This window comes from Tabrizicola sp. YIM 78059 (assembly GCF_004959785.1).
Lineage (GTDB): Bacteria > Pseudomonadota > Alphaproteobacteria > Rhodobacterales > Rhodobacteraceae > Tabrizicola > Tabrizicola caldifontis.
This window is the reverse complement of the sequence record NZ_SJZH01000009.1, coordinates 112228-152740: the sequence shown is the minus strand read 5'-3', so window position 1 is coordinate 152740 and position 40513 is coordinate 112228. Positions and strand designations below refer to the sequence as shown.

Annotated in this window: 40 protein-coding genes; 17 read left to right on the top strand and 23 right to left on the bottom strand. The window is 65.4% G+C overall.

Annotated elements, in window-relative coordinates:
* Window positions 1–96 precede the first annotated feature (96 nt).
* Window positions 97–1002, bottom strand: coding sequence for an FAD-dependent thymidylate synthase (gene thyX, locus EZM81_RS12970; protein ID WP_136646002.1), 906 nt, complete (start codon window positions 1000–1002; stop codon window positions 97–99).
* A gap of 88 nt (window positions 1003–1090) precedes the next feature.
* Between thyX and EZM81_RS12965 the strand changes: the two genes are divergently transcribed.
* Window positions 1091–1519, top strand: a complete 429-nt coding sequence (locus EZM81_RS12965) for a VOC family protein (protein ID WP_135450485.1) — start codon at window positions 1091–1093, stop codon at window positions 1517–1519.
* Window positions 1520–1664: 145 nt separating this feature from the next.
* On the opposite strand, the gene ribD is transcribed toward EZM81_RS12965, so the two are convergent.
* Window positions 1665–2774: a bifunctional diaminohydroxyphosphoribosylaminopyrimidine deaminase/5-amino-6-(5-phosphoribosylamino)uracil reductase RibD gene (gene ribD, locus EZM81_RS12960; protein WP_371685755.1), complete on the bottom strand. Its 1110-nt coding sequence runs from the start codon at window positions 2772–2774 to the stop codon at window positions 1665–1667.
* Complete coding sequence (gene nrdR, locus EZM81_RS12955) at window positions 2771–3238, bottom strand: transcriptional regulator NrdR (RefSeq protein ID WP_135450353.1); 468 nt, start codon at window positions 3236–3238, stop codon at window positions 2771–2773. Before nrdR ends, ribD begins: the two co-directional genes overlap by 4 nt.
* Window positions 3239–3552: 314 nt before the next feature.
* On the opposite strand from nrdR, the gene EZM81_RS18565 reads away from it, so the two are divergent.
* On the top strand, window positions 3553–3732 hold the full coding sequence (locus EZM81_RS18565) for a hypothetical protein (RefSeq protein WP_248298224.1): 180 nt from the start codon (window positions 3553–3555) through the stop codon (window positions 3730–3732).
* On the opposite strand, the gene EZM81_RS12945 is transcribed toward EZM81_RS18565, so the two are convergent.
* The 16 genes from EZM81_RS12945 to EZM81_RS12870 all read right to left on the bottom strand — a co-directional run bounded on the left by EZM81_RS12945 (window position 3729) and on the right by EZM81_RS12870 (window position 19713).
* Entirely contained in the window at window positions 3729–3923 is a 195-nt protein-coding gene (locus tag EZM81_RS12945) for a hypothetical protein (protein ID WP_136646000.1), read from the bottom strand. The two genes, EZM81_RS18565 and EZM81_RS12945, sit on opposite strands and share 4 nt — an antisense overlap.
* A 220-nt stretch (window positions 3924–4143) precedes the next feature.
* Window positions 4144–4416, bottom strand: coding sequence for an HlyU family transcriptional regulator (locus tag EZM81_RS12940; RefSeq protein ID WP_136645999.1), 273 nt, complete (start codon window positions 4414–4416; stop codon window positions 4144–4146).
* Between the two features lie 10 nt (window positions 4417–4426).
* Window positions 4427–6418, bottom strand: a complete 1992-nt coding sequence (gene rpoD, locus EZM81_RS12935) for an RNA polymerase sigma factor RpoD (protein WP_135450357.1) — start codon at window positions 6416–6418, stop codon at window positions 4427–4429.
* 74 nt (window positions 6419–6492) lie between these two features.
* Window positions 6493–8427, bottom strand: coding sequence for a DNA primase (gene dnaG / locus EZM81_RS12930; protein ID WP_136645998.1), 1935 nt, complete (start codon window positions 8425–8427; stop codon window positions 6493–6495).
* Window positions 8428–8612: 185 nt separating this feature from the next.
* Entirely contained in the window at window positions 8613–9914 is a 1302-nt protein-coding gene (locus tag EZM81_RS12925; RefSeq protein WP_136645997.1) for an FAD-binding oxidoreductase, read from the bottom strand.
* Window positions 9914–11269, bottom strand: a complete 1356-nt coding sequence (locus EZM81_RS12920; RefSeq protein WP_136645996.1) for a glutamine synthetase family protein — start codon at window positions 11267–11269, stop codon at window positions 9914–9916. Before EZM81_RS12920 ends, EZM81_RS12925 begins: the two co-directional genes overlap by 1 nt.
* Window positions 11270–11306: 37 nt before the next feature.
* Window positions 11307–12014 (bottom strand): type 1 glutamine amidotransferase, encoded by a 708-nt coding sequence (locus EZM81_RS12915; protein WP_135450361.1) that lies wholly within the window; start codon window positions 12012–12014, stop codon window positions 11307–11309.
* A 71-nt stretch (window positions 12015–12085) separates the two neighbouring features.
* Entirely contained in the window at window positions 12086–13420 is a 1335-nt protein-coding gene (locus tag EZM81_RS12910; RefSeq protein ID WP_135450486.1) for a glutamine synthetase family protein, read from the bottom strand.
* A gap of 185 nt (window positions 13421–13605) precedes the next feature.
* The gene (locus tag EZM81_RS12905) at window positions 13606–14433 is read right to left on the bottom strand and encodes an ABC transporter permease (RefSeq protein WP_136645995.1); all 828 of its coding nucleotides are present in this window, start codon (window positions 14431–14433) and stop codon (window positions 13606–13608) included.
* Window positions 14430–15308 (bottom strand): ABC transporter permease, encoded by an 879-nt coding sequence (locus tag EZM81_RS12900; RefSeq protein ID WP_135450363.1) that lies wholly within the window; start codon window positions 15306–15308, stop codon window positions 14430–14432. The genes EZM81_RS12905 and EZM81_RS12900 overlap by 4 nt, the downstream gene beginning before the upstream one ends.
* A 39-nt stretch (window positions 15309–15347) precedes the next feature.
* Window positions 15348–16067: a transporter substrate-binding domain-containing protein gene (locus EZM81_RS12895; RefSeq protein ID WP_135450364.1), complete on the bottom strand. Its 720-nt coding sequence runs from the start codon at window positions 16065–16067 to the stop codon at window positions 15348–15350.
* Between the two features lie 36 nt (window positions 16068–16103).
* Window positions 16104–16808: an ABC transporter substrate-binding protein gene (locus tag EZM81_RS12890; protein ID WP_135450365.1), complete on the bottom strand. Its 705-nt coding sequence runs from the start codon at window positions 16806–16808 to the stop codon at window positions 16104–16106.
* On the bottom strand, window positions 16808–17590 hold the full coding sequence (locus EZM81_RS12885; protein ID WP_135450366.1) for an ABC transporter ATP-binding protein: 783 nt from the start codon (window positions 17588–17590) through the stop codon (window positions 16808–16810). The genes EZM81_RS12890 and EZM81_RS12885 overlap by 1 nt, the downstream gene beginning before the upstream one ends.
* A gap of 102 nt (window positions 17591–17692) precedes the next feature.
* On the bottom strand, window positions 17693–18463 hold the full coding sequence (locus tag EZM81_RS12880; RefSeq protein WP_136645994.1) for a phosphate/phosphite/phosphonate ABC transporter substrate-binding protein: 771 nt from the start codon (window positions 18461–18463) through the stop codon (window positions 17693–17695).
* The gene (locus EZM81_RS12875; protein WP_136645993.1) at window positions 18460–18906 is read right to left on the bottom strand and encodes a TerB family tellurite resistance protein; all 447 of its coding nucleotides are present in this window, start codon (window positions 18904–18906) and stop codon (window positions 18460–18462) included. Before EZM81_RS12875 ends, EZM81_RS12880 begins: the two co-directional genes overlap by 4 nt.
* A gap of 9 nt (window positions 18907–18915) precedes the next feature.
* Window positions 18916–19713 carry a 23S rRNA (adenine(2030)-N(6))-methyltransferase RlmJ gene (locus tag EZM81_RS12870; protein ID WP_136645992.1) on the bottom strand — a complete coding sequence of 266 codons (798 nt, stop codon included), beginning with the start codon at window positions 19711–19713 and terminating at the stop codon, window positions 18916–18918.
* Window positions 19714–19817: 104 nt separating this feature from the next.
* On the opposite strand from EZM81_RS12870, the gene EZM81_RS12865 reads away from it, so the two are divergent.
* The gene (locus EZM81_RS12865) at window positions 19818–20270 is read left to right on the top strand and encodes an META domain-containing protein (RefSeq protein WP_169052372.1); all 453 of its coding nucleotides are present in this window, start codon (window positions 19818–19820) and stop codon (window positions 20268–20270) included.
* A 500-nt stretch (window positions 20271–20770) separates the two neighbouring features.
* Here the strand turns inward: EZM81_RS12865 and EZM81_RS12860 are convergent, their stop codons facing one another.
* Entirely contained in the window at window positions 20771–21256 is a 486-nt protein-coding gene (locus EZM81_RS12860) for an RpiB/LacA/LacB family sugar-phosphate isomerase (protein ID WP_136645990.1), read from the bottom strand.
* A 296-nt stretch (window positions 21257–21552) separates the two neighbouring features.
* Here EZM81_RS12860 and EZM81_RS12855 point away from each other — a divergent pair, with 296 nt between their 5' ends.
* The 10 genes from EZM81_RS12855 to EZM81_RS12810 all read left to right on the top strand — a co-directional run bounded on the left by EZM81_RS12855 (window position 21553) and on the right by EZM81_RS12810 (window position 32429).
* Complete coding sequence (locus EZM81_RS12855) at window positions 21553–23031, top strand: sugar ABC transporter ATP-binding protein (protein WP_136645989.1); 1479 nt, start codon at window positions 21553–21555, stop codon at window positions 23029–23031.
* Entirely contained in the window at window positions 23028–24050 is a 1023-nt protein-coding gene (locus EZM81_RS12850) for an ABC transporter permease (RefSeq protein WP_248298223.1), read from the top strand. Before EZM81_RS12855 ends, EZM81_RS12850 begins: the two co-directional genes overlap by 4 nt.
* Before the next feature lie 72 nt (window positions 24051–24122).
* Window positions 24123–25103, top strand: coding sequence for a substrate-binding domain-containing protein (locus tag EZM81_RS12845; RefSeq protein ID WP_135450373.1), 981 nt, complete (start codon window positions 24123–24125; stop codon window positions 25101–25103).
* Between the two features lie 71 nt (window positions 25104–25174).
* The gene (locus EZM81_RS12840) at window positions 25175–25933 is read left to right on the top strand and encodes a GolD/DthD family dehydrogenase (protein ID WP_136645988.1); all 759 of its coding nucleotides are present in this window, start codon (window positions 25175–25177) and stop codon (window positions 25931–25933) included.
* 7 nt (window positions 25934–25940) lie between these two features.
* Window positions 25941–26933, top strand: coding sequence for a dihydroxyacetone kinase subunit DhaK (locus tag EZM81_RS12835; RefSeq protein ID WP_136645987.1), 993 nt, complete (start codon window positions 25941–25943; stop codon window positions 26931–26933).
* 7 nt (window positions 26934–26940) lie between these two features.
* Window positions 26941–27576 carry a dihydroxyacetone kinase subunit DhaL gene (gene dhaL / locus EZM81_RS12830; protein WP_135450376.1) on the top strand — a complete coding sequence of 212 codons (636 nt, stop codon included), beginning with the start codon at window positions 26941–26943 and terminating at the stop codon, window positions 27574–27576.
* Between the two features lie 67 nt (window positions 27577–27643).
* Window positions 27644–28309 (top strand): dihydroxyacetone kinase subunit DhaL, encoded by a 666-nt coding sequence (gene dhaL / locus EZM81_RS12825; RefSeq protein ID WP_135450377.1) that lies wholly within the window; start codon window positions 27644–27646, stop codon window positions 28307–28309.
* Complete coding sequence (locus tag EZM81_RS12820) at window positions 28309–30390, top strand: bifunctional sugar-binding transcriptional regulator/dihydroxyacetone kinase subunit DhaK (protein ID WP_136645986.1); 2082 nt, start codon at window positions 28309–28311, stop codon at window positions 30388–30390. The genes dhaL (EZM81_RS12825) and EZM81_RS12820 overlap by 1 nt, the downstream gene beginning before the upstream one ends.
* A gap of 257 nt (window positions 30391–30647) precedes the next feature.
* Window positions 30648–30950 carry a helix-turn-helix transcriptional regulator gene (locus EZM81_RS12815; RefSeq protein WP_136645985.1) on the top strand — a complete coding sequence of 101 codons (303 nt, stop codon included), beginning with the start codon at window positions 30648–30650 and terminating at the stop codon, window positions 30948–30950.
* Window positions 30951–31268: 318 nt separating this feature from the next.
* Window positions 31269–32429, top strand: a complete 1161-nt coding sequence (locus EZM81_RS12810) for an MFS transporter (protein ID WP_136645984.1) — start codon at window positions 31269–31271, stop codon at window positions 32427–32429.
* On the opposite strand, the gene arsJ is transcribed toward EZM81_RS12810, so the two are convergent.
* From arsJ to EZM81_RS12795, 3 genes are all read right to left on the bottom strand, one after another.
* Window positions 32416–33663, bottom strand: a complete 1248-nt coding sequence (arsJ, locus tag EZM81_RS12805; protein ID WP_136645983.1) for an organoarsenical effux MFS transporter ArsJ — start codon at window positions 33661–33663, stop codon at window positions 32416–32418. The genes EZM81_RS12810 and arsJ overlap by 14 nt on opposite strands.
* A gap of 82 nt (window positions 33664–33745) precedes the next feature.
* On the bottom strand, window positions 33746–34753 hold the full coding sequence (locus EZM81_RS12800; RefSeq protein WP_136645982.1) for an ArsJ-associated glyceraldehyde-3-phosphate dehydrogenase: 1008 nt from the start codon (window positions 34751–34753) through the stop codon (window positions 33746–33748).
* Window positions 34754–34756: 3 nt separating this feature from the next.
* Window positions 34757–35596: a metalloregulator ArsR/SmtB family transcription factor gene (locus EZM81_RS12795; protein WP_136645981.1), complete on the bottom strand. Its 840-nt coding sequence runs from the start codon at window positions 35594–35596 to the stop codon at window positions 34757–34759.
* A 257-nt stretch (window positions 35597–35853) separates the two neighbouring features.
* Here EZM81_RS12795 and EZM81_RS12790 point away from each other — a divergent pair, with 257 nt between their 5' ends.
* From EZM81_RS12790 to EZM81_RS12775, 4 genes are all read left to right on the top strand, one after another.
* On the top strand, window positions 35854–36393 hold the full coding sequence (locus EZM81_RS12790; RefSeq protein ID WP_136645980.1) for a hypothetical protein: 540 nt from the start codon (window positions 35854–35856) through the stop codon (window positions 36391–36393).
* Window positions 36390–37742: a GAF domain-containing protein gene (locus tag EZM81_RS12785; RefSeq protein WP_136645979.1), complete on the top strand. Its 1353-nt coding sequence runs from the start codon at window positions 36390–36392 to the stop codon at window positions 37740–37742. Before EZM81_RS12790 ends, EZM81_RS12785 begins: the two co-directional genes overlap by 4 nt.
* A gap of 225 nt (window positions 37743–37967) precedes the next feature.
* A complete protein-coding gene (locus EZM81_RS12780; protein WP_169052371.1) occupies window positions 37968–39323 on the top strand; it encodes an FAD-binding oxidoreductase in 1356 nt (451 codons plus the stop codon).
* A 44-nt stretch (window positions 39324–39367) separates the two neighbouring features.
* On the top strand, window positions 39368–39865 hold the full coding sequence (locus tag EZM81_RS12775) for a c-type cytochrome (RefSeq protein ID WP_169052370.1): 498 nt from the start codon (window positions 39368–39370) through the stop codon (window positions 39863–39865).
* Window positions 39866–40513 lie beyond the last annotated feature (648 nt).

Genomic DNA, 40513 nt, shown 5'->3' with positions numbered 1-40513 from the left:
CTCTCGTTATGAACGAGGGACGACCGGGGCAGGTCACCCCAAGCACCTTTTGGATGGCGTCATCCCAGCCAGTACCCTTTTCGTGCTCAACGCCATCTACCCCCAGACCTCCACGAACTCCCGCCACTCGCCCTTGCTCATCCCCGAGGCCTCCTGCGTCACTGTCTCGCCGGCCAGCCGCCGCTTCAGAACCGCGATCGCCTTGGCAGAGAGCGTCACGCCGCCCATCCGGTAATCCTCGAAGGCCGCCCAGGCCAGGGGCACCCAATCGCGCACGGTGGCTGCAATCGCCTCGGCATAGACGCGGATTTCATATTGGGCGTGGCTGTCGGCGCGCAGGCGCAGGAAGTGGAAGAGGTTGTGCAGGTCCGTTTTCCAGTACCACTGCGTGTAGATGTTCATCGGCAGGTTCATCCGTGCAAGTTCGCGCGCGAGGCCCTGCTGGCCCTCCTGCGACAGCATCGCCTCGTAATGGTCGTAGGCCGTGGTCGCGTCGCGCTTCAGGATTTCCAGCACCCGTGCCGCCTCGGGCCCTGACAGCACCTCGCCCCGGCCCTGATTGTTCACCGTCGATTGCGCCGCCAGATGTTCCGGGGCGGGGATGTAGAATTCCCGGTCGAGGATCGAATACCGCGCCGAATATTCGTTGACGTTCGCCGTGCGGTGGCGGATCCACTGGCGGGCGACAAAGACCGGCAGCTTCACATGCAGCTTGATCTCGCACATCTCGAAGGGGGTGGAGTGCCAGTGCCGCATCAGGTAGCGGATCAGCCCCTCGTCGTTCTGGACGTGTTTGGTCCCCGCCCCATATGAGACGCGGGCGGCCTGGACGATGGCGGCATCGTCGCCCATGTAGTCGATGACGCGGATGAAGCCGTGGTCAAGCACCGGATGCACGCGATAGAGATGCGCCTCCATGCCATCGCTGACGGCGCGGAGCGTGGGGCGGGGATTGGCCCGGGCGGCCTCGATCTCGGCCAGTTGTTCGGGGGTCAGCGGCATGGCGGGCCTCATGTGGTGGCGAGTCGGACTGGACTATAGCTTGCGGTCGATGGCTGTGATACCGCTAGATGAACGAATGGAGGACAGGATGACGATCCGCTATCTGCATACGATGGTCCGGGTGAAGGACCTTGATAAATCCATCGCCTTCTACAAGCTTCTGGGCTTGCAGGAGACGCGCCGGCATGAGAGCGAGCAGGGCCGCTTCACACTGGTGTTCATGGCGCCGCCGGGGCAGGAGGAATGCCCGATCGAGCTGACCTACAACTGGGATGGCGATCCCGGCCTGCCGTCGGACAGTCGGCACTTCGGGCATCTCGCCTACGAGGTGGACGACATTTACGAGATGTGCGCGCATCTTCAGGCCAACGGGGTGCTGATCAATCGGCCGCCGCGGGATGGGCGGATGGCCTTTGTCAGGTCGCCCGACAACGTGTCGATCGAACTGCTGCAGCGCGGGCCAGCGAAGCCTCCTGCCGAGCCTTGGGCCAGCATGCCATCGACCGGGCACTGGTAAGGATTCAGGGCAGGCGCGGGTATCCTGCCCGCGCTTTCAGTCCGGGCCCTCCTGAGGAGGGCAGCTGGACAGCCCGCGGCCATGAATTGGCTGCCGGCGCGGCATGGCGCCGGGCGAGGTCGAACCGACAGTTGCGGAATGGCTGTCAGCAGGTTGCAGGCATCGACCAGTGCGCATAGGCGTCTGACCCGAGGATCTGCACACCGATCGGCCGTGGAGCGGGGGCATCGCGCAGTGCAGCGAGGGCAAGCTGGCCAAGGGCGGGGTGACCCTCGGCCCCGATCAGCTTGCCGCCCCAGAACATGGCGAGTTCATCCACCAGCCCGGCCCTGACCAGCGCAGCCGCCAGCGTACTGCCCCCCTCGCTGAGGATGCGGGTCAGCCCCTTGTCCGCAAGCGCGGACAGGGCCGCGGGCAGATCGAGGCGGCCATCCTCTTCGGGGATTTCGATCAGGGTGGCGCCGGTGGCCTGCCACGCGGATCGTGCATGATCTGGCGCAGACGGTCCGTGAAGGATCCAGACTGGATGTTCCGCTGCCGTGCGCCCCAGGCGGCTATTGGCGGAATGGCGCAACTGGCGGTCCACGACGATGCGGACGGGCTGCCGTGTCGCGCCCATGTCGCGCACTGTCAGGTCGGGGTCATCGGCAAGCGCGGTGCCAGAGCCTACCATGACCGCATCGTGCGACATGCGAAGGGCATGCACCCGGCGGCGGGATTCGGGGCCCGTAATCCAGCGGGACTCGCCTGTGGCGGTGGCTATACGTCCGTCCAGGCTGGCCGCCAGCTTCAGGGTTAGGAAGGGAAGGCCCCGGGTGACCCGTTTCAGGAAGCCGGCGTTGATCTGCGCAGCTTCGGAGGAAAGGATCCCTTCGGTCACGTCGATCCCAGCGGCGCGGAGCAGTGAGTGGCCCCGGCCAGAGACGCGGGGGTCAGGGTCTGTCAGGGCGGTGACGACGCGGGCGAGGCGGGCTGCGACCAGCGCCTCGGCGCAAGGCGGGGTCTTTCCGTGGTGGGCACAGGGTTCCAGCGTCACATAGGCGGTGGCCCCTTCGGCAAGGGCACCAGCCTGCGCGAGGGCCAGGGCTTCGGCATGGGGGCGACCGCCGGTTTGGGTCCAGCCACGACCGACGATAAGACCATCCCTGACAATCACGCAGCCGACGGCCGGATTGGGCCACACGTTTCCAAGACCCCGCGTCGCAAGGCGCAGGGCGTGGGCCATGTGGTCCCGGTCTGTGACGGACCCGCTCACTCTTCCGGCTTGTCGGCGGGCCGCAGCTCGCTGACGAAACGGTCGAAATCGTCGGCAGCCTGGAAATTCTTGTACACGCTGGCAAATCGGACATAGGCGACCGTGTCGATGCGTGCCAGGCTTTCCATCACGATGTCGCCGATCAGCTTCGACGGGATGTCGGTATCGCCCAGGCTTTCCAGCCGCCGCACGATGCCGGAGATCATCTGATCGATCCGTTCGGGGTCTATCGGGCGCTTCTGCATTGCGATGCGTATGGCACGCTCCAGCTTGGAGCGGTCGAAATCCTCACGCTTGCCCGAGGATTTGATGACCACCAGGTCGCGTAGCTGAACGCGTTCGTAGGTGGTGAAGCGGCCCCCGCAGGCCGGGCAGAACCGGCGCCGGCGGATCGAGACGTGATCCTCGGCCGGCCTGGAATCCTTCACCTGCGTGTCGATGTTGCCGCAGAATGGGCAGCGCATCGGCCCCCTCCCTTGCTTTTCGGTTATCCTGCCTCAAGGCCGGGTGTGAACCCCGGCTCCCACTACAGACTATAGGCGAGGGGCGCGGATTTCGGGAAGGGCAAAGGTTCGGCCACCGTATCTGGGGGCAAGGGTGTGGCTGCGGGGACTCAGGCAGGGATATGCTCTGCGGAAAGACGGGTGAAAATCGTCATCATCGTGTTACAGTTTCATGTATGCAGCGGCGATTCATCCTTTGCTGTATTCTGCTGGCCGGGCCGGTACAGGCGCAGGGTCCGATTGCCGAGGTGATATGCGCCCCGCGCGTCGAAATCATGGCGCGGTTGAAGGGGGCAGAGCTGGCTGGTGCCGGCCTGCGTGATGCCGAGGCGCTGCTTGAAGTCTGGCGGCGGCCTTCGGGCGACTGGACGCTGGTGCAAAGCTACGCCAATGGCATGGCCTGCATCCTGGCCATGGGCGAAGGGTGGGAGGCAGCGCCAGCGCCGCCGGCCTAGGTGCAGTCGGTCTTTCGGGACCGGTTGTCGAAACCCGGGAACTGGCCGGGGGCTTCCTTGAACCAGCAGATCGCATCCTGCGGTTTGGTGGGCGTGTCGGGCCCGCAGGGCAGCTTCCACACAAGAGCATCGGGCGGCAGCACGTTGACGCCGATCAAGAGGCCCGAGGTCTCGTCGGGAACGTGCTCCACGCGGGCCCGGACTTCTTCGATCTAGCCCAGGATCGGAAAGGCTGCGGTTTAGCGCATTTGTGAGCGGCACCCGATACGGCAGGAAGAAACCATGGCGTCGTTCCGGCTGGCGGCATTAAGGGGAAGGGCTGCGCGCAAGGCAAGCGCACGCGTGCGCACGCACCATCCCTGTGGCAGGGATGAACGGGCACCGGATGGAAAGCTGGGGGACTTGCGCCGTTCAGCCGAACAGCCGGTCGCCCTGTTCGTCGATCATCTGCCGGGCCTTGGCAACCGAGAGCGCCGCTGCCTGTTCGGCCGAGGCCATGGTGTCGGCGCGAATCAGATCGTGCCCGCGTCCGTCCTTCTCGATCCGCGCGGCGACCCGGAACTGGCCGCCTTCGCGAATTGGCCGCGGGACGATCCTGTAGCCCTTGTAATCCTCGCCTTCCGTTCTGGATTCAGGGGCCGGATCGGCCGATTTCCGTCCGAAGAGGCGGGACAGGAGCGACATCGCACGCGCCCTACTGATCGAGGAAGCTGCGCAGCTTCCGCGAACGGCTGGGGTGCTTCAGCTTGCGCAACGCCTTGGCCTCGATCTGGCGGATACGTTCGCGGGTGACGCTGAACTGCTGGCCCACTTCCTCCAGGGTATGGTCAGTGTTCATCCCGATGCCGAAGCGCATCCGCAGAACCCGTTCCTCGCGCGGGGTGAGCGAGGCGAGGACGCGGGTCGTCGTCTCCTTCAGGTTCTCCTGGATCGCCGAATCCAAGGGCAGGATCGCGTTCTTGTCCTCGATGAAGTCGCCAAGCTGGCTGTCCTCCTCGTCGCCGATGGGTGTTTCCAGGCTGATCGGCTCCTTGGCGATCTTCATCACCTTGCGGACCTTCTCCAGCGGCATCTGGAGTTTCTCGGCCAGTTCCTCGGGCGTGGGCTCGCGGCCGATCTCGTGCAGCATCTGGCGGCCGGTGCGGACCAGCTTGTTGATCGTCTCGATCATGTGCACCGGGATGCGGATGGTGCGCGCCTGGTCGGCGATAGATCGGGTGATCGCCTGGCGGATCCACCAGGTCGCGTAGGTCGAGAACTTGTAGCCCCGGCGGTATTCGAACTTGTCCACCGCCTTCATCAGGCCGATGTTGCCTTCCTGAATGAGATCAAGGAATTGCAGGCCGCGGTTGGTGTATTTCTTGGCAATCGAGATCACCAGGCGCAGGTTCGCCTCGACCATTTCCTTCTTAGCCTGACGGGCCTCTTTCTCGCCCTTCTGGACCTGGTTCACGATCCGGCGGAATTCGCTGATGTCCACGCCGACATACTGGCCGACCTGGGCCATCTCGGCGCGCAGCTCTTCCACCTTGTCGCGGCTTTTCTCGATCAGCGCCTGCCAGCCCCGGCCCGGCTTTCGCGCCATGCGGTCCAACCAGGTCGGGTCAAGCTCGTAACCCTGATACTCCTGGATGAATTCCTGCCGGTTGATCCGGGCCTGATCCGCCAATTTGACCATGGCCGAATTGATCGACATGATCCGCTTGTTGATGCCGTACAGCTGGTCGATCAGCGCCTCGATCCGGCTGTTGTTCAGGTGCAGCTCGTTCACCAGCAGCACGATTTCCGACCGCAGCTTCTGGTATGCGGCCTCGTCGGCCGTGGAAAAGCGCTGGCTGGAGGATAGCGTGGCATCCATCCGGCTTTTCTGCATCTCGGCCAGTTTCTGGTAATCGCGCGCGATCAAGTCCAGCGTTTCCAGCACGCGCGGCTTCAGCGCGGCCTCCATCGCGGCCAGCGACATGTTCGAGGCCTCGTCATCCTCGTCCTCGTCCATCTCGCGCAGGATCGGGTTGCCGTCGGCGTCCAGTTCCGGTTCGGCGCTGGAGGCGCGGCGGGGCGCGGCCTGGCCCACGCCGACCTCGTCCAGCGGGGGGCCTTCCATGTCTTCTTCGCCATCGAGGCTGCGGCCGAACGTGGCTTCCAGATCGATCACATCGCGCAGAAGAATGTCTTCGTTCAGAAGTTCGTCCCGCCAGATGATGATGGCCTGGAAGGTCAGGGGCGATTCACACAGCCCCGCGATCATAGTGTTGCGACCGGCCTCGATACGCTTTGCAATGGCGATCTCGCCTTCGCGCGACAGAAGTTCGACCGAACCCATCTCGCGCAGATACATTCGCACCGGGTCGTCGGTGCGGTCGAGCGTTTCGGTGGTCGTGCCGGCGACGGCAAGTTCGCGGCTGGTGGAGGTGTCGACCAGATCGCCGACGGGCGCCTCGCCTTCCTCGACCTCTTCGTCCTCGATGACGTTGATGCCCATTTCGGACAGCATGGACATGACATCCTCGATCTGTTCCGAGGACACCTGTTCCGGCGGCAGGACTGCATTCAGCTGGTCATAGGTGATGTAGCCGCGCTCTTTCGCGTCGGCGATCATCTTCTTGACCGCGGCCTGGCTCATGTCCAGCGAGACATCGGGTTCGTCGGCTTCCGGCTTGGCGTCGTCAGTGTCCTTGAGGGCCATGAGGTCTCCATAGGGGCGAATCGGGGCGATGCATTCGAATCAATAGCGCGAATCAGGCGGGGCGACAGCCCGAATCAGCGGTTTTTCTTGACCCAGATCTGGCTATCGATCAGGGCTTGCAGATGTCTTGACAGTGCGGCCCGATCCTCGCCTAGGTCCGAACTGTCGGTCGCGCCGCCCTTTTCCGAACGGTGACGCGCTTCGGCGGCCTTGGAAAGCCGCCAGGTCAGACCTTCGTCGGGCAGGCCGTCGAAATCCTCCATGGCATCTTCGATCTCGCGCCGCGCGCCCCTGCGGGCTTCGAGCTTCGCCAGTTCCTCGGCAAGACAGAGGGCGGCCAGCTCGTCATCCCCCGCATTCCGGACCGGCGGCGCTATGGCGACATGGGGACGTCGGAACAGGGCGTCAAGGGCGCCCGGGGCAGATTCCCGGATCTTCGCGGCCAGATCGAGGCTGTCGGCGTGGGTCAGGATCAGGCGGCGCAGGGTTTCATGGTTCTCGTCACTGAGGTCCATGCGCTGAAGTGCGGAATCGAAGCGATGGATCAGCGCTGGGTGCAGGATTAGCGTTGCCAGGATCACCGCCTCGCGCAGGATCTCATCCACCGGGCCCTGGGCCTGGGCCAGCAGCGACGAGCGCGTCGTGGCCAAGGCACCGCCTGGTACGGCGTGCCTGCCGCGCGAGCGGAACGGGCCGGGCTGAAATGGCCGCGAAGCGCCACCATTGGTCCCGAACAGCTCATGCCGAAGGCGTTTCATCTCCTCGGCATAGTGGCTGCGTATCGACGGGTCGGTGATCCGGGCAAGGTGGCCGCGCAAAACCTTGTCCAGCGCCGCCCGGCGCTCGGGGCTGTCGAATACCCGCCCCTCCGTTTCCCTTTGCCACAGAAGCTGCACCATCGGCTTCGCGTTGTCGATGATGGCCTGCATGGCCGGCGCGCCGTGGATCCTGATCAGGTCGTCGGGGTCCATGCCGCCGGGAAGGATGGCGATGCGCAGCGCCTTGCCGGCCTCAAGCAGCGGCAGGGCCAGGTCGATCACCCGCTGCGCAGCCTTCAGCCCGGCACTGTCGCCATCCAGCGCCATGATCGGCTCGTCGGCGATACGCCAGATCATGCGCAGCTGGTCCTCGGTGACGGCTGTGCCAAGCGGCGCGACGGCTGCGGTGAACCCCGCCTCGCTCAGCGCGATCACGTCCATGTAGCCTTCGGCAACGATCAGCGTCTTGCCCTTGCCCGCGGCCTCGCGCGCGGGGCCGTGGTTGAAGAGGCTGCGGCCCTTGTCGAAGAGCTCGGTCTCCGGCCCGTTGAGGTATTTCGCCCGCGCGTTCGGGTCGAGGCTGCGGCCGCCCAGGCTGACGATCCGGCCCCGAGCATCGCGGATCGGAAAGATGATCCGGCCGTGGAAACGGTCGTAGTGCCGGCCCGAGTCGTGTCGGGCGACCACGCCCGAGGCAACCATCAGATCGGGTGAAATGCCCTTGGCCGCCAGCGCCTCCACGACAGCCTGTGCGTTATCGGGCGACCAGCCGATGTCCCAGCGCTCCCAGGCCTCTTCGGTCAGGCGACGCTTCTGCGTCAGATAGGCGCGGGCCTCCGCTCCGGCGGCGGTCTTGAGTTGCAGGCGGTAGAATTTCACCGCCTCGTCCATCACCTGGTGCAACAGCGTCCGGCGGTCGGCACGTTCGGCGGCCTTCGGGTCGCGGGCGGGCATCTGCATGCCGGCCTCGCGGGCGAGGATTTCCACCGCCTCCATGAAGCCGAGGTTCTCGCTCTCCTTCACGAAGGTGACGGCATCGCCTTTCGCGTGGCAACCGAAGCAGTAGTAGAACCCCTTGCGGTCATCGACGTGGAAACTGGCCGATTTCTCCTGATGGAAGGGGCAGGGGGCCCAGAAATCCCCCTTCGCCATGTTCGACTTGCGCATGTCCCAGGTGACCTTCCTGCCCACGATGGAGGACAGGGTCACCCTTGTTCGCAGCTCGTCGAGGAATCCGGTCGGCAGGGACATGGCGCCGCTTATACCAGATCGCGCGCCCGGTGCAGCCCCCCGGTGCGGACCACGATGTGGCCTGACCGAGACCGCTTGGCCTGCCGGCGCTCCGAGAGCATTTCCGGAAAGGGCCAAAGGTACTTGCTCTTTTCCCAAGTACTCCACAGGGGTGCGGGGGTGTGAAACCCCGCTGCCGACAGGGGTCAGATGCCCAGCCGATCGCGCATCGCGTACCAGGTCATCGCGGTGACGAGCAGCGGCCACCGCAGCAGCGCGCCGCCGGGGAAGCGGTATTGCGGCAGGCTCGCCATCAGGTCGAAGCGTTCCATCTGCCCCGCCGCCGCCTCGGCCATCAGCTTACCCGCCAGCGTGGCCATGGCGACGCCGTGGCCCGAGTAGCCAGAGGCGGACAGCACGTTCTGGCCCGGTCGGGTAAAGCAGGGCATGCGGTTCACCGTGATCGCCAGAGTGCCGCCCCAGGCATAGTCGATCCGGGTCTTCGCCAGTTGCGGATAGACCTGAAGCATGGGTTTCGACACGGTCCGGATGATGTCGGGGAAGCGGTAGCCGTAGGACTCGCCGCCGCCGAAGAGCAGGCGGTTGTCCTCGGACAGGCGCCAGTAATTGACGACGAAGCGGGTGTCCGCAACCGCGACGGGTTCGGACAGAAGGTCGCACGCCCTTTCCCCCAAGGGTTCCGTCGCGACCATGAAGTTGTTGATCGGCATGACCTTTGCCGAAACCTTCGGGCTCAGTTGCCCGAGGTAGCCGTTGCCGGCAAGGATCACCGTAGCGCAATCGACATGGCCCGAAGGCGTGCGCACCACGGGGCGGGGGCCCGGCTCCACCTTGTGGACTTCGCTAAGTTCGTGGATGCGCACCCCCGCCCCGGCCGCCGCTTTCGCCAGCCCGATGGCATAGTTCAGCGGGTGCAGGTGGCCGGCGTCGCGGTCGATCTCGCCGCCGACATATTCGGTCGATCCGATCAGCCGCCGGATGCCCGCCTGATCCAGAAGCTCAAGGTGCTGATAGCCGTAGTCGCGGCGCAGCTTCTCGGCGTAGGCATGGGTGTCGCGAACTTCGGTCTCGGTCCGGCAGGCATGGGCGATTCCGGGGTGGAAGGTGACCGGCATGGCGTGGTCGCGGACGAGCGCCTTGACCAGGGTCTTGGCTTCCTCGGCCAGGTCCCAGAGCCGGTGGGCGTTCTCGCGTCCCACGGTCTTTTCCAGCCAGACCTGGTCCTGCCGCTGGCCGCTGCCCACCTGTCCGCCGTTGCGGCCCGAGGCGCCGAAGCCCACGCGGTGCGCTTCGAGGAGCACCACGTCGAAGCCCTTCTGCGCCAGATGCAGCGCGGCCGACAGGCCGGTATATCCGCCGCCGACGATGCAGACATCGGCCCGGGTCGCGCCCTTCAGGACCGGAAAGCGGTCGATGGGCGCGGCTGTGGCGGCATAGTAGCTTTGCGGCCATTCCCCGCGCCGGTCGTTGATGTGCAAAAGGTTCATCAGACGTTCAGAAGCAGATGTTCGCGTTCCCAAGGGCTGATGACTTGCAGGAACTCCTTGTATTCGTTCCGCTTTACGCTGTCATAAACCTTGATGAAGTCGTGGCCCATCACGTCCTTCAGCGCCTCGTCCTCGTCGAGAAGGTCAAGAGCGTCGCCGAGGTTCACCGGGATGTCCTCACTGTCGATATAGGCCGAGCCGGTGAATTCCGGCCGCGCCTGAACCTTGTTCATCAGGCCCAGGTAGCCGCAGGCAAGCGTCGCGGCGATGCCGAGATATGGATTGCAGTCCATGCCGGGCAGGCGGTTTTCCACCCGGCGGGCCGAGGCCGAGGAGATCGGGACGCGCAGGCCGGTGGTGCGGTTGTCGCGGCCCCATTCCAGGTTGATGGGCGCGGCGAAGTCCGGCACATAGCGGCGGTAGCTGTTGACGTAGGGTGCGAACAGCGCGACGGCGGCTCCGAGGTGTTTCTGCAGGCCGCCGATGAAGTGCAGGAAGGCTTCGGTTTCTGCGCCCTTGGGCCCGGCGAAGATGTTCTTGCCGGTCTTCGTATCCACGACCGAGGTGTGGATGTGCATGGCGCTGCCCGGTTCGCCGGCGATCGGCTTGGCCATGAAGGTGGCGAAACAGTCGTGGCGCAGCGCCGCCTCGCGAATCAGGCGCTTGAAGAAGAACACGTCGTCGGCCAGCCGGACCGGGTCGCCATGGGCAAGGTTCAGCTCGATCTGGCCTGCGCCGCCTTCCTGCAGGATGCCGTCGATTTCCAGGCCCTGGGCCTCGGCGAAGTCGTAGATGTCGTCGATCACCTTGCCGTATTCGTCCACCGCCGACATGGAATAGGCCTGCTTTGCCGCAGCGCGCCGGCCGGTCCGACCCATCGGCGGGATGACGGGCATGTTCGGATCGGTATTGCGCGCGGTCAGGAAGAATTCCATCTCGGGCGCCACCACCGGGCGCCAGCCCTGCGCTTCGTAGAGCGCGACGATGCGCTTGAGCACGTTGCGAGGGGAGAAGGAGACCAGGTTGCCGTCATGGTCCTTGGCATCGTGGATGACCTGGAGCGTCACATCCGCCGTCCAGGGCGCCGCCGTGGCGGTGGACCAGTCGGGCTCGAGGATCATGTCGGGTTCGGTGAAGGCGTCGAAGGGATTGTCGGCCCATTCGCCGGTGATGGTCTGCAGGAAGATGGAATTCGGCAGGAAGTAGCTGGTCTGCTTGGCGAATTTCGCGGCGGGCATCGCCTTGCCGCGCGCCACCCCGGCGATGTCGCCGATGATGCATTCCACTTCGTCTACCCGGCGGTTGCCGATGTAGTCGCGTGCCGCCTCGGGCAGCTGGTCGGTCCACTTGGACATGAGTCACACTGGTTTTGGGGGGTGGCCCCCGCGCAGATCAGGCGCGGAGCTTCTCGGCCCCGGTTTTCTTCGCTTGATGGGTCAGAAAGAATTCCGCGATCCGGTCGGCCATCGACGGGCTGTCGAGCGGCGTGTCGAGCCGTTTCATGGCATCGGCCAGTAGCGCGTCGGGAACCAGACCCGGCCCCCGGTGCTTGATCAGCCCCTCCATGAACTCCTTGCGGAATTCGGGGTGGGGCTGGACGGTGAACATGCGGTCGTCATAAAGCAGCGCCGCGTTTTCGCACAGCGCCGTGGAGGCCAGAACCTTCGCCATTTCAGGCTTCTTCACCACTTGGTCCTGGTGCCAGGCGTTCAAAGTATAGGTCCGGTCGCCGAAATCGTATTCGGTCGGGCCGACCGACCAGCCGCCGGCGAATTTCTCGACCTTGCCACCCATGGCCTGGGCGATGATCTGATGGCCGAAGCAGATGCCCACGACCGGCACATGTTCGGCATAGGCCCTGCGGATGAAATCTTCCAGCGGCGGGATCCAGTCGTGCGGCTCGTACGCGCCGTGGCGCGAACCGGTGATCAGCCAGCCGTCACATTCATGCACGTCCTTCGGAAACTCGTTGCGCAGGACGGCCCAGCGGCGGAAGGTCAGGCCCTTGCCCGCCAGCAGGGTTTCGAAGAAATCCGGATAGTCGCCCTGGTGCCGCAGCGCATCGGGGCTTTCGCCGGTCTGAAGGATGCCGATCTGCATGGGTCCGTTCCTGATCTGGTCAAGGCAGAAGGTGGTGTGAAGCCCCCCCGGCGGTCAAGGGGGGCACGCGGCTATACGGTGTCGAGGTAAAGCTCGACCCGTTCCTCGGGAGAAAGTTCGGCGATGTAGTGCAGTTCCTGCCGTTTGGTCTGGACCATGTTGCGGATCAGCTCCTTCGGCAGGAAGCGGTAGAGAATATCGGAGTTCTCGAAGGCGTCGATCGCAGCTTCCCAGGTGGACGGGATCTGCGGCAGGTCCATGGCATAGGCGTTGCCGGTGATGGGGGCGGGGGGTTCCTTTTGATCCTCCAGCCCCATCAACGCGGCACCCAGGATTGCTGCCAGCATCAGATAGGGGTTCACATCGCCCCCCGCCACGCGATGCTCGATCCGGCGCGCCGCCGGATTGCCGGCCGGGATGCGGATTGCCGCCGTGCGGTTCTCGTAACCCCAGGAGATTGCGGTGGGTGCGTGCTTTCCGGGGACCAGCCGTTCGTAGCTGTTCAGGTGCGGCGCGAAGAGCAGCGTGGAATCGTGCATCGCCTCCAGGCAGCCGGCCACGGCATGACGCAGCTGCGCCGTGCCCTTGGGTCCGCCGGAATCGAAGATGTTGTCACCCTTCTCGTCGATGACCGAAAAATGTGTGTGCAGGCCCGACCCCGAATAATCGGCATAGGGTTTCGCCATGAAGCTGGCCGCAAAGCCATGCCGCCGGGCCAGCCCCTTGACCAGCATCTTGAAAAGCCAGGCATCGTCGGCCGCCCGCAAGGCGTCGTCGCAATGCATCAGGTTCACTTCGAACTGGCCCAGGCCGGTTTCGGAGGTCGTGGTATCGGCCGGAATGTCCATCGCCTCACAGGCGTCGTAGAGATCGGTGAAGAAGGTGTCGAAGGCATCCAGCGCGCGGATCGACAGCGTCTCGGCCGCCTTGCGGCGCTTGCCAGAGCGTGGCGAGGGCGGGACCTGCAAGGTCTTGCCCGAATCGTCGATCAGGAAGAATTCCAGCTCCATTGCCACCACGGGGGTCAGCCCCTTGGCCTTGTAGCGGTCCACCACGGCGCGCAGCGCGTGGCGCGGGTCGCCCTCGTAGGGCTGCCCGTTCTCGCGGAACATCCAGATCGGCAGAAGGGCGGTCGGAGCCTCAAGCCAGGGCATCGGCATGAAGCCGCGTTCGGTGGGTTTCAGCACGCCGTCCTGGTCGCCCTGCTCGAAGACCAGCGGGCTGTCGTCGATGTCCTCGCCCCAGATGTCGAGGTTAAGGACCGAGAAGGGGAACCGCGTCCCGTCCTTCACGACCTTTTCCGCAAAGCGGGCGGGGACGCGCTTGCCCCTTGCCTGCCCGTTCAGATCCGCGGCGGCCACGCGAATGGTCCGCACGTCGGGGTGCTTTCTCAGCCAATCCTTCATCATCATACTATCAGGTAGGGCACGGTCCCCGCGCCCCGGGCACGCAAGTGCCCGCCTGATGCGCAGGTTCGGACCATGCCCTTGGTCCTTCCCCTGGTTTCGATCGCCTCTCCCCGCGGGCCTTCTTTTCGGCTTTGCCGCAGGGTCCGGGCGGGTGCCCAGATAATTTGATCAAAAATAACCTACTATCGGATCAGCTGCGGACGCAAGCGGATTCTGCTCTTGACGTTGGATGGCAAGTGCCGGTTCAGGCGGCGGTTGACCAGACCGAAAAGACCGATGACGAGCAGCGTCAGGGCGATGAAATAGGCCGCGACGATGGGGTAGGGGATGAAGGGGTTGAAGGTCTTGTCAGCGAAATAGTTGGCGTAATAAAGCGCATCGCCCATCTGGCGGAAGGCAGGGAAGCCGCTGAAGAAGACCAGCGTCGTTGCATGGAACAGGAAGATCGCCTCGTTCGTGTATGCAGGCCAGGCAAGGCGCAGCATGGTGGGCCACTGGATCCGGCGGAACTTCTGCCATCCGGTGATGCCATAGGCTTCCGCCGCCTCCAGGTCGCCCTTCGGGATCGACTTCAGCGCACCGTGAAAGATTTCGGCCGCATAGGCCGAGGTGTTCAGGAACAGCACAAACAGCGCCCCGGCCCAGGCGCGGGTGGTCCATGCCGTTTCCACCGTGATACCAAGCACGTTGATGCCAGCCTTGGGCAGAAGCTGCAGCGCCTCGTAGGCCAGGAAGAACTGGATGAACAGTGGCGAGCCGCGGAAGACGAACACGAACCATTCGGCAGGCTTGCGCACCAAAAGGTGGCGCGACGACTTGCCCAGCGCCACGGCTACGGCCAGGAAGAAGCCCAAGGCCAGCGCCAGGACGCCGAAGTAGATGTTCCAGATCATCCCCGAGCCGATCAGCGTGACCTGCTGGCAGATCGTGAAATCACTGCGCGGCAGAAGGTTTTCGCCATGGCCGATGGATCGGAAGGCATAGGCCTGGATCGTTTCCCAGCAGGTCATGCCGCGGCCTTTCGCAGGGCTTCGCCGCCGGCGGTGGCCTGGCCGTGGTTCAACCGGGCAGAGATGCGGGAAAGCACGACCTCGGAAACCTTCGTGAACACCAGGTAGAAGACCAGCAGCGCAAGGAAATACCACAGGCGCCAGTCGGGATGCGGATAGTCGTAGGCCTGGGTCTTGGCCCCGCCAAGCTCTCGCGCCCAATAGACAATGTCCTTCACACCCAGAAGGAACAGCAACGGAGTGGCCTTGATCAGGATCATCCACAGGTTCGACAGGCCGGGCAGGGCATAGACCCACATCTGCGGCACCAGGATGCGGCGGAAGACCTGGGCGTGCGACATGCCGTAGGCCTCGGCTGTCTCGAGTTGGGCTTTCGGCACGGCGTTCATCGCTCCGTAAAGCACGTTCGCGGCGAAGGCACCGAAGACGATGGCAAAGGTGAAGACTGCAAGGCCGAAGCCATAGGCCTGGTGCCAGGCGGCCGGGGATCGCGCCAGCGGCACCTTGGCCTCGGGGCAGACGCGGAACTCGAGCCCCTGCCAGGGCCAGCTGTGATCGGGGCAGACGGCCAGGCTTTTCAGGTATTCGATGCCCTGGTCGAGTGCGATGACGAAGAACAGGAAGAACACGATGTCGGGCACCCCGCGGACGATGGCCGCATAGCCCTTGCCCACAAGGCTTAGCGGAAGGAAGCGCGAACGTGCGGCGGTGGCTCCGAGGAAGCCCATGGCCAGCGCGGCCGGGGCGGTCAGGGCCAGAAGCAGAAGCACCGTCCCGAACGACCAATAGAATGCCATGTGCTTGCCCGAGGTCAGGTAGCAAGCAAGCCAGGTGAGGCCCTCGATGGCCTTGGGATCGGCGCAGGCGTCGAACATCGCGGATGCGGGGCGCGGCAAGTGCCGCGCCCCCTTGCCTCAGAACTTCGCCGCGTCAGGGCCGAAGTACTTTTCGATCAGCACGTTCAGGCTGCCGTCATCCTTCATCGACTGGATGGCGGCGTTGAACTTCTCTTTCAGCTCGGTATCGCTTTCGCGCAGGCCCATGCCGACGCCGCCGCCCAGCTGGACCGGCTCGCCCACGAAGACCAGCTCTCCGTTCGATTCCGCCACGACCGGGGCAAGGAAGTCCTTGTCGGCAAAGACCGCCACGGCCTCGCCGTTGCGGACGGCGGCGATGGTTTCATCGGGGGTAGCAAATTCCAGCAGCGTTGCGCCCGATTCCGCCACATAGGCAGCCTGAATCGTCGAGACCTGAGCCGCCACGACGCCCTTCAGATCGACGTCGGGCGACTGGGCCACATAGGCCGAAGCTGCCGGCGGGAAGTAGTTCTGGGTGAAATCGATCACCTGGTCGCGTTCGTCGGTAATGCTCATCCCGGCGATGATGACGTCGTAGTTGCCCGATTGCAGGTTCGGGATGATCGAATCCCAGTCGTTCGTAACCCATTCACAGGTCAGGCCGGCGCGCTTGCACAGTTCGTCGCCCACCTCACGCTCGAAGCCCGCGACTTCGCCGGCGTCGTTGATGAAGTTGAAGGGCGGGTAGGCGCCCTCGGTGCCAAGACGCACGACGTCCTGCGCGAAGGCCGCGCCCGAAAGCGCGGTCAGCGCGGTGGCAAGAAGCAGTTTCTTCATTCCAGGTCTCCCCTTTGGATCGGATGTTGCGCCGGTTCATTCGAACCAGCGGGTTTCGAGGGCCGCAAGCGTGCCGTCGGCGCGCATGGCATCAAGTGCTGCGTTCAGACTGTCAAGCAGCGGATTTCCCTTGCAGACGGCCATGGCCACGCCGTCGTCCGGGATCAGGTCGGAGTAGAGGTAATCCATCCCCTCTGCGTCAAGGAATGCGGCGATGTCGGCCCTTGTCTCGAACGGGCCGAGTGCAAGGTCTGCCCTGCCTTCGGCGACAGCGGCCAGCACCTCGGGTTCCGTCCTGTATGCGGTGAACCGCAAGCCAAGCTTGCGCAGATGCGCCTCATGCACAGTGCCCGACTGCACGGCGGTCAGCGCCCGCGCGGGTTCAGGTGCGCCTGGGCGGCCGACATACCATTCCTGCGGGTCGGTGCCGTGGTAGCTTTGGGTAAAATCGACCAGTGCGCGGCGATCGTCGTTCACGGCGATGCCACCCAGGACCACGTCGAACTCTCCCGCCATCACGCCGGGGATCAGCCGGTCGAAATTCGCGAGCCGCCAGTCGCAGCGCAGGGCTGCCCGGTCGCAGACCTGATCCATCACGTCGCGTTCGAAGCCCGTGATCGTGCCGGCCTCGTCCACATGGATGTAGGCCGGAAACGGGCCGTCGGTCCCGACGATCACCGGTTCGGACGCCGCGAGGACCAACCCCGCCACCGCCCCGGCGATGGTGCCAGCGCAGGTCATCACGCGGCCGTTGCCGAAAGGAAGCCGCGCAGCCGCTCGCTTTGCGGGGTGCCGAACAGCCGGTCGGGGGGGCCTTCCTCCTCGATCTTGCCCTGGTGCAGGAAAATGACGTGATCGCTGCAGTCGGCGGCAAGCTTCATGTCGTGGGTGACGAGGATCATGGTGCGCCCTTCGTCGGCAAGCGCCTTGATGACCTTGACGACCTCCTGCTCAAGTTCGGGGTCCAGCGCCGAGGTCGGCTCGTCAAACAGAAGTGCGCGGGGTTCCATGCACAGGGCGCGCGCAATGGCGGCACGCTGCTGCTGGCCGCCCGACAGCTGCGCGGGCCAGGCGTCGGCCTTGTCGGCGATGCCCACCTTGGCCAGGTATTCGCGCGCCTTGGCCTCGACCTCCTTCGGGTCGCGCTTCAGCACGGTGACCGGCGCCTCCATCACGTTCTGCAGGATGGTCAGATGGGCCCACAGATTGAACTGCTGGAAGACCATCGAAAGGTTGGTGCGGATGCGTGTCACCTGCGCGCGGTCGGCGGGATGACGATGCAGCCCTTCGCCCTTCCAGCGGACGGCTTCGCCCTCGAACCGGATTTCGCCCTGCTGGCTGTCCTCCAGCAGGTTGCAGCATCGCAGAAGCGTGGACTTGCCCGAACCCGACGAGCCGATCAGTGAAACGACATGGCCGCGTGGCGCGACCAGATCGACCCCTTTCAGCACTTCCAGCGGGCCATAGCACTTGTGCAGGTCGCGGATTTCGATGACCGGGGTGTCGGTGGCTGTGTCTGGCATCGGGTCTGGGGCCTTGGGCGTCTGATCAGGCAGTAGGGCGGAGATTCTGCCGCTTTGCAACGGACAATCAGCCGAAATCACACCCATGACGCGGCGATTTGCCTAGGTCACGGGCTGAAGCGCCTCCGGCGCAGGAGGATTCGGGACAGCCAGATAGGCTGCTTCGGGAAGGCGCACGATACCCGACAGGCGCAAGGCGGCGCGATCTTCGGGTGAAAGGGCTGCAATCGCCCCGGCGATCGCGTCGAAGGTGGCCGCAGCATCGGCGCCCGTAGCGGCAATGTAGGGCAGGCCGGGGGTCGGGTCGGTCAACGCGATCTGCCGCAGGCGCGACATGAAGGGCTCGACGTCCTGCAACAGGGCATGGGTTACCGCGTCCAGCGCAGCGATATCGGCCCTCTCCTCGGCCACGGCCTGCGCCGACAGCCGGTGGCTGCCGGTCCTGAGTGCCGGGGACAGCCGGATCCCCAGTTTCGCTGCGTGGGTCTGCGGTGCGGCCCAGCCGGATTGCGACAGGGCCTCGTTATAGGCGAAGGCCGCACCGTCAAACTCCTGCAGGGTCTGGCGGGGGTCGTCGGTGCGGACCACGAAGACCGACCGGTAATATCCGGGCGGACAGCCCTCGACCCTGTAGTCTGGTGTTCCGACATAGGTTACCCGGCCGTGCAGCCGCGCCCGGAACGGGTAGCCGCAGGTTTGCGACAGCACGAGGTCGGACGCCTCCCATGCGGGCCAGTAGGCGCCCTCGCCGCGGGTCAGCGCATCGGGCGCGGCAATCCCGCGCGCGCGCAGGCCGTCGCGCACAAGGGCCCAGAACCGGTCGTTCGCGGCCATGGCCGGGCCGAAGTCATACATGCCCAGACTGGCAATCATTCCTGCCGGGCCTGCCTTTCGGCACGCTGTCTGGCCTGGGCCGATTCGACATCGGTCAGGCCCAGCAGCGTGGCGACCATACGCATCAGCCGGTCTTCGTGGGCATCCCTCTGTCCGTCGGCCAGAGCCACCGACCAAAGCGCGGTCATGAGTTCGGCGCGCTCCTCCATCGGGATGGCCGTCTTGAGCGCCTGGGTGAAACGGACGGTATCGGGGGCCTGCGCTTCGAGTTCTTCCGCCTCTGTCCGCAGCCTTGCCGCCTCGAACGGGCCAAGGCCGTGGCGCAGGGCCAGCACACGGTCGATCCGTTCGACCTCTTCTGCCGCGTAAAGCCCATCGGTGCGGGCGACGCGGACCAGCAGCGCCGCCAGCGCCAGCCGGGCATCAGGCTTGGGCAGGGATGTCGGGGCGGTGGCCAGAAGGCGGCGGAGAAGGTCGATCATGGCTCGAGATTAGGGTCTGGCGATCGGCTTGGAAAGCCTTGCGAAGCGGGTCGTGATCGCGGCAAGTTCCTCGGCCAGCCCGTAAGGCGGATTGACGATGAACAGGCCCGAGCCCTCCATCCTGTGACCCTCACGCGCGGGGGGGAAGCGGACCTCGTGCCGCAGGCCGTCGGGAAAAGTGGCTTCCAGCGCCTTGAGCATCGGCCCGTGCGGCCCGCCCCGCAGAATCGGATACCACAGGATCAGGATGCCAACGTTCCACTTGCGGTGGATGCTGGTCATGTGCCGCGGAATGGCGTCATAGTCGGCCTTCACCTCGTACGAGGGGTCGATCAGCATAAGCCCGCGCCGCGGGGTTGGGGGTGTCAGCGCAAGGGCCAGCTCGAACCCGTCCCGCTGGTAGACATGGGCGCCCCAGTCCTGCGCCACGGCCTTCAGATGCGCGTGTTCCTGCGGGTGAAGTTCCGCCAGATGCAGCGCGTCGGTCTCGCGCAAGCCCAGGGCCGCGATCAGGGGCGAACCGGGGTAGGCATTGGGGCCGTAGGCGGCGCGGGTCTCGTCCAGTCGCTGGCGATAGGGGTGATCCGGCGGGAACCAGCCTTGGGCCAGCGCGATCCCGGCCGCGGCCTCGCCGGTCCTGACCGCCTCTGCGGCGGTCAGGTCATAGACCCCGCGTCCGGCGTGAGTTTCGATATAGGTCAGCGGCTTGTCCTTGCGCGTCAGGTAATCCAGCACCCAGGCAAGGGTGGCATGCTTGTGGACATCGGCCAGGTTTCCGGCGTGATAGAGGTGCTGGTAGGAAAGCATGGCCCCGGTTAGCCGGATCAGCCCGATTTGGAAAGGGTCCGGTTGTCCCGGCTTCGGATTGCCAGATGGCCATGATAGGCTGTTGCGGGTCGTCGGAGAAGTCCATGCGCCAGATGCTGCCTGCCCTTGCCTTGCTTGCCCTTGTCGCCGGGCCACTTGCCGCTGCGCCCTGCGAGACGGCCGACGGCCCGGAAGGCGAGGGTGCCTCGGTCTTGGTCGCGCGGGTGGCCAATCTGGTGTGGACGTTGAAGACCATTGATGCCGAACCGATCCCGGACATGGCGGATGTCTGGCTGACGGTCACGCCGGACGGCGCGGTCTCAGGGCGGGCGGGTTGCAACCGCTATGCCGGGACAGCGGAACTGGATGCCGGGAAAGTCGTCTTCGGGCCTCTTGCCGTGACGCGAATGGCCTGCGACGCGGCCACGATGGAACTGGAGCGCGCCTATCTGAAAGCCCTGACCGAGGTGCGCGGTTTCGCGGTCGGCCCTGATGACGGTCTTCGGCTGAGCCGCGAAGACGGATCGACGGTGTTGTGTTTCGGGGGTGGGGACTAGGTATTCATTCTCTGCTTCCAACGCTGTCGATCGGGTATCGACTTGTCGATTGGCGTTCGGAAGATTGCGCCTTGGTGATGTTTCCCCTGGTCGCAGATTGGTGCGTGATCCGTCGGTCGATGGTGTCCATCGACTTCTGCACGGCGTCGGTTCGGCAGCAGATATCTGGGCAGACGAACGGGCGACAGACTATGCCGGGTCTGAAGCGTGATGAAAGCTTTCGGAGGGAATGCCACAGAAGCCGGCAAGATGCCGAAACTGCATGCGATCTGCTTCGCAAACCCGATGCGGCCCCCTTGGTTGGGGGCCGCTGCACCAGAACCTGCTGCCGATATTCCCTGCCATTCACTCACATGCACGCCGGCGCATCGCCGCGAATTGCCGCCGACTGCCATCAGGGCCGCTACCGGGGGCGCGACCTTGGGCTGATTGCTGCACTATGGGTCGGCTCGTCCGGGAAGCAAACGGAAGCGCCGTGAAGGCGACCCGCAGGCTGGGCATCATGAGGAAGGCCGAACATGGTTCCCGGACCCGGCGTACTTTGCGTCCACGGCATCAATGGCCGCCACGTTGCCGGCAGACCGTCCGGATGCGTCGAAGTGCATTGTCTGGGCCAGCCATGCATCGGCGATGGCCTTGGCAAGCTCAACTCCGATCACCCGGGCGCCCATGGTGATGATCTGGGCATTGTTCGAAAGGGCGGCGCGTTCGGCGGAATATGTGTCGTGCGTGAGTGCCGCACGGATGCCGGGCACCTTGTTGGCCGCGATGCAAACCCCGATCCCAGTGCCGCAGATCAGGATCGCGCGATCATAGGTTCCCGCTGCGACGGCGCTGGCCACGCGATCCGACAGATTGGCGTAGTAGGGGTCCGCCACGCCATCCACACGGCTCACCTCGACCACATCGAACCGGTCCTTCAGGTAGTCGGCCAGCACCTTTGCCAGGGCCTCTCCGGCGCTGTCGCCCGCTATTGCCAGTTTCATCCCGCGCATTCCTTTCCTTGTGGTTCGGGCCATGCAGCTTGCCGGCCGCAGGCCTGGGCCAACGATTCGTCATTTCCTGCAACGAGGCATCCCTGAGCGACTGCCCGGACTTCCCGGCAGGGACGGGTGGGGCGGCGGATTCCCGATCCTTTTCAAGGCGTAGCGTCGCAGCACTTCCGCTCCTCCGATAGGCAGCTTTTCAATTGTCAGATGCCTGTTGACAGAAGCAATACTCCGCCTAGATTACACATGCCAAGACAAATCTGACATTTGTCGGGGCAGGGGAGGAAGACATCATGCCGCCGTTGCTTGAGGTCGAAGGGCTCAGCAAGAGCTTTTCGGGCTCGCCCGCACTGATTGACGGAAGATTTCGGCTTGAGGCCGGAACGGTGCACGCCCTGTGCGGCGGCAATGGCGCTGGGAAATCCACCTTCCTGAAGATCGTGATGGGCATTCACGATCGTGATGGCGGCACGATCCGCCGCAACGGCCGCGAAGTCGTGTTCTCCAGTCCGGCAGAGGCCCTGCAGAACGGGATTGCGATCGTCGAGCAGGAGCTTTCGCCGGTCCCGGCCATGACGGTGGCCGAGAACATCTACATGGGGCGCGAACCTCTGCGCAGTTTCGGGCGCATAGACTTTGCCACCTTGAACCGTCAGACGCAGGATCTGTTGGACGGTTTCGGGTTTGCCATCAGGGCGACCGACGTGATGATGGATCTCACGGTCGCCCAGACCCAGCTTGTCGAGATCGCCAAGGCGCTGAGCTATGACGCCGAGGTGATCATCCTGGATGAGCCGACCTCTGCCCTTGGCGAGGCAGAGGCAGAACATCTCTTCGATGCCATCGCGACGCTGAAAAACCGCGGCAAGGGTCTCATCTACGTCAGCCACAGACTGTCGGAGATCTTCTCGATCGCGGATCACTACACCGTCTTTCGAGACGGCCGCTTTGTCGAGGACGGTGCGATAGGCGACATAACCAAGGACGAGCTGATCAGGCTGATCGTGGGTCGCCCCCTGAACGAGGAATTCGTGAAGGAGAACACCCCGGCCGATCGGGTCGTTCTGCGGGCCGAAGGCCTTTCTGCCGCGCGCGGGGTTCGTGACCTGTCGTTCGATCTGCGCGAGGGCGAGATCCTGGGCCTTTACGGCCTGATGGGATCGGGCCGGACCGAGGTGCTGGACAGGTTGTTCGGCTTGTCGGACGAGGCCGGTGGTCGCCTCAGCATCAACGGACAGCCGGTGCGCATCTCGGGGCCATCGGATGCGATGTCCGCCGGAATCGCCTATGTGACCGAGGACAGGAAGCAGACCGGTCTGGTTCTCAGCTCAAGCGTGCGGGACAACCTTTGTCTGTCCAGCCTTGACCGATTGTCCCGGTTGGGCGTGATGCGCTCCCGCCAGGAGGCCGAGGCCGCCAGCCGCATGATCCGGGAACTGGGCATAAGGACGGCAAGTGACGCGTTGAGCGTGGCCAACCTGTCAGGGGGCAATCAGCAGAAGGTTGTCCTTGGCAAGTGGTTCATGATCGCGCCACGCATCCTTCTGCTCGATGAGCCGACCCGCGGGGTCGATGTCGGCGCCAAGCGCGAAATCTACAGGGTCATCTCCGATTTCGCACGCGGCGGTGGCTCGGTGATCATGGTGTCGTCCGAAACCGACGAAATCCTGGGAATGGCTGACCGGGTGATCGTGCTCAAGGACGGTCGAAAGGCCGGAGAACTGGCTCGCAGCCAGCTTTCCGCCGAGGAATTGTTGCATCTGGCCGCATGACACGTGCCGGCGAAGCGATGGAATTGACCATGCAGACAAGAACAACGACAGCGCGAGGGTGGACGGCTACGTCAGTGATCCAGCGCTATGGAATCTTCATCGCGCTGCTTCTGCTGTGCCTGACGCTGGCGGTGATCAACGACAACTTTCTGTCCACACGCAACCTGTTGAACGTCCTTCGTCAGACGTCCATCAACGGCATCCTCGCAATCGGCATGACCTTCGTCATCCTGACCCGGGGGATCGACCTCTCTGTCGGTTCGGTTGCGGCCTTCGCCGGGGTTGTCGCCGCGTCGTTGGCTACGACATCTTCAACCGGCATGATCGCGGGCGCCCCTTATCCTGCCCTGGTTGCCATCCTTGCCGGACTGGCCGCGGGGGTGGCGTGTGGCTCGGTTTCCGGGTCGATCGTTGCACGTTTCAATGTCCCGGCTTTCGTCGTCACGCTGGGTATGCTTTCGGCGGCGCGGGGTCTGACGCTGCTCTATTCCGGCGGTCGTCCCATTCCGGCCTTGACCGAGGAATTCCGGTGGATCGGAACGGGAAGCATCTGGGGCATCCCCGTGCCAATCTTCCTGTTGCTCGGTACCTTTGCGGTCGCGCATTTTGTCCTGACGCAGACACGGTTCGGCCGCCATGTCTATGCCGTCGGCGGCAACCCGCACGCGGCCAAGGTATCGGGCCTTCCGGTGCGCAGGATCCGCTTTTCCGTCTATGTGATCGCCGGTGCGCTTGCCGGCCTGGCGGGGATGCTGCTGGCCGCGCGCACGGGCTCGGCGCTGCCGCAGGCGGGGATTGCCTATGAGCTGGATGCCATCGCGGCGGTGGTCATTGGCGGCACATCCCTTGCCGGAGGCGTGGGCCGAGTTTCGGGAACACTGATCGGCGCCCTGCTGATCGGCGTGATGAACAACGGTCTGGATCTGATGGGGGTCGAATCCTATTACCAGCAGGTCATCAAGGGCATCCTCATTGTGGCTGCCGTGATGCTGGACCAATCAAAGAACAAGCAGGACTGAAGGTCCTTGACTTGCGCGGCAGACATTCAGCCTGCCGCATCAACCAGGCGCAATCCAAGGGAGGAAGAAGCCATGAAGAAGATGCTTATGCTTGCCACAGCCCTGTCGGTGACGGCAACCGTGGCGGCGGCGCAGGACAAGCCGAAGATCGGCGCTGCTGTCTATGGCCTGAATGCAGAGTTCATGCAGATCTGGGCCGCCGCCGCCGAGGCGCACCCGGCGGTCAAGGAGGGTATTGTCGAGCTGACCATCTTCGACGGCCGCTATGACGCGCTCGTCCAGCAGGAACAGTTCGAGACGATGATCACCCAGGGCTATGACGCCATCATCTTCGTTCCGATCGACATCGAGGCGGGCGCTGCCGCGGTCGAAGCCGCCCACAACGCGGGTATCCCCGTGTTCGGCTCGAACACCAGGGTCAACAGCGACAAGCTGCGCGCCTACGTCGGCTCGGATGACGTGCAGTCGGGCTACATGGAGGCCAAGTACGTCCTCGACAAGATCGGCTGCAAGGGCAACGTCGTCATCATCGAAGGCCCCATCGGCCAGTCCGCGCAGATCCAGCGTCTGGAAGGGAACATGAAGGCGCTTGCCGAATGCCCTGACGTCAAGGTGCTGGAACAGCAGACCGCGAACTGGAGCCGCGCCGAGGCGCAGACCCTGATGGAAAACTGGCTGACCAAGCATGGCGATGCCATCAACGGCGTCATCGGCCAGAACGACGAAATGGCTCTTGGCGCGATCGAGGCGATCAAGGCTGCCGGCAAGAACCCCAAGGACTTTGCCATTGCCGGTATCGACGGGGTGACCGATGCCCTTCTGGCCGTCAAGGCCGGCGACATGGCCTCGATCCTGCAGGACGGGGCGGCGCAGGCGCAAGGGGCGCTTGACCTTGCCATTGCGGCCGTGCTGCCCGACTATCAGCCGATGTCCGACATCTGGACCCGTTACCCCGACATGCCTTGGGCTGACGGCAAGGCGGCCGAATACAACGTGCCGTGGACGCCGGTCACGGCCGAGAACGTGGACGCGCTTCTGGCCAGCCGTCAGTAGTGCGAGGTACTTCCCGGGGGCGCATGTTCGATGTGCCCCCGGGCCCCTCGAACGCAGCAAGGGATAGCCACATGGCCGCTTCCGATTTCACATTCTCACTTACCGGCAAGGTCGCGGTCGTCACGGGAGCCGCATCGGGGATCGGCGCCGCGATTGCCGAAGCCTTCGCCGCACAGGGGGCGCGCGTCGCCCTTCTTGACCTCAATGAGGAGGCCGCGCGCAAGCGGGCCGCCGACCTTGCGGGCGCTGTTGCCTTCGCCTGCAATGTGACGGACCCGAACAGCATCGCCGCCGCCGTTGCCGCGGTGCGCTCGCAGCTCGGCGAGCCGGATATTCTGGTGAACAGCGCGGGCATCGTCGATCTGGCCCCGGCCGAGGATCTTTCCCAGCGCGCCTGGGATCAGACGATCGCAGTGAATCTGACCGGAACCTTCCTGATGGCCCAGGCGGTGGGCCGCGCGATGATCGCGGCCGGCAAGGGCGGGCGCATCATCAACCTGGCCAGCCAGGCCGGATCGGTCGCCATCGAAGGCCATGTGGCATACTGCGCCTCGAAATTCGGGGTCATCGGTGTGACCAAGACCCTTGCCCTGGAATGGGGGCGCCACGGAATTACCGTGAATTCGGTTTCCCCGACGGTGGTGCTGACGGATCTTGGACGCAAGGCATGGGAAGGCCCCAAGGGCGAGGCGATGAAGGCCCTGATCCCGACCGGGCGGTTCGCCGAACCGCACGAGATTGCCGCAGCCGTCGTTTTCCTGGCCTCTGACGCGGCCGCCATGGTCAATGGCGCCGATCTGCTGGTCGATGGCGGCTATACTGTCAGGTGAGGGCAAGATGCAGAGATTTCTGAACAACCCCGACGATCTTGTGGATGAAACGGTTGCCGGCTTCGTCAAGGCGCACCGGGATCTTGTCCATATCTCGCCCGAAAACCCGCGGGTGGTAGTGTCGAATTTCGCACCCCGGGCCGGGCGCGTGGGCATCGTGACCGGGGGCGGCTCGGGCCACGAACCGGCATTCATAGGCTACACCGGTCGCAACCTGGTCGATGCCGTTGCGGTGGGAGAGATCTTCTCCTCGCCCACGGCCAAGAGCTTCGCCGATGCCATTAAGGCCGCCGACGGCGGTGCAGGCGTGGCGGTGCTGTATGGCAACTATGCCGGCGACAACATGAACGTGAAGATGGCTGCCCGCATGGTGGCCAAGGAGGGGATCGAGGTCGCCACCGTCGTGGCCAACGATGATGTCTGTTCGGCCCCCCCCAGCGAACGCGATCGGCGCCGAGGTGTGGCGGGCGAAATCTTCATGTGGAAGATCGGCGGCGCTAAGGCAGCCACGGGTGCGACCCTTTCCGAGGTGCAGGCCGCCGCCCAGAAAGCCATCGATGCGTGCCGTTCCGTAGGGGTAGGCCTTGGCCCCTGCACACTGCCAGCCGTGGGCCATCCGAACTTCCAGATCGAGCCGGGCACGATGGAAGTGGGCATCGGCCACCATGGCGAGCCCGGAACACGGGTCGAAAGTCTGCGTACGGCGAACGAGGTGGCCGACGACATGCTGAAGATCGTCATGGACGACCACGCCCTGCCGGCCGGCACCGAGGTGGCGGTTCTTGTCTCGGGCCTGGGTGCGACACCGGTGAACGAGCTTTATGTGCTGTATGACCGCATCGAAACCGGACTTGCGGCCATGGGGATGAAGGTGCACAAGGCCTTCGTCGGCAATTATTTCACCTCTCTGGAAATGGTCGGGGCCACACTGACGGTCATGGCGCTGGATGATGACCTGAAGGCCCTGCTTGACATGGATTGCGCGTCGCCCGCGCTGTGAGGATCGCATGACACATATTCCGAACGCCGGTCAGTCGGCGATCATCGAGGAACTGGCCGAAGTCATTGTCGCCAACAAGGCATGGCTGTCCGAGATTGATGGCAAGATCGGTGATGGCGACCATGGCAGCAATATGGCCAAGGGGTTCGGCAAGGCTGCCGAACGTATCCACGGAAAGGACATGTCGCTGGATGCGGCAATGCTGGTCCTGTCCGATGTCCTGATGGGCGAGATCGGTGGTTCGATGGGGCCGCTTTATGGCCTCATGTTCGAGGAAATGGCCGGTGCGTTGAAGGGAAGGGATGACATCGACGCCGATGCTTTTTCCGCCATGTTGCATGCCGGGCTTGCGGGCGTTCAGGGCGTAGGCAACGCCAAGGTCGGCGACAAGACCCTGATTGATACGCTGGTGCCCGCCGTCGCGGCCTTTGATGCGGCGAAGGGCAGGGGATTTGCCGCCGCATTGACCGAGATGGAAGCCGCTGCCGAACGGGGGCGCGACAGCACGATAGACCTTGTGGCCCGGATCGGGCGGTCCAGCCGCCTGGGCGAGCGTTCGCGCGGCGTTCTGGATGCCGGGGCCACGTCCTGCTGCCTGATCCTGACAAGCCTGGGCGCGTCCTTCCGGAAACGCCTTTCGTGAGAGAGCCATGCCCGGCCAGGCGCAAGTCAGGCTTGAAACGGCAACTGCCTTCTGTCCATGTTATCGCATGGCACAGATCACGGGCAGAGATATCGTAGACCTCTTCAGGCTGATCGCCCTGCGCCTTTCCGAAGGAAGAAGCGAGCTCGGTGCGCTGGACGGCGCGATCGGCGATGCCGATCACGGCAACTCGATGGCCGAGGGGTTTTCCGCGGTCGTACGCGCTACATCCGCAATGACGAACGCGGCACCGTTCGAATTGCTGATGGTGGCGGGGCGGTCGTTCCTTTCTGCCGTGGGCGCCACCACCGGGCCGCTATACGCCAGCGCCATGCTGGCCGCCGGGCGTGATCTGGAGGGGAAGGTCACGCTGGAACCGGCCGATGTGGTGCGGCTGGTTCCAGCCTTCGCCCGCGGGATCGCCGAGAGGGGCAAGGCAAGACCCGGGGACAAGACCATGATGGATGCCTGGGGCCCTGCGGCCAGGGCTGCAACGGATGCGCTCAACGCTGGCCTCGCACCTGCCCGCTGTCTGAGCCTTGCCGAAACAGCCGCCCGGGAAGGCTGTGACGCAACGCGGGCCATGGTCGCCTCGATCGGTCGTGCTGCCAGGCTTGGGGCCCGTAGCCTTGGGCATGTCGATCCGGGAGCAGCTTCTGCCGTGATCGTGATCGCCGCGCTGCACGAGTGGTTGGCCGACCACGAGGCCGCAACGGCAGAGGGAAGCGGTTGATGGCATCGGGGCTGGGCGGCAGGCCAGCGGATGACGCAGCAGTGAGGATGCCGCTCCGCTTCGGCGACGACCCGCTGCTCTGGGCGTCGTGGCTCTATTACGAGGAAGGGCTGACCCAGGGGACCATCGCCGAACAGATGGGCGTGTCGCGGCCGACAGTGAATGCCTATCTGGCCGAGGCGCGTGCGCGCGGCATCGTCAACGTCGAGATCTCGCCCGAGAAATTCAGCGACCTGAGCATCGCGCAGTCACTGCGCGACCATTTCGGGCTGCAGGATTGTCTTGTCATCCCGACCGAAGGCGTCGAGCGCCCGCTGATCCCGCGCCTGGGCGAGGCGGGGGCAAGGGTCATCGCACGCATCCTGCGCTCCGGCGATACGCTGGCGGTGACCTGGGGCAGGACCGTCCTTTCGCTTGCCGATCAGATCGGACCGCTGGATCTAAAGGATGTGCGGGTGGTTCAGGCGACGGGTGGCACCACCGCCAGGATTCCCTGGACCCCGGAAGCCTGCGCTTCGACCCTGGCCAAGGCCATAAATGCACGCGCCATCCCGATCTCTGCCCCCGCCATCGTCTCCTCGGCTGAAGTCCGCGCCATGCTGATGCAAGAGGCCGTCCTTGCCGAGCAGCTGGCAATCCTTGCAGAGGCTGACAAGATCGTCATGGGCATTTCGTCTCTGCGACCGGAAAGCACCATCCATACCAGCGGCTTTCTGGATGGCACGATGCAGCTTGCGCATTATCAGGACGCGGTGGGCAGCCTGGCGGGGCGCTTCATCTCGGCGCGGGGCGAGCCGGTGATCGGCCCCATGCATGATCGCACCATCGGCCTGACCCTGGACCAGCTTCGGCGCATTCCGCAGCGCATCGCCATCGCCGGCGGCCTCGACAAGGTTGCCGCAATCCTGGCTGCGCTTCGCGGCGGCTATGTCAGCATACTTGTCACCGACATTGCCACCGGTCGCGGCATCCTGTCCGCCGAGGGCTACCGTGAACCGCCGCGCCGATCCGCGCCCCAGTCGGATGCGCCGCTTCCTGCGCGGATGGAAGTCAAGAAGTTCATCAACGATCCGAAGGATGCCGTGGACGAGGCGCTTCGCGGGGCCCTGGCTGCGCATGAGGATCTGATTGCTCCGGTGCCCGGCTCGACCCGCGCCGTCCGTGCGATCGATGGACCGCGGCCCGGCAAGGTTGCCGTGGTGATCGGTGGCGGTGCGGGCCACGAACCCGCCTTCTGGGGCTACGTCGGACCCGGTCTGGCGGATGCCGCTGCCGTCGGGAACATCTTTGCCTCGCCGCCGCCCGACCCCATCATTGCCGCGACCCGCGCGGTGCAGGGTGGTGCCGGCGCGCTTTACATCTACGGGAACTTTTCCGGCGATGTGATGAACTTCGACATGGCAGCCGAAGTCATGGAGGCCGAGGGCGTAAGGGTCCGCTCCATCGTGACAACGGATGACATCGCCTCTTCCCCGATCGAACTGCGCACATCCCGCCGCGGCGTGGCTGGCAATGTGTTCACCTTCAAGATCGCGGGCGCGGCAGCTGCGCGGGGGCTTGCGCTGGACGCCTGCGAAGCACTGGCGCGGCATGCAAATGCGCGGACATACACGATGGGTCTTGCCCTGGAACCGTGCAGCCTTCCCGAAACGCGCCGGCCGACCTTTGCCCTCGGACCCGGAGATATGGAGATCGGCGTCGGCGTCCACGGCGAACCGGGCGTGGAACGCCGTGGCATCGAGAGAGCCGATGCCTGTGCCGACCTGCTGCTGGACCGCATCCTTTCGGAAATGCCCGCCAGTCGTGGAGACGAAGTGGCCCTGCTGGTGAATTCGCTGGGAAGCACGGTTAACTTTGAACTCTACATCATTCTGAAGCGCGTCCGTCAGAGGCTTAAGGCACGGGGGCTTCGCGTGCATCGGACCTTTGTGGGGGCTTACTATACTTCGCTCGACATGGCGGGCGTATCCCTTTCCATGATGCATCTGGATCCCGAACTGAAGGAATTGCTCGATCATCCTTGCCGGTCGGCGGCGCTGACGATCCTGCCAGAAGAGCGGATCACCGCGAAGGCCACCTGACCGGCCCCATGGAAAGGACTGGGGAGTGATGCAGCGTCTGCCGGACCGACGCGGGCTGGCGACACGAGGAAAAGCCGCGTCAGCGAAAGCGGCACTGCGGCGCGCTGAAATGGGGGCGACACGGTTCCGTCATGAAGCTGGAACCGACCCCTGCAGGTTACTGCCATGCCCCACCCCGCCGCGCAGGATTACCGCGGCAGCAGAGATTGACCTGAATTTTCGATCATTCTAGAAATATGGTATAAGGGGATGACGCCATGGATATCGACATTGCGGCCTCGCGCCTGGCCGCGTTGGGCAACCCGATCCGGCTGCGGCTGTATCGATTACTCGTGCGCGCCGGCGAGGCAGGGCTGTCCATGGGGCAGATCCAGGAAAAGTTGGGCATTCCCGGCTCGACGCTGTCGCATCACTGCCGCGGCCTCGTTCATGTGGATCTGATCCAGCAGCAGCGCGCGGGCACCTCGCTGATCTGCCGAACGAATTATCCGGTGATGCGCGCGTTGATCGACGATCTTGCCGCGGAATGCTGCGCCGACGCTTGCGGCACAACGGAATGACCCGGCATCATCACGTCTTACCTGGCAAGTTCCCCGGCAGATGGGGGTCTGCGCAAGCCGCAGGCGCATTGCGACCCAGGGTCAGGCACAGAGCCAATCGCCCAGCCCCGCGTTCTGCGGCGACCTGCAGAACAGGCCCCGCCGTCGGGATGTTGATCGCATCATCCGGCCTGCCCGGCACACGGGGCCCAAGCGTTACCGCGGTGCTGTTACGGACATGCGTGGCCGTCGGTCTGCGGCAGGGCGCTTGCACGGCTGTGCCGATGCCGGCAAAGCGGCCATACCGGGCGGCAAGCATCAGCCCGCCAGGGGGTGCGCATGGCGTTGACCCTGCCTGTTGAGCGGCGCGGATGGATCGTCGCGGCGCTGGGGGTGGCCCAGACCATCGGCTGGGCCTCCAGCTATTACATTCCGGCCGTGCTGGCTGCGCCAATGGCGGCAAGCTTCGACCTGTCTCCGGTCTGGGTCTTCGGGGCGTTTTCCATCGCGATGGTGGTCTCGGCCACGATCGGGCCCTGGGCCGGGGCGCGTATCGACCGGATCGGCGGGCGGGGCGTCCTGATCCTGTCCAACCTGGTCTTTGCCCTGGGGTTGGGGCTTCTTAGCCTTGCCGCTTCGCCGGGGATGCTGTTCCTCGGATGGGCAATCTTGGGTCTCGGCATGGGCATGGGGCTTTACGAGGCCGCCTTTGCCACCCTGGCCGGCATCTACGGCAAGGAGGCGCGCGGTCCGATCACCGGCATCACCTTGATCGCCGGCTTCGCCAGCACGGTTGGCTGGCCCTTGTCCGGGCTGATGCTGGCCACCTGGGGCTGGCGCGAGGCCTGCCTGGGCTGGGCGCTGATCCACCTGGGGCTGGCCCTGCCTCTGAACGCGCTGTTGCCGAAAGGGACGGAACGGATCGTGCCGACGGTGGCCGAGACCGCGGACGGCCCGCCGCCCTCGCGCCGGGCGTTGTGGCTGCTGGCCTTCGTCTTTGCGGTGACCTGGTTCAACTCGACCGCGATGGCTGCGCATCTGCCGGGCCTGTTGCAGGCGGCGGGGGCGAGCGGCGCCATGGCGATCGCCGCCGGGGCGCTGATCGGCCCGGCGCAGGTGGCCGCGCGAGTGCTGGAGTTCGGGCTTCTGCGGCGGTTCCATCCGCTGATCTCGGCCCGGCTGGCGGCCTCGGCGCATCCGCTGGCCGCCGTCTGCCTGGTCGGGTTCGGGGGGCCTGCCGCCTATGCCTTCGCCCTGCTGCACGGGGCGGGCAACGGGATCCTGACCATCGCCAAGGGCACCCTGCCGCTGGCGCTGTTTGGAGCCGCCGGATATGGCGCGCGGCTTGGCTGGCTGAATGCCCCGGCGCGGGTGTTGCAGGCTGCCGCGCCGCTGATCTTCGGGGCGGCGCTGGCGGCCTGGGGGCTGCAGGCGATCTGGCTGACCGCGGGGATCGGAGTGCTGGCGACGCTGGCGCTTCTGGCGATCAGGCGCGGCTGAGCCTGCGGGCTGACAGCCAGCTTGCCAGCGCCATGGCGCCTGCCGTGGCCAGGCACAGCGGCAGGCCGCCGATCTGGTAGCTGAGACCGGACAGTAGCGTTCCGACCAGCCGCCCCGCGGCATTCGCCATGTAATAGAAGCCCACGTCCCGCGTGATGCGCTCGGCCGATCCGAAGGCGAGGATCAGGTAGGAATGAACCGAGGAATTGACCGCGAAGACAAAGCCGAAGACCAGAAGCCCCCCGATCAGCGTCGCCGTCAGCCAGGGCGCTGGCCCTCCCGCCGCCCAGGCCGCCACGGCCAGCAGGAAAGGGATCGGCACCAGCAGGCCCGCCCAGAAGATTGCCTTGCGCGTCGTCTCGGCCTCGGGCTGGCCCTTGGCGCCCAGAAGGCGGGGAGCCGCGGCCTGCACCGCGCCATAGGCGATGATCCAGAGCGCGAGAAACCCGCCGATCAGGAAGAAGGCCGCGCGCCGGCCCTCGGGGGTGCCGTCGGACAGCACCGCCTGGAAATAGACCGGGATACCAACGACGAACCACACGTCGCGGGCCCCGAACAGGAACATCCGGGCAAGGCTCAGCCGGTTCACCCGCGCGTCCTTCGACCGCCAGCCGCCCCAGGCCTCGTCCGCCTTCATCCGCCCCGGCAGGCCTGCGGGCAGGAACAGGACCACCGCGATCAGGATAACGGCCAGCACCGCGGCCATCCCCCAGACCGCCGCCCGGAACCCCGCCAGCGCCAGAAGCGCCGCGCCAAGGAAGAAGCCCAGGCCCTTCACCGCGTTCTTCGACCCGGTGAGCAGCGCCACCCAGCGGAACAACCCGCCATCCTCTTTCGGGGCCAGCAGTTTCACGGCGGATTTCGACGACATCTTGGCCAGATCCTTGGCCACACCCGAGACGCCCTGCACCGCCATCACGAAGACGACCGAGGCCGGGATCGACCAGCCGGGGTCAAGCTGCGCCAGCGCCACGAGGGCCCCGATCTGCAAGGCGAGCCCGCCATACAGCGTCGCGGCCAGGCCGAAGCGCGCGGCCAGCCAGCCGGCGGCGAGGTTGGTGACGATGCCGGCGACTTCATACAGCAGGAACAGCCAGGCCAGCTGGATCGGCGTGAAGCCGAGGCTGTTGAAATGCAACAGCACCAGCATCCTGAGCGCGCCGTCCGACAGCATGAAGGCCCAGTAGACTGCCGTGACGGCAGCATAGGCGCGAATGGGGTTCGGTGCGGTCATCGGCGGGGCCTGAGGCTGGCGGGCGGACCGGGGGTTTTCCACCCCCGGACCCCCGGAGGATATTTCGGAACGGAAGAAGGGGTCAGAGGCTGGATGCGACCATGCGCGCGATGTCGGCCAGCCGGCAAGCATAGCCCCATTCGTTGTCATACCACGCATAGACCTTCACCTGAGTGCCGTTGATGACCATGGTCGAGGGGCCATCGACGATCGAGGACCGCGGGTCGTTGGTGAAATCGCAGGAGACGAGCGGGCGCGTCTCGTAGCCGAGGATCCCTTTCAACGGGCCTTCGGCGGCGGCGGCAAAGAGGGCGTTGACCTCGTCGGCCGTGGTGGGCCGCTCGACCTCGAACACGCAATCGGTCAGCGAGGCGTTCAGCAGCGGCACCCGCACCGCATGGCCGTTCAGGCGCCCCTTCAGTTCCGGGTAGATCAGCGTGATCGCGGTGGCGCTGCCCGTGGTGGTCGGGATCAGGTTCATCAGCGCCGAACGCGCCCGGCGCATGTCCTTGGCCGGGCGGTCCACGATGGTCTGGGTGTTGGTCACGTCATGGATCGTGGTGATCGAGCCGTGCCGGATGCCGAGGTTTTCATGGATCACCTTGACCACCGGGGCCAGGCAGTTGGTGGTGCAGGAGGCGGCGGTGATGAGGTTTTGCGATCCGTCATAGAGGTGATGGTTCACCCCATAGACCAGGTTCAGGGCGCCGCCGTCCTTGACCGGGGCAGAGACCACGACCTTCTTCACCCCGGCGGCGTGGTAGGGCGCGACCTTGGCGGCGGTCTTGAAGACGCCGGTGCAGTCGATCACCAGATCGACGCCCAGTTCGCCCAGCGGCAGGGCCTCGATGGTCTTTTCATGGGTCAGGCGGATCCTCTGCCCGCCCAGCATCAGGGCGCTGTCTGCGGCCGAAACCGGGGTATGCCAGCGGCCGTGGACACTGTCGAACTCCAGCAGCAGCGCGTGCTGTTCGGCATCGCCGACCGGATCGTTCAGCAGCACGATCTCGCCGCCCGCACCGGTGTCGATCAGGTCGCGCAGGACGAGTTTTCCGATCCGGCCAAGGCCGTTGAGTGCGATCCGGGCCATGGCTCAGGCCTTCGCTTCGGTGTCGGCGCCGATGGCGTCCACGCGGGCCTGCAGCGACAGGCGGCTCAGGCTCTCGAACGGCAGTTCGACGAAGGCCGCGATCCGGCGGCGCAGGGCGGCATAGGTCTGGGCAAACACCAGCGCCTTTTCCGCATCGGTCCCGGTCGCCTTCACCGGGTCGGGCAGACCCCAGTGGCCGGTGATCGGCTGTCCCGGCCAGGGCGGGCATTCCTCGGCCGCCGCCGTGTCGCAGACGGTGAAGACAAAATCCATCACGATGGAATCGGGCTTCTGGAAATCCGAAATGTGCTTGGACCGCAGGCCTTTCACGTCATGGCCATTGCGGCGCAGCACATCCAGCGCGAAAGGGTTCAGTTCGGTTCCCGGCCGCGTTCCGGCCGAAAAGGCCTGAAACCTGCCCTTGCCCAGATCGCGCAGAAGCGCCTCGGCGAAGATCGACCGGGCCGAGTTGCCCGAGCAGATGAAGAGTACGTCGAAATCGGTGTCACGCATGGCGGGATCCTTCTGCTCGGGGAAAAGAGGGGAAATGAGGTCGGGCCGGCCGCGGCCCACATCCAGCGCGAGATAGCCGATCAGGCCCTCGGTCGCGTCCAGATCGACCGCGTAGTAAAGGGAACGGCCGTGCCGGGTGACGCTGACCAGGCCCGAGGCAGTCAGGTCCGCAAGGTGATGGGAAAGAGTGTTCTGCTTAAGGTCCAGCGCCTCGGCAATCTCTGTCGGGCGCACTCCTTTCGGAGCAAAGCGCATGAGCAGGCGAAATACGGTCAGCCGACCGGGATGGCCGAGCGTGGCGAAGGCATGGGCAGCGCGATTCAGTTCCATGTTTCCCGAATGCAGGAAACTAAAGCCCGCGTCCAGTGAAGGTTTCATGACGGTCGGGCCTTGCGATATGGGCCCGGCTGCAGAATGGCAGCACAGCCGCATGCCTTGTCGCGCGGGGACGGGTGCGGAATTCCGCGATTGCCAGCACCCTCCCGCTGCGCCTATGCTGTCGCCCATGATGCCGAGCCGCCGTTCCCAACCCCGCATCGCGGGCATTCTGGCGCTGCCGGTCCCCTTGAACAATCGCCATCTCCGGCATGACAGCGCAAGGATATGCCACACCGACCGACGACCAGGCGACCTGGCGCGACGCAAGTCCGCCACCCGGCCGACTGCCGCCGCACATGGTAGCGTTCCTTCAGGGCGGGGTGGCCCCGATCCTCGGGGTTCGGGGTGTTGATGGCCGGCCGCTTGTCGGTTCCGCAACGGCCTGCCGGGTGCACGAGGCGACGGTGGTCCGGCTGTTTCTTGACCGTGCGCGAAACGCCCCGCTGCTTCAGGCGATCCGGGCCGGCAGCGCGATAGCCGCGACCTTTTCCAGCGCGCGCGACCACCGGTCGATCCAGCTCAAGGCCCCATCCGCGCTGGTCGGCGACCCCGAGCCGGAAGATCTTCCCGAAATCACCCGTCAATGCGTCATCCTGTCGGATGAACTGATGGATCTGGGATATACGCGGGCACAGGCGCTGGCCTATGTGGCCTTCGACCCCGCCTGCCTTGCGGTGGTCGAGTTCCAGCCAGATCGCGTGTTCACCCAGACCCCGGGCCCCGGCGCCGGGGCAGAGTTGCGGCGATGACTGTCTGCGGCCTTCGGGCCCTGCGCGGCGCAATGGAGGGGATCGCGGCTTCGCTGCTGTCCACCTGCGACGCCGACGGGCGGCCCAATGTCTCGATGATCAGCCAGGTCCACTGGGTGGATGATGACCATGTGGCGCTGTCGTGGCAGTTCTTCAACAAGACCCGGGCCAATCTCCTGGCCACCGGCAAGGCCTGCGTCGAGATCTTCGACCCCCGCACACATGCCCGCTATCGTCTGCATCTCGACCATGTGGAGACCCGCACCGAAGGACCGCTTTACGAAATGATGAAGGCGCGCCTTGCCGGCATCGCCTCGCATCACGGGCTGGAGGGGGTGTTCCGTCTGCTGGGGGCCGACATCTTTCGCGTGGTGGGGGTCGAGCAGCTCACAGCTCCGGTGGTAGCGCGGCAGGACGACCGCCCGCCGCTTCTGTCGGCCGTGCGCAGCTGCATCGACGATCTGGCGCGCTGCCGCGACTTCGACGATCTGGCCGATGCGCTGCTGGACGGGGTGGTAAGGCATCTGCGCATTCCCCATGCCATCCTGCTGATGGCCGAAGGCGACGGCCGGCTGTTTGCCATCGGATCGCGCGGCTATCCCTCGTCAGGCGTCGGGGCCGAGATACTGCCGGGCGAGGGCGTGATCGGTGTGGCTGCACGCGAAGCTGTGCCCATCCGCATCGGCCACCTCAGCGCCGACTACCGCTATGGTGCGGCGCTGGGCGCGGCGGCGCGACAGGCCGGGCTTGTCGCCGGAGAACCGCACGGTGTGCCCTTCCCTGGCCTAGGCGATCCGCACAGTCAGATCGCGGTGCCCATCCTGTCGGCGGGCAGGGTGCTGGGTGTGCTGTTCTGCGAAGCACGCGAAATCATGCGCTTCGATCATGAGCACGAGGATGCGCTGATGCTGCTGGCCGGCTATCTGGGTGCGCTTGCCACCCTGCTTGGCGAGGATGAGCCACGGCCTGCCGACACATCCGGGCTGCCGGCCGATCCCCCTTCGGGCCTTGTGACCGTGCGGCACTTCGCTCGCGACGACAGCGTGTTTTTGGACGGCGACTACCTGATCAAGGGCGTTGCCGGTGCGATCCTGTGGCGCCTGCTGCGGCAGAATGCCGAGTCAGGCCGCACGGACTTCTCTACCCGCGAACTGCGGCTTGACCGCACCCTGCGCCTGCCCGCCCACGCCGAAAATCTGGACGCCCGGCTGGTGCTGCTGCGGCGGCGGCTGGACGAAAGGGGTGCCTGCCTCAGGATCGAGAAGACCGGTCGGGGCCGGTTCCGCCTGATCGCGGCCTGCGGGATCCGCCTGAAGGAAATGGGCGAGGCCGCTACGCCGGCCGGCTGACCGTTCAAGGCGCTTAGCATTCTTTTACGGATTCCTGCCGGGAGACTTAGCAAGCGTCCGGCCCCTGCTTCGCCTATGACACCCGCCAGGCGAAAGCCGGTTCGGTCAGCCCGGTTGGCTGCAATCCCTTTCCGGTCATCGCCACCACAAACCAGACAAGGACCGGTGCTGCTTGCGCCGGTCGCAACAGCAATCGGGCAGGCCTTTGCCCGGAACAGGAACGACATGAACGCCGAAATTCTCAGGCGCCGGGTCTCCGGCGCCGTCATCACTGCCTTGGAACCAGCCTTCGGCGCGGATCACGACGCACTGGTCTGGAACGGTCGCAAGCCGGCGCACCGGGCCGGACTCATCGTTCGCGCCGCATCGGTCGCCGACGTGCAGGAGGCGGTCCGCTTTGCCGCTGCCAACGGGCTTACCGTGTCGCCGCGCGGGGGCGGCCATCACTTCACCGGGGTTGCGACGCGGGCCGACATGGTGATCGACCTCGGCGCACTGAATGGCCTGCGGATCGACGCAACGGCCCGAAAGGCGCGGGCGGAACCTGGCGTCACCAACCTTCAGATGGCCACGGCTCTAGATCGGAAGGGCTTGGCCTTTCCGCTTGGCCATTGCGGCAGCGTACCGATGAGCGGCTATCTTCTGGGCGGCGGCGTCGGCTGGAACGGTGGCGCCTGGGGTATGGCCTGCGGTCTGGTGACTTCAGCCGAAGTCGTTCTGGCGGATGGCCGCCTTGTTACTGTCTCGGCAACCGAGAACCCCGAGATCTTCTGGGCCGTGCGGGGCGCAGGCCCGGGCTTCTTCGGGGTCGTCACCGCATGGCATCTGGACCTGAAGCTTGCGCCCGCCGTGATCGAGACGGTGGTGCGGGTCTATCCCGGCAAGATGGCAGACGAGGTTGCCTCCTGGGCAGAAACGGTGATGGCCAAGGCCCCCACCGCGGTCGAGTTTACCGCAAAGGTGGCGGCAGGGCCAGCTGGCCCGATCATCGCCGTGATCGCCACAGTGTTTGCCGACAGCGCCGAGGCCGCGCGTATGGTGCATGCGGACCTTGCCCTGGGCGCACCCCCGGCGCTGGACCAGATCGGTCCGATGCAGTCGCCGCTTGCGGGCCTGTATATGGCGACCGATCCGTCTGTGCCGGCCGGTCGGCGCTATCGTGCGGATTCGGTCTGGTCGGATGGTTCGCTGGGCCAGATTCTGGGCCATGTGGTGGAAGGGATGGCCCGTGCGCCTTCGGCGGAAACCTTCGCGGTCCTCACCCTGGCTCCGAACGCCGTTCCCCTGCCGGCAGATGCCGCCTTTTCTTGCGGCGGACGCATTTTCGGCGCCATTTACGCGCTGTGGGCCGACGCGGCCGAGGATCCGCGCAACTCGGCCTGGCTGCACGGGCTGATCGCCGAGATCGCGCCGCTTGCAACGGGTGCCTACGTCGGGCTGTGCGACCTTGACCGTCCGGGCGGCCATCTGCCCACGCATTCCGAAGCGGCGTCGCTTCGCCTTGCCGCCCTGAGCAGACGGTTCGACCCCGCCGGGGTGTTTGCATCCGCACCGGCGGCTGTCGTTCAGGCCGCCGAATGATGCCCGCATCGACATGGGGTGAACCCCCGGAAAGGAAGATCAGGATGAAATCCCTTGCATTCCCGATGGTATTCGGCCTCGCCTTCACCACTCCGGCCCTGTCGGCGGACCCGGACGCAGAGCAGATCGCGCGCGGGGCATACCTGGCCACGATCATGGACTGCGCCGGGTGCCACATGCCTCGGGGCGCCGACGGCGCCCTGATCATCGAGGCAGGCCTGTCGGGCGGCACCATAGGCTTCGAGATCCCCGGCCTCGGCATCTTCTGGCCGCCCAACCTGACGCCCGACGCATCCGGGCTGGGCGGCTGGAGCGATGCCGAAATCGCTGCGGCGATCATCGGCGGCACCGCACGGGACGGGCGCATGCTGGCCCCGGTCATGCCGTCGCCGTCTTATGCCGCCCTTGCACCTGAGGATCTAAACGCGCTCATCGCCTGGCTGCGCGCACAGCCGCCCGTCGAGGCACCACGCTTCGGACCGGTCGCTGCGGCCGACGATGCCCTGGCGCCCTTCTACCAGGTGACACTGCCGCCGCAGTGAAGCCTGTCGGCCGCCCCGCTGCGTCATGCTGCCGGGGCTGCCGCCAACCGATCGTGCCGGCGCAGTCTTCAGCCTCTGCTGACCCGTGCGATCATCAATGCCGACATCACGGCGGTGCCCGCGGCAAGACCGACCCACAGGCCGGAAATGCAAAGGTCGGCCCCGTCCGCCAGCCGCAGGCCAAGGGGGGGCGCCCAGGGCCCGGTAGCCTGCAAGCGTAAGGACCATGGGTACCCGCGTGTCCTTGCGCCCGCGCAGAAGGCCTGCGGCGACCGAAACCGGGTTTGCCAGGGCCTCGGTCAGGCCAAGCATTGCCAACGTACCGACGACCAGCAAGGCGGTAGAGGCTCCGACAGGGTCGGCCTGAAACATTCGGCCTGTCAGCGGCGCGGCCATCAGGACCAGGATCAGGCAGACCGCCGATGGTGCCTGCGGCGAGGTAGAACAGGCGCGACTGAAAGTCGCTGCCGACCGCGACAGCGGCCAGCGTCCCCGCACCGAAGGCAGCCGAGACCACGAGCGTGTTGGTGACGCTCATGGCCATATTGACCAGCGCGATGCCCATGATGGGAAGGGCAAGACGGATCAGCGCGCGGGCTTCGGCAAGGGTTTGTCGAAAACGCTCGGTCGCGGGTGGCTCCGGTGCGG

Excerpts from the sequence above, each read along its gene's own strand:
- thyX (WP_136646002.1), bottom strand. The coding sequence starts at position 1,002 with ATGCCGCTGACCCCCGAACAACTGGCCGAGATCGAGGCCGCCCGGGCC.
- EZM81_RS12965 (WP_135450485.1), top strand. The coding sequence starts at position 1,091 with ATGACGATCCGCTATCTGCATACGATGGTCCGGGTGAAGGACCTTGAT.
- nrdR (WP_135450353.1), bottom strand. The coding sequence starts at position 3,238 with ATGCGCTGCCCATTCTGCGGCAACATCGACACGCAGGTGAAGGATTCC.
- EZM81_RS18565 (WP_248298224.1), top strand. The coding sequence starts at position 3,553 with ATGGCGCGGTTGAAGGGGGCAGAGCTGGCTGGTGCCGGCCTGCGTGAT.
- EZM81_RS12940 (WP_136645999.1), bottom strand. The coding sequence starts at position 4,416 with ATGTCGCTCCTGTCCCGCCTCTTCGGACGGAAATCGGCCGATCCGGCC.
- rpoD (WP_135450357.1), bottom strand. The coding sequence starts at position 6,418 with ATGGCCCTCAAGGACACTGACGACGCCAAGCCGGAAGCCGACGAACCC.
- dnaG (WP_136645998.1), bottom strand. The coding sequence starts at position 8,427 with ATGTCCCTGCCGACCGGATTCCTCGACGAGCTGCGAACAAGGGTGACC.
- EZM81_RS12925 (WP_136645997.1), bottom strand. The coding sequence starts at position 9,914 with ATGAACCTTTTGCACATCAACGACCGGCGCGGGGAATGGCCGCAAAGC.
- EZM81_RS12920 (WP_136645996.1), bottom strand. The coding sequence starts at position 11,269 with ATGTCCAAGTGGACCGACCAGCTGCCCGAGGCGGCACGCGACTACATC.
- EZM81_RS12915 (WP_135450361.1), bottom strand. The coding sequence starts at position 12,014 with ATGCAGATCGGCATCCTTCAGACCGGCGAAAGCCCCGATGCGCTGCGG.
- EZM81_RS12910 (WP_135450486.1), bottom strand. The coding sequence starts at position 13,420 with ATGAAGGATTGGCTGAGAAAGCACCCCGACGTGCGGACCATTCGCGTG.
- EZM81_RS12905 (WP_136645995.1), bottom strand. The coding sequence starts at position 14,433 with ATGACCTGCTGGGAAACGATCCAGGCCTATGCCTTCCGATCCATCGGC.
- EZM81_RS12900 (WP_135450363.1), bottom strand. The coding sequence starts at position 15,308 with ATGTTCGACGCCTGCGCCGATCCCAAGGCCATCGAGGGCCTCACCTGG.
- EZM81_RS12895 (WP_135450364.1), bottom strand. The coding sequence starts at position 16,067 with ATGAAGAAACTGCTTCTTGCCACCGCGCTGACCGCGCTTTCGGGCGCG.
- EZM81_RS12890 (WP_135450365.1), bottom strand. The coding sequence starts at position 16,808 with ATGACCTGCGCTGGCACCATCGCCGGGGCGGTGGCGGGGTTGGTCCTC.
- EZM81_RS12885 (WP_135450366.1), bottom strand. The coding sequence starts at position 17,590 with ATGCCAGACACAGCCACCGACACCCCGGTCATCGAAATCCGCGACCTG.
- EZM81_RS12880 (WP_136645994.1), bottom strand. The coding sequence starts at position 18,463 with ATGATTGCCAGTCTGGGCATGTATGACTTCGGCCCGGCCATGGCCGCG.
- EZM81_RS12875 (WP_136645993.1), bottom strand. The coding sequence starts at position 18,906 with ATGATCGACCTTCTCCGCCGCCTTCTGGCCACCGCCCCGACATCCCTG.
- EZM81_RS12870 (WP_136645992.1), bottom strand. The coding sequence starts at position 19,713 with ATGCTTTCCTACCAGCACCTCTATCACGCCGGAAACCTGGCCGATGTC.
- EZM81_RS12865 (WP_169052372.1), top strand. The coding sequence starts at position 19,818 with ATGCGCCAGATGCTGCCTGCCCTTGCCTTGCTTGCCCTTGTCGCCGGG.
- EZM81_RS12860 (WP_136645990.1), bottom strand. The coding sequence starts at position 21,256 with ATGAAACTGGCAATAGCGGGCGACAGCGCCGGAGAGGCCCTGGCAAAG.
- EZM81_RS12855 (WP_136645989.1), top strand. The coding sequence starts at position 21,553 with ATGCCGCCGTTGCTTGAGGTCGAAGGGCTCAGCAAGAGCTTTTCGGGC.
- EZM81_RS12850 (WP_248298223.1), top strand. The coding sequence starts at position 23,028 with ATGACACGTGCCGGCGAAGCGATGGAATTGACCATGCAGACAAGAACA.
- EZM81_RS12845 (WP_135450373.1), top strand. The coding sequence starts at position 24,123 with ATGAAGAAGATGCTTATGCTTGCCACAGCCCTGTCGGTGACGGCAACC.
- EZM81_RS12840 (WP_136645988.1), top strand. The coding sequence starts at position 25,175 with ATGGCCGCTTCCGATTTCACATTCTCACTTACCGGCAAGGTCGCGGTC.
- EZM81_RS12835 (WP_136645987.1), top strand. The coding sequence starts at position 25,941 with ATGCAGAGATTTCTGAACAACCCCGACGATCTTGTGGATGAAACGGTT.
- dhaL (WP_135450376.1), top strand. The coding sequence starts at position 26,941 with ATGACACATATTCCGAACGCCGGTCAGTCGGCGATCATCGAGGAACTG.
- dhaL (WP_135450377.1), top strand. The coding sequence starts at position 27,644 with ATGGCACAGATCACGGGCAGAGATATCGTAGACCTCTTCAGGCTGATC.
- EZM81_RS12820 (WP_136645986.1), top strand. The coding sequence starts at position 28,309 with ATGGCATCGGGGCTGGGCGGCAGGCCAGCGGATGACGCAGCAGTGAGG.
- EZM81_RS12815 (WP_136645985.1), top strand. The coding sequence starts at position 30,648 with ATGGATATCGACATTGCGGCCTCGCGCCTGGCCGCGTTGGGCAACCCG.
- EZM81_RS12810 (WP_136645984.1), top strand. The coding sequence starts at position 31,269 with ATGGCGTTGACCCTGCCTGTTGAGCGGCGCGGATGGATCGTCGCGGCG.
- arsJ (WP_136645983.1), bottom strand. The coding sequence starts at position 33,663 with ATGACCGCACCGAACCCCATTCGCGCCTATGCTGCCGTCACGGCAGTC.
- EZM81_RS12800 (WP_136645982.1), bottom strand. The coding sequence starts at position 34,753 with ATGGCCCGGATCGCACTCAACGGCCTTGGCCGGATCGGAAAACTCGTC.
- EZM81_RS12795 (WP_136645981.1), bottom strand. The coding sequence starts at position 35,596 with ATGGAACTGAATCGCGCTGCCCATGCCTTCGCCACGCTCGGCCATCCC.
- EZM81_RS12790 (WP_136645980.1), top strand. The coding sequence starts at position 35,854 with ATGACAGCGCAAGGATATGCCACACCGACCGACGACCAGGCGACCTGG.
- EZM81_RS12785 (WP_136645979.1), top strand. The coding sequence starts at position 36,390 with ATGACTGTCTGCGGCCTTCGGGCCCTGCGCGGCGCAATGGAGGGGATC.
- EZM81_RS12780 (WP_169052371.1), top strand. The coding sequence starts at position 37,968 with ATGAACGCCGAAATTCTCAGGCGCCGGGTCTCCGGCGCCGTCATCACT.
- EZM81_RS12775 (WP_169052370.1), top strand. The coding sequence starts at position 39,368 with ATGAAATCCCTTGCATTCCCGATGGTATTCGGCCTCGCCTTCACCACT.